41 protein-coding genes and 2 tRNA genes (1 of these 43 only partly in view) are annotated in these 42,056 nt (G+C 53.6%); 10 read left to right on the forward strand and 33 right to left on the reverse strand.

Annotation, left to right across the window (positions count from 1 at the left end; translation table 11 throughout):
* A protein-coding gene (locus tag F8561_RS06635) for a TetR/AcrR family transcriptional regulator (RefSeq protein ID WP_151887260.1) crosses the window boundary here: on the forward strand, positions 1-588 show its 3' portion. 42 nt of this gene lie to the left of the window's left edge; the window shows 588 of its 630 coding nt (coding positions 43-630); its start codon lies off the left edge, out of view; its stop codon occupies positions 586-588.
* Between the two features lie 183 nt (positions 589-771).
* On the opposite strand, the gene F8561_RS06640 is transcribed toward F8561_RS06635, so the two are convergent.
* The 6 genes from F8561_RS06640 to proB form a co-directional block, all read right to left on the reverse strand.
* A complete protein-coding gene (locus tag F8561_RS06640; protein ID WP_151887261.1) occupies positions 772-1,296 on the reverse strand; it encodes a hypothetical protein in 525 nt (174 codons plus the stop codon).
* The gene (locus F8561_RS06645) at positions 1,293-2,141 is read right to left on the reverse strand and encodes a ParA family protein (protein ID WP_096217670.1); all 849 of its coding nucleotides are present in this window, start codon (positions 2,139-2,141) and stop codon (positions 1,293-1,295) included. The genes F8561_RS06640 and F8561_RS06645 overlap by 4 nt, the downstream gene beginning before the upstream one ends.
* A 571-nt stretch (positions 2,142-2,712) precedes the next feature.
* Positions 2,713-2,985, reverse strand: a complete 273-nt coding sequence (locus tag F8561_RS06650) for an ogr/Delta-like zinc finger family protein (RefSeq protein WP_151887262.1) — start codon at positions 2,983-2,985, stop codon at positions 2,713-2,715.
* Positions 2,986-3,131: 146 nt separating this feature from the next.
* A tRNA-Thr gene (locus F8561_RS06655) sits at positions 3,132-3,207 on the reverse strand.
* Positions 3,208-3,318: 111 nt separating this feature from the next.
* The gene (gene proA / locus F8561_RS06660) at positions 3,319-4,572 is read right to left on the reverse strand and encodes a glutamate-5-semialdehyde dehydrogenase (protein WP_151887263.1); all 1,254 of its coding nucleotides are present in this window, start codon (positions 4,570-4,572) and stop codon (positions 3,319-3,321) included.
* An 11-nt stretch (positions 4,573-4,583) separates the two neighbouring features.
* Entirely contained in the window at positions 4,584-5,687 is a 1,104-nt protein-coding gene (proB, locus tag F8561_RS06665) for a glutamate 5-kinase (RefSeq protein ID WP_020882782.1), read from the reverse strand.
* 305 nt (positions 5,688-5,992) lie between these two features.
* Here proB and phoE point away from each other — a divergent pair, with 305 nt between their 5' ends.
* The gene (phoE, locus tag F8561_RS06670; protein WP_020882783.1) at positions 5,993-7,045 is read left to right on the forward strand and encodes a phosphoporin PhoE; all 1,053 of its coding nucleotides are present in this window, start codon (positions 5,993-5,995) and stop codon (positions 7,043-7,045) included.
* A gap of 114 nt (positions 7,046-7,159) precedes the next feature.
* On the opposite strand, the gene crl is transcribed toward phoE, so the two are convergent.
* The 3 genes from crl to gpt all read right to left on the reverse strand — a co-directional run bounded on the left by crl (position 7,160) and on the right by gpt (position 9,427).
* The gene (gene crl / locus F8561_RS06675) at positions 7,160-7,561 is read right to left on the reverse strand and encodes a sigma factor-binding protein Crl (RefSeq protein WP_020882784.1); all 402 of its coding nucleotides are present in this window, start codon (positions 7,559-7,561) and stop codon (positions 7,160-7,162) included.
* Between the two features lie 57 nt (positions 7,562-7,618).
* The gene (frsA, locus tag F8561_RS06680) at positions 7,619-8,863 is read right to left on the reverse strand and encodes an esterase FrsA (RefSeq protein ID WP_014168767.1); all 1,245 of its coding nucleotides are present in this window, start codon (positions 8,861-8,863) and stop codon (positions 7,619-7,621) included.
* A gap of 105 nt (positions 8,864-8,968) precedes the next feature.
* Positions 8,969-9,427, reverse strand: coding sequence for a xanthine phosphoribosyltransferase (gene gpt / locus F8561_RS06685; protein ID WP_010427903.1), 459 nt, complete (start codon positions 9,425-9,427; stop codon positions 8,969-8,971).
* A gap of 260 nt (positions 9,428-9,687) precedes the next feature.
* On the opposite strand from gpt, the gene pepD reads away from it, so the two are divergent.
* Positions 9,688-11,145, forward strand: coding sequence for a cytosol nonspecific dipeptidase (gene pepD / locus F8561_RS06690; protein ID WP_032677472.1), 1,458 nt, complete (start codon positions 9,688-9,690; stop codon positions 11,143-11,145).
* Between the two features lie 54 nt (positions 11,146-11,199).
* Here pepD and dinB read toward each other — a convergent pair whose 3' ends face one another.
* The 8 genes from dinB to F8561_RS06730 all read right to left on the reverse strand — a co-directional run bounded on the left by dinB (position 11,200) and on the right by F8561_RS06730 (position 18,400).
* Positions 11,200-12,258: a DNA polymerase IV gene (dinB, locus tag F8561_RS06695; RefSeq protein WP_014168765.1), complete on the reverse strand. Its 1,059-nt coding sequence runs from the start codon at positions 12,256-12,258 to the stop codon at positions 11,200-11,202.
* A gap of 101 nt (positions 12,259-12,359) precedes the next feature.
* Positions 12,360-12,563 (reverse strand): (Na+)-NQR maturation NqrM, encoded by a 204-nt coding sequence (nqrM, locus tag F8561_RS06700; protein ID WP_020882787.1) that lies wholly within the window; start codon positions 12,561-12,563, stop codon positions 12,360-12,362.
* A complete protein-coding gene (gene nqrF, locus F8561_RS06705; RefSeq protein ID WP_086532901.1) occupies positions 12,563-13,786 on the reverse strand; it encodes an NADH:ubiquinone reductase (Na(+)-transporting) subunit F in 1,224 nt (407 codons plus the stop codon). The genes nqrM and nqrF overlap by 1 nt, the downstream gene beginning before the upstream one ends.
* A 10-nt stretch (positions 13,787-13,796) precedes the next feature.
* Positions 13,797-14,393: an NADH:ubiquinone reductase (Na(+)-transporting) subunit E gene (nqrE, locus tag F8561_RS06710; RefSeq protein ID WP_014168762.1), complete on the reverse strand. Its 597-nt coding sequence runs from the start codon at positions 14,391-14,393 to the stop codon at positions 13,797-13,799.
* Positions 14,394-14,399: 6 nt separating this feature from the next.
* Positions 14,400-15,038 (reverse strand): NADH:ubiquinone reductase (Na(+)-transporting) subunit D, encoded by a 639-nt coding sequence (locus F8561_RS06715; protein ID WP_014168761.1) that lies wholly within the window; start codon positions 15,036-15,038, stop codon positions 14,400-14,402.
* Positions 15,031-15,825: a Na(+)-translocating NADH-quinone reductase subunit C gene (locus tag F8561_RS06720; protein WP_151887264.1), complete on the reverse strand. Its 795-nt coding sequence runs from the start codon at positions 15,823-15,825 to the stop codon at positions 15,031-15,033. Before F8561_RS06720 ends, F8561_RS06715 begins: the two co-directional genes overlap by 8 nt.
* The gene (locus tag F8561_RS06725) at positions 15,818-17,053 is read right to left on the reverse strand and encodes an NADH:ubiquinone reductase (Na(+)-transporting) subunit B (protein WP_020882790.1); all 1,236 of its coding nucleotides are present in this window, start codon (positions 17,051-17,053) and stop codon (positions 15,818-15,820) included. Before F8561_RS06725 ends, F8561_RS06720 begins: the two co-directional genes overlap by 8 nt.
* Positions 17,054-17,056: 3 nt before the next feature.
* Complete coding sequence (locus F8561_RS06730; protein WP_020882791.1) at positions 17,057-18,400, reverse strand: Na(+)-translocating NADH-quinone reductase subunit A; 1,344 nt, start codon at positions 18,398-18,400, stop codon at positions 17,057-17,059.
* A 298-nt stretch (positions 18,401-18,698) separates the two neighbouring features.
* Here F8561_RS06730 and dpaA point away from each other — a divergent pair, with 298 nt between their 5' ends.
* The gene (gene dpaA, locus F8561_RS06735; RefSeq protein ID WP_014168757.1) at positions 18,699-19,439 is read left to right on the forward strand and encodes a peptidoglycan meso-diaminopimelic acid protein amidase; all 741 of its coding nucleotides are present in this window, start codon (positions 18,699-18,701) and stop codon (positions 19,437-19,439) included.
* Here the strand turns inward: dpaA and F8561_RS06740 are convergent.
* Together F8561_RS06740 and lpcA are read right to left on the reverse strand one after the other, a co-directional pair.
* Positions 19,410-20,177: a class II glutamine amidotransferase gene (locus F8561_RS06740; RefSeq protein WP_014168756.1), complete on the reverse strand. Its 768-nt coding sequence runs from the start codon at positions 20,175-20,177 to the stop codon at positions 19,410-19,412. The genes dpaA and F8561_RS06740 overlap by 30 nt on opposite strands.
* 46 nt (positions 20,178-20,223) lie before the next feature.
* On the reverse strand, positions 20,224-20,802 hold the full coding sequence (gene lpcA, locus F8561_RS06745) for a D-sedoheptulose 7-phosphate isomerase (RefSeq protein WP_014168755.1): 579 nt from the start codon (positions 20,800-20,802) through the stop codon (positions 20,224-20,226).
* 239 nt (positions 20,803-21,041) lie between these two features.
* Between lpcA and fadE the strand changes: the two genes are divergently transcribed.
* Together fadE and F8561_RS06755 are read left to right on the forward strand one after the other, a co-directional pair.
* The gene (gene fadE, locus F8561_RS06750; RefSeq protein ID WP_025205109.1) at positions 21,042-23,486 is read left to right on the forward strand and encodes an acyl-CoA dehydrogenase FadE; all 2,445 of its coding nucleotides are present in this window, start codon (positions 21,042-21,044) and stop codon (positions 23,484-23,486) included.
* Between the two features lie 108 nt (positions 23,487-23,594).
* Positions 23,595-24,365, forward strand: coding sequence for an amidohydrolase (locus F8561_RS06755; RefSeq protein WP_151887265.1), 771 nt, complete (start codon positions 23,595-23,597; stop codon positions 24,363-24,365).
* A 41-nt stretch (positions 24,366-24,406) separates the two neighbouring features.
* Here the strand turns inward: F8561_RS06755 and F8561_RS06760 are convergent, their stop codons facing one another.
* The 9 genes from F8561_RS06760 to dnaQ form a co-directional block, all read right to left on the reverse strand.
* Positions 24,407-26,008 (reverse strand): gamma-glutamyltransferase family protein, encoded by a 1,602-nt coding sequence (locus F8561_RS06760; protein WP_020882793.1) that lies wholly within the window; start codon positions 26,006-26,008, stop codon positions 24,407-24,409.
* 9 nt (positions 26,009-26,017) lie between these two features.
* Entirely contained in the window at positions 26,018-26,893 is an 876-nt protein-coding gene (locus F8561_RS06765; protein WP_020882794.1) for an ABC transporter permease, read from the reverse strand.
* Positions 26,894-26,895: 2 nt separating this feature from the next.
* On the reverse strand, positions 26,896-27,837 hold the full coding sequence (locus F8561_RS06770; protein WP_032677468.1) for an ABC transporter permease: 942 nt from the start codon (positions 27,835-27,837) through the stop codon (positions 26,896-26,898).
* A gap of 18 nt (positions 27,838-27,855) precedes the next feature.
* Complete coding sequence (locus F8561_RS06775; protein WP_192938250.1) at positions 27,856-29,370, reverse strand: ABC transporter substrate-binding protein; 1,515 nt, start codon at positions 29,368-29,370, stop codon at positions 27,856-27,858.
* Between the two features lie 2 nt (positions 29,371-29,372).
* Positions 29,373-30,455 (reverse strand): ABC transporter ATP-binding protein, encoded by a 1,083-nt coding sequence (locus F8561_RS06780; protein WP_151887266.1) that lies wholly within the window; start codon positions 30,453-30,455, stop codon positions 29,373-29,375.
* Entirely contained in the window at positions 30,452-31,465 is a 1,014-nt protein-coding gene (locus F8561_RS06785; RefSeq protein ID WP_014168747.1) for an ABC transporter ATP-binding protein, read from the reverse strand. The genes F8561_RS06780 and F8561_RS06785 overlap by 4 nt, the downstream gene beginning before the upstream one ends.
* Positions 31,462-32,181 (reverse strand): FadR/GntR family transcriptional regulator, encoded by a 720-nt coding sequence (locus F8561_RS06790; protein ID WP_014168746.1) that lies wholly within the window; start codon positions 32,179-32,181, stop codon positions 31,462-31,464. The genes F8561_RS06785 and F8561_RS06790 overlap by 4 nt, the downstream gene beginning before the upstream one ends.
* Before the next feature lie 386 nt (positions 32,182-32,567).
* Positions 32,568-32,644 (reverse strand) — tRNA-Asp (locus F8561_RS06795).
* Between the two features lie 132 nt (positions 32,645-32,776).
* Positions 32,777-33,508, reverse strand: coding sequence for a DNA polymerase III subunit epsilon (gene dnaQ / locus F8561_RS06800; protein WP_032669568.1), 732 nt, complete (start codon positions 33,506-33,508; stop codon positions 32,777-32,779).
* Between the two features lie 64 nt (positions 33,509-33,572).
* Between dnaQ and rnhA the strand changes: the two genes are divergently transcribed.
* Positions 33,573-34,040, forward strand: a complete 468-nt coding sequence (gene rnhA, locus F8561_RS06805) for a ribonuclease HI (protein ID WP_014168741.1) — start codon at positions 33,573-33,575, stop codon at positions 34,038-34,040.
* On the opposite strand, the gene F8561_RS06810 is transcribed toward rnhA, so the two are convergent.
* Positions 34,041-34,757 (reverse strand): class I SAM-dependent methyltransferase, encoded by a 717-nt coding sequence (locus tag F8561_RS06810; protein ID WP_020882800.1) that lies wholly within the window; start codon positions 34,755-34,757, stop codon positions 34,041-34,043.
* Between the two features lie 32 nt (positions 34,758-34,789).
* Here F8561_RS06810 and gloB point away from each other — a divergent pair, with 32 nt between their 5' ends.
* On the forward strand, positions 34,790-35,548 hold the full coding sequence (gene gloB, locus F8561_RS06815; protein WP_047744233.1) for a hydroxyacylglutathione hydrolase: 759 nt from the start codon (positions 34,790-34,792) through the stop codon (positions 35,546-35,548).
* Between the two features lie 68 nt (positions 35,549-35,616).
* Positions 35,617-36,981: a murein transglycosylase D gene (mltD, locus tag F8561_RS06820; protein ID WP_014168738.1), complete on the forward strand. Its 1,365-nt coding sequence runs from the start codon at positions 35,617-35,619 to the stop codon at positions 36,979-36,981.
* Positions 36,982-37,033: 52 nt separating this feature from the next.
* Here mltD and F8561_RS06825 read toward each other — a convergent pair whose 3' ends face one another.
* The 3 genes from F8561_RS06825 to F8561_RS06835 form a co-directional block, all read right to left on the reverse strand.
* Positions 37,034-37,807, reverse strand: a complete 774-nt coding sequence (locus tag F8561_RS06825; protein WP_151887267.1) for a class I SAM-dependent methyltransferase — start codon at positions 37,805-37,807, stop codon at positions 37,034-37,036.
* A 74-nt stretch (positions 37,808-37,881) separates the two neighbouring features.
* Positions 37,882-38,682, reverse strand: a complete 801-nt coding sequence (locus F8561_RS06830) for an endonuclease/exonuclease/phosphatase family protein (protein ID WP_025205128.1) — start codon at positions 38,680-38,682, stop codon at positions 37,882-37,884.
* Between the two features lie 136 nt (positions 38,683-38,818).
* Positions 38,819-39,994 carry an MFS transporter gene (locus F8561_RS06835; protein ID WP_020882804.1) on the reverse strand — a complete coding sequence of 392 codons (1,176 nt, stop codon included), beginning with the start codon at positions 39,992-39,994 and terminating at the stop codon, positions 38,819-38,821.
* A 104-nt stretch (positions 39,995-40,098) separates the two neighbouring features.
* Here F8561_RS06835 and yafC point away from each other — a divergent pair, with 104 nt between their 5' ends.
* Positions 40,099-41,004, forward strand: a complete 906-nt coding sequence (gene yafC / locus F8561_RS06840; RefSeq protein ID WP_014168734.1) for a DNA-binding transcriptional regulator YafC — start codon at positions 40,099-40,101, stop codon at positions 41,002-41,004.
* Positions 41,005-41,035: 31 nt separating this feature from the next.
* Here the strand turns inward: yafC and dkgB are convergent, their stop codons facing one another.
* Positions 41,036-41,839, reverse strand: coding sequence for a 2,5-didehydrogluconate reductase DkgB (gene dkgB / locus F8561_RS06845; protein ID WP_059306445.1), 804 nt, complete (start codon positions 41,837-41,839; stop codon positions 41,036-41,038).
* Between the last annotated feature and the right edge of the window lie 217 nt (positions 41,840-42,056).

Genomic DNA, 42,056 nt, shown 5'->3' on the forward strand with positions numbered 1-42,056 from the left:
GAGGAAGAGGTGAAGAAACAAATCATTGGTAGCGCGATGGCCTTGCTCTTTGACAAAGGCTATGACGCCACAACAATTGAGGCGGTTGCATCGCATGCAGGCGTTGCCAAAAAGACCGTCTATCGCTTTGCGAAAAACAGGGAGGAATTGCTTGGCCTTTCGGTTCGAAACTGGACGGATAACTATGCCCCACTCCTGCAGAGCGATCCGACAGATAAGAATGACGTTTTACCGGCGCTAAGAAAATTACTGGCTGCGATTTGTGGTCAGGCGCTATCAGTAACCGCCGTGAAAATGTTTCGTCTTCTCAATACTGAATTTCCTGGTAAAGATGATCTCCTCAAGAAATACAATGAAAATGGCATAGCGCGTGGCCAACAATTACTCACTGAGTGGATTACACGACAGCAAAAACAGGGCTGGTTGCCGATGTTACCTGCAGATATCAGTGCCAAAGTCATACTCGCCATGTGTGTCGCCGAACCTCTTCGGCAGGCGGCGATTGGTTTAATTGATCCCGTTGAGAAAACCGATATTGAGGCACATTTGGATTCTTGTATGCCTTTTATTTTACTTATATTCAGGTAAGGTGCTGAATGACATAGTACGTGGCGATTCGATAATAGGAATCAACAAATAACATAAGCTATTGAATGCAATAAAAACATTCATTAACCATTACAAGCATGCCCCCAAAAATGCCCCCAAACTATCACATATTAAATACACTGCCATTGAATGAAAAAAACACAATGGCAGTAAGCACCTTAACTACTTCTTAGTAGGATCAATAATGTAATTTGCCAACTCATTGAAACCTTTATCATCATGTGTCACATTTGGACGGATATGATTTTTTATAATATCCCTGATCTCATTAGATTTTTTCTTAGAGAGAAACATTAATAAATTATTTATTGTTGAAGCTTTACTGCTAGTTATCAAGCTCGCTTGATCTAATTTTGCCAAAAGGTCTTTGATGTCGCTGAAGTTTTTAAGTACTGCACCAGACCGTAAATTTAATCTTAGCTGCTGTAATAATTCATACTTTTCAGCGTCTTGGACTCTAAGGCTTTTCAAAATAAAATCTAAACTTTTTGGTTTTGATGATGAAACACTATTAGTTTTGGTTGCTAATGATGAGTTATTTTTAACCTCATTAGATTTCATCGAAAAAAACAAGTCCAATGAAAGATTTTGGACTTCCCTAAGTACATTATTAAATTCCGTACTTGTTAAACTTTCTTTGATAGCCAGCATATGAAGCAAAGCAATTTTTTCTTTCTTACTTATCATAGCCCAACTCCATCTAGAAACTCCTCTGCAACCAGATGAAACTCATCTTTCACGTAGTCTCTTGCATGTTTAGTCCTAAAAATTGGGCTACCATCTCGAGATCCTGTTGGATAGGAATCGGAATGGTAGGCTTGATTAGTCAAGACTGGCCAATTGAACTCATCAGCAAGCTTTTTGACGTTTCTTATCGACTCTAAATGTTCAGGAGTAGTTCCCGTTCTTTTAGAATCATTAAAAACAATCCCAGCCATGTCTAAGCTTTGCTGAGAATTCCTTTGTTTAAACTCACTCATAGAACGAGCTAACAATGGAAGACCGATTGTTGCAAGAAATTCAGGTTTCACAGGAACAAATATATAACGACTGGAGAGATAAGCTGCTGTAGTAAGTATAGATTCAGTAGGTGCACAATCAATAAGTATTAAATCATATCTATCCGCCACCTTTGCTATAAACTGAGGCAAAAGGCTGGCTTTTTCTGTTGGGTTTTTTAAAGTCCACGCTAACTCTAATCGAGAAGCAACTAAATGAATGCAACTTTCATCATGCCAATCTTTAAACTCATGAATCATATCATCCGGGTTTGTTATAACAGGAGACCCAGTTAGTCTATCAGGTGCTGAGTATTGCTCAAATATATCTACTACCGTTTTATTTTGTTTATTCAAAAAATCCAGATATTTTTCCGCCCCCATCAAATATTGACTCAAGTTTGCTTGTGGATCTAAGTCAATTACTAAAACTCTGAGATTACGGATCCATGCAGAATACCAAGCCAAATTAAATGTTAGCGTTGTCTTTCCAACACCGCCTTTCATATTAATCATAGAAACAACTGTAGCCATTTAAAAAAACCTCCTAAAAATTATTTATCTTTTAGATGTATTAACTGAATTAGTTAATTATTTTAGTACGATTAATAATTACTTCTCATTTTTCCTTTGTCAATGATATCTACACATTTTATTGACATAGAGTCAAAGTTTAACTTAAAGGCTCTTTCCGGTGCTAACTTTCATTTATGACAGAACTTCTAAAGCGCATAAACCTGATGTGGACCAAAATCGCACTACACCGCACCCGCCTGCGGTTTTCAGATCGCAAAAATTTTTCAGTTGGGATTTTTTACAAATGATTGCGCCAGACCGCGCCACAACTTGGGATTTACAGCGAGTAGTGAACTGAAAAGAGTGAAAAGAATTTCAGCTTTTTTCAGTTTAGCTATACTCCAACATCGTAACCACTTGAATTAAGCTATTGATAGTAAAGAGATATAAAATTTTAGGTGAGATTTTTCATGATAACTGACGGCACACCTAAAAGTTAACAAACTGATTCTTATAGACATTTTTTCTTAAGCAGCTGAAATTTAATGAACCGAAGCCGGGAAAATTTTGGTTACTTCCGGCGAACCGTTCAGTAGCTTTCTTTGGCTGCCAACAGGAGTTCTAATGCTTTTTGTCGCTCGTCCGGTGGCAAGGCATTCATTAGCTCTTTAATCCGTCCCTGTCCGCTCAAAGCGCTGGGACTAATCGTGTGTGAGAAGGAAACGTTCATCACAAATGTATGCCCACATTCTACATTTGAGCAATAACAGTACACATCTGATAATTTGGGGTGCTTTCGGTTTGTTTTCCTCACCGTTGCCGCAGACATACACTCCGAGCAGTAAATTTTCATCACTCGCATAGCTAAACCTCTGTTGCCTGCCAGAAGAAGGGATTTTGTATTTATTTCAAGTGATAGGAGTTGACCTCAAACGACCTAAAAAAGCATAACCACTATGGTTTTAAAAGGATTTTATTAATGTGAGTTGACTTGAGAAAACTAGAGGATGGTGCCGATAATAGGAGTCGAACCTACGACCTTCGCATTACGAATGCGCTGCTCTACCAACTGAGCTATATCGGCCCTGAAAGGCCGGTTACGAGCGTAACCACGGGGCAAAAGGTTAGATCTAACCGGGTGATGCGTCAATGCCCTTTTGAATCAAACGGCTATTTTTGCATCACCCGTGATTATTTACGCACGAATCGTATCATCACCGAAGCCGATCCACTTGTAAGTGGTCAGTGCTTCCAGGCCCATCGGGCCTCTTGCATGCAGTTTTTGCGTGCTGACAGCAACTTCTGCGCCCAGGCCGAACTGGCCACCGTCGGTGAAGCGGGTTGAGGCATTCACGTACACGGCGGAGGAGTCCACCTCATTCACAAAGCGATCGGCATTGCGCAGGGTACGCGTCAGAATCGCATCCGAGTGCTGGGTACCATGTTCACGGATGTGAGCAATGGCATCGTCAAGGCTCGCAACCACCTTCACGTTCAAATCCAGCGACAGAAATTCGTCGTCGTACTGTTCCACTTTCACCGGTACCACCGTCGCCGGGCCGTCTTTCAGCAGTGCCAGCGCGTTGGCATCCGCGTGCAGCGTCACGCCGCTTTCGGCCATCTGTTTGCTCAGCGCAGGCAGGAAGGTATTGGCGATGCCCTGATGCACCAGCAGCGTTTCAACCGTATTACAGGTGCTTGGACGCTGGGTTTTGGCATTGACGATAATCTTCAGCGCCGGTTCAATCTCGGCACTGTCATCAACCACGATATGGCACACGCCGATACCGCCCGTGATCACAGGGATGGTCGACTGCTCACGGCACAGCTTGTGCAGGCCCGCGCCACCGCGTGGGATCAGCATGTCGATGTATTTATCCATGCGCAGCATCTCGTTCACTAGCGCACGGTCCGGGCTCTCGATTGCCTGTACGGCACCTGCCGGCAGGCCGCACTCTTCCAGCGCCTGCTGGATAACGTTTACGGTCGCGGCGTTGGTACGCCAGGTCTCTTTCCCGCCACGCAGAATGGCGGCGTTGCCGGTCTTCAGGCACAGGGAAGCGACATCAACCGTAACGTTGGGACGGGCTTCATAGATCACGCCAATCACGCCCAGCGGCACGCGACGACGCTCAAGGCGCAGCCCGCTGTCGAGCAGCCCACCATCAATGACCTGACCTACCGGATCGGCAAGATTGCAGACCTGGCGGACATCGTCAGCGATGCCTTTCAGACGTGCCGGGGTCAGCGCCAGGCGGTCGAGCATTGCTTCGCTCAGGCCATTGCGACGCGCTTCCAGCAGATCCTGCTCGTTGGCGAGCAGAATCTCCTGCGACTGCGATTCCAGATAATCAGCGATTTTTTCCAGCACGCGGTTTTTCTCGCGGCTGGAAAGGAGCGCCAGTTTGTAAGAGGCGGCCTTCGCGGCTGCGCCCATTTGTTCCAGCATTTTCTGGCTCCTTAACGAATAATCATGTCATCACGATGCACGGCAACCGGGCCATATTCATAACCCAGAATGGCGTCGATCTGCTGTGAATGGTGACCCGCAATACGGCGCAGGGCATCGCTGTTGTAGCGGCTTACGCCGTGGGCGATGTCACGACCTTCGAGATTACGGATACGGATCACTTCACCACGTGAGAAGTTGCCTGTCACGCTTTTAATTCCTTTAGGAAGTAATGAGCTCCCTCTTTCCAGAATTGCGGCGGTCGCCCCTTCATCAACGGTGAGTTCGCCTGCCGGCGGTGCGCCAAAGATCCAGCGTTTGCGGTTTTCCAGCGGGGAGGCCTGCGCGTGGAAGCGGGTTCCCACGGAGATGCCTTCCATCACGTCGCCAATCACGCCAGGACGGCTGCCCGCGGCAATGATGGTGTCGATACCGGCACGGCATGCCACGTCGGCAGCCTGCAGCTTGGTCCCCATCCCGCCGGTCCCGAGGCCTGAAACGCTGTCACCTGCGATGGCGCGTAGCGCATCGTCGATACCGTGTACATCGGTAATCAGTTCAGCATCCGGATTTGAACGCGGGTCGGCGGTGAAGAGCCCCTGCTGGTCGGTCAGGAGCAGTAATTTATCAGCGCCTGCCAGAATTGCGGCCAGCGCCGAGAGGTTATCGTTATCACCCACTTTGATTTCAGCGGTGGCAACGGCATCGTTTTCGTTAATGACGGGAACGATGTTGTTATCCAGCAGCGCGCGCAGCGTATCGCGCGCGTTCAGGAAACGCTCCCGGTCTTCCATATCCGCACGCGTCAGCAGCATCTGCCCGACGTGGATGCCATAGATAGAAAACAGCTGTTCCCAGAGTTGAATGAGTCGGCTTTGTCCCACGGCGGCCAGCAGCTGTTTCGAGGCGATCGTCGCGGGGAGTTCGGGGTAACCCAGGTGTTCACGCCCGGCGGCAATCGCCCCGGAGGTCACAATTACAATACGATGCCCTGCGGCATGCAACTGAGCGCACTGACGTACAAGCTCAACAATGTGGGCGCGATTAAGGCGGCGCGATCCGCCTGTTAAAACACTGGTACCGAGTTTTACCACCAGCGTCTGGCTGTCACTCATGATTCTCTGCCGTTCAACGATAAGGGAAAATGATGTCAAACGAACGTTTTAACAGGTGTCAGCCCCGTTGCCAACTGCCTTAGCACATCGCGAAACACTTTGTTGCGCGGGATCAGGAAGCGTAGCGGCAAAATTTGACAGTTTTATTACCGAAATAATAAATCACAGTTTTTTAAAATTATTCTTAATTTGTCATAAAAGTTTCATTGCGTAACGTTAAAACCCTTTCTGTTTTTTCACGGGACTTAAGCATGAGCTTATCGTCCAGCGAATTTTTTTAGCGCGTTTATAAGACAGGATCGAAAATGAAAAAGAGCACACTGGCATTAGTGGTAATGGGCGTTGTGGCTTCCGCATCTGTACACGCAGCCGAAGTTTATAATAAAAACGGTAATAAACTGGACGTATACGGCAAAGTTAAAGCAATGCACTACATCAGCGATGATGACGCTAAAGATGGTGACCAGACTTACGTCCGTTTCGGTTTTAAAGGCGAAACACAGATTAACGATCAGCTGACGGGCTATGGCCGTTGGGAAGCTGAATTTGCCGGTAACAAAGCCGAAAGCGACTCTACACAGAAAACGCGTCTGGCGTTTGCTGGTCTGAAACTGAAAGACATTGGCTCTCTGGATTACGGTCGTAACCTGGGCGCACTGTACGACGTTGAAGCCTGGACCGATATGTTCCCTGAGTTCGGCGGTGACTCTTCAGCCCAGACTGATAACTTCATGACCAAACGTGCGAGCGGTCTTGCCACCTACCGTAACACCGACTTCTTCGGTGCGGTTGATGGCCTGGATATGACCCTGCAGTATCAGGGCAAAAACGAAAACCGCGACGTCAAAAAACAGAACGGTGACGGTTTCGGTACCTCTCTGACCTATGACTTCGGTGGCAGCGACTTCGCCGTCAGCGGTGCCTACACCAACTCTGACCGTACTAACGCACAAAACCTGCTGACGCGCGGCGAAGGTAAAAAAGCAGAAGCATGGGCAACCGGTCTGAAATATGACGCTAACGATATTTATCTGGCAGCGATGTACTCTGAAACCCGTAATATGACCCCAATTTCGGGTGGTTTTGCGAATAAGGCTCAGAACTTTGAAGTTGTTGCACAATACCAGTTCGATTTCGGTCTGCGTCCGTCCCTGGGTTATGTCCAGTCTAAAGGCAAGGATATCGAAGGTGTGGGTGACGAAGATCTGGTGAAATACATCGACGTGGGCGCGACCTATTATTTCAACAAGAATATGTCAGCGTTTGTTGATTATAAAATCAACCAGATTGATGACGACAATAAACTGGGCGTGAGCAGCGATGACATCGTTGCTCTGGGTATGACCTATCAGTTCTGATATTGTTGAAATAAAAAATCCCGGCGCAGATGCCGGGATTTTTTTTGCCTGGAGGGGGTCGGGTTTACTGCCCTCACCCCATCCCTCGCGAAGAGAGAGGGAGAAATATCGCGATTACGCCGTCAGCTTAACCGCTTCGCTGGAAAAGTTATCCGCGGGTTCAAGCTTCAGATCCAGGGTGGCCAGCAGTGCTCTTGCCTTTTCGAGGTACTCTTTCAAAGTATGCTCCAGGCGGTCGATCACTTCCTGGTCTTTGATTGGGGCTGTTTGCCAGTAGCCGTCTTTATTAAACAGGCCGAACTGGTAGCTATACGTAAAACGTTTTTCTTCCGCTTCCATTTCCATCCACCAGCCCCAGAATTCACGTTTTTCGGGTGCAGGCTTCACGTTGACGCATACAGCCAGGCAGTCGAAAAAAAAGCGATTTTCTTCACACTGCTCTTCTCGAATATACGGGCCGAGAGCCATAAACTTCTTGATCAGTCTACTTTTCGGGTGTCCACTCGGTAACGTCATTGCGATCTCCTTTTGTGAAGCCACTGTTTTACCAAACCAGCAAAATTTAGCAATCTATTAACACAATCTCTGCGCGATCCAGCGTGTGATCTCTCTCAATGCTTTGTCAAAATTCTGGTACACCGGGCTGAACGGTACCTCAAGCAATTTGCCATCCGCAGATGACGAAGTGATTAAGCGTGACTCCTCTTCGGGACTGAAGGGATCGTTTTTCCAGTACCCTGACATCATCGGCGTAGGGCAACGCCGTCCCAGCAACCCCTGCGTTTTTAGCGAGTAACGATTGAGTTCAACGCGCAGCGCTTCGTCTGATGCATCATGCATGCCAAGGCGGCTGGCCAGCACATCAAGGTACATTTCCGGCACGCGGCCCTGCCGGGTCGGATCGCTGAGCAGAGCGTGCACCACCGGACCGAGACAGGCGACGGCCTTCAGGCGTGAAGCTTCAAGGTAAGCCAGACGCACGGCGACGTTGGCGCCAAAGCGGAAGCCAAATGCAGCAACACGCGTGTGGTCAACCCATGGAATGTTTTCCAGCGCTTTTAGCGCATGCTGGTGCAGAAGACTCGAGTCCTGAGTCAGTTTCCATTTGGATGAAAAGCCAATTGAGGGCATATCCAGCGTCAGCATCGCGATCCCTTTTGGTGCGAAGTAACGCTCATACAGGCTGTAATAGTCGATTTGCAGTGAATCTAGCCCGCCGCACATCAGAACGGTCGGGAACGGGCCTTCGCCTTCTGGCATATGCAGGAACCCGGTGACGGGCGCGCCACCCGGGATGGTAAATTCCAGCTCGCGCATCCGGCCCGGCAAGCGTTGAGCGGCCTCTTCGTAGGCGCGATTCGCCAGCGCCTGAGCCTGCTCGGCCAGCTCATCACCTTTCAAATGCGGGTATGCGGCAATAGCATAGAGGTTGGCCGCATGCAGCCAGTGTTTGCCGCTGAGCGTGGCGTCCTCTTCCTGGCTGGCTTTTTGCTGCCAGAGCATCGCCTGTTTAGACCATTCGTAGATCCAGTTTCCCCCGCGATAACCCACGACCGTATCGTAGAGTTCACTGTCGGTGCGCTCGGCTTCGCTCATCACGATACGCGCCTGCACATCAAGGATTTCACGGGGATCAATACCGCGCCAGATCCACATCAGACGGTTAATCATGCGGTACCAGTGGGGCACGTTTTTACCGTCTAATGCAGACTGGACGGCAGGCATGGTCCCCGGATTAAACCGGCGCACCAGCGTCGACGTTTCAGGATGTTTGAAACGGGGTTTGAAGAGAGTCTCGGTGAGATTCGCCTGCGTCATTACGTTGCCTCCATGAATACGTCATATAGAGACCATTGTAACGCGCGTCAGACTAAAAAAAACAACGCCCGGTATCACCGGGCGTTAAATAAGTGCGTAAGAGAATTAACGGCCAGAGATTGGCGGTACGAATACCACGCCCATATCCCATGGCTGTTCAATCCAGGTATCCTGAGGGATATCAATCACGTAATCGTCAACCAGCGGACGGCCTGCTGGCTTCGCGAAGATGGTGACGAAGTGGGCTTTTGGATACATTTCGCGGATAGCCACCGCGGTACCGCCGGTATCAACCAGGTCGTCGATAACGATGAAGCCTTCACCGTCGCCTTCCGCACGTTTCAGCACGGTCAGCTCACGCTGGTTATCATGATCATAGCTGGAGATGCATACGGTATCGACATGACGAATACCCAGCTCACGTGCCAGCAGCGCCCCCGGTACCAGACCGCCACGGCTGACGGCAATAATGCCTTTCCACTGTTCGGAAGGCATCAGACGCGCAGCCAGTTTGCGTGCGTGAATCTGCAACATGTCCCAGGTGACGACGTATTTTTCGCTCATGTGAAGTGTCCCAGCCTGTTTGTATACGGCTTAAAAAGTGTTCGAGGGGGAAATAGGTTGCGCGAGATTATAGAGATCTGACGCACTAAAAACCAGTGTTTAGCGCCCGGAGCCTGAGTTTTTACATGCTTTATGCTACCAGCCACCGGAGAAAGTGGTATTCTCAGTTGCATCTCGCAAGCCTGTCTTGTGGTAACTATTAACCTGCTAACCCTGTGACCTGCAACTCGCTTTGCAGGGCATCGACAAGGAGACTTATCGTGTCTGAACTGTCTCAATTATCTCCACAGCCACTGTGGGATATTTTTGCCAAAATCTGTTCCATTCCCCACCCTTCCTACCATGAAGAACAGCTTGCCGAACATATTATGGGCTGGGCGAAGGAAAAAGGTCTGCATGCTGAACGCGACCAGGTTGGCAACATTCTGATCCGCAAACCGGCGACCGCAGGCATGGAAAACCGTAAACCGGTTGTGCTGCAGGCGCACCTGGACATGGTTCCACAGAAAAACAACGACACCGTTCACGACTTCACCAAAGACCCTATCCAGCCTTACATCGATGGCGACTGGGTGAAAGCGCGCGGCACGACCCTTGGTGCAGATAACGGCATTGGTATGGCGTCTGCTCTGGCCGTCCTGGCGGACGACAGCGTTGAACACGGTCCGCTGGAAGTGCTGCTGACCATGACGGAAGAAGCAGGCATGGACGGCGCGTTCGGTCTGCAGGCGAACTGGCTGCAGGCGGATATTCTGATCAACACCGACTCTGAAGAAGAGGGTGAGATCTACATGGGCTGCGCCGGCGGGATTGATTTCATCACGACCCTGCCACTGTCCCGCGAAGCGATCCCTGCTGGTTTCCAGACCTTCAAGCTGACGCTGAAAGGGCTGAAAGGCGGTCACTCCGGTGGTGATATTCACCTGGGTCTGGGCAACGCCAACAAACTGCTGGCACGCTTCCTGGCTGGCCACGCGGCTGAGCTGGATCTGCGTCTGGTGGATTTCAACGGCGGCACACTGCGCAATGCCATTCCGCGTGAAGCCTTCACGACCGTGGCAGTACCCGCTGCAAAAGCTGACGAGCTGAAAAAGCTTTCCAGCGTGTATCTGGATATCCTGAAAAACGAACTGTCAGCGAAAGAGAAGAACCTGACCGTGGTGCTGGAGTCCGTGACTACCGACAAAGCGGCGCTGACCTCCCCGTCTCGTGACGCCTTCGTTCAGCTGCTGAACGCGACGCCAAACGGCGTGATTCGTAATTCAGACGTCGCGAAAGGCGTGGTCGAAACCTCCCTGAACGTGGGCGTGGTCACCATGAGCGATGACAGCGCGGAGATCATCTGCCTGATCCGTTCGCTTATCGACAGCGGTAAAGAGTATGTGGTGAGCATGCTGGAGTCTCTGGGTAAACTGGCGGGTGCGCACACCTCCGCAAAAGGTAGCTACCCAGGCTGGCAGCCGGATGCCAGTTCGCCGGTGATGGCGCTGGTGCGTGAAACTTACCAGCGTCTGTTCAACAGTACCCCGAACATTCAGGTGATCCACGCTGGTCTGGAGTGTGGTCTGTTCAAGAAACCGTATCCGAACATGGACATGGTGTCTATCGGGCCAACCATTACCGGTCCGCACTCGCCGGATGAGCAGGTTCATATTGAAAGCGTGGGTCATTACTGGACTCTGCTGACTGAACTGCTGAAAGCGATCCCTGCTAAGTAATTCGCCGTATGATGCCCGGTAGCACGTTGCCTGCCGGGCTGACAAATCCGCCTGTTATAACCCCAATACCAGTTGCCGCTCCAGTTGCGGGTCCAGCAGCGTCACGTGTAACCCCACCAGCCTGACTCCCCGCCCTGCCCGCCGCTCTTCCCAGGCTTTTCTCGCAGTGGCGATAAGATCGTCTTTATTCAGTCGCGGCCAGACATGCTCCTGCGTCGTCTGCTGGAAATCGTTAAACTTCAGCTTAACGCCCTGACGGGCAATCAGCAGGTCGGGTTTTACTTTCGCTAACCGCCGCTCCAGTTCGGGATAAAGTTGGTCAGTGATAATGACTTCACACTCGGACCAGTCATGGATGTCTTCCATCAGCGTGCGTTCAACCCCGACCGATTTACGCAGCCGCTCGCTGCTCACGCTGCGCTCATCAATTCCCTGACTGCGCTCCCACAGCACGCGACCAAACTTACCGAAACGCTTAAGCAGCATGGCCAGATCGCTTCGCTGTACATCTTCACAGGTCCGTAATCCCATACTTTCCAGCTTTGCAGCAGACACTTTCCCCACGCCGGGGATTTTGCCGAGCGGCAGCGTTTTTAAAAACGCCGGAACCTCTTCCGGAGTGATGACGTACTGACCATCGGGTTTATTCAAATCAGACGCTATTTTGGCGAGAAATTTCACCGGTGCGACGCCCGCGGAAGCGGTCAGATTGAGCTCGTTGAAGATAGTCCGGCGGATCTCCTGCGCCATTAACGTTGCGGAGCCGTGGCAGTGCAGGCTGTCAGTGACATCCAGGTAGGCTTCGTCCAGCGACAGAGGTTCAATCAGCGAGGTATAGCGAGAGAAGATCTCGCGGATATGCAGGGAGGCTTCTTTGTAGGCTTCAAATCGGCCGGGCAACAGCGTGAGATGAGGGCACAGCTTTAGCGCCATGGCAGTTGGCATAGCGCTGCGCACGCCAAATTTGCGCGCAGGGTAGTTGGCGGTGCTGATCACACCGCGCTGGACACGGCTACCGCCAATCGCAATAGGTATATCCCGCAGCGCCGGATTGTCACGCATCTCCACTGCGGCAAAAAAGCAGTCCATATCGACATGGATTATTTTGCGCATAGTAAGCCCTCACTCATCACTGGATAAGTATACAGTAAAGAAATGAGAGTTGAGAAGTGTGTTTCCCCTCTCCTCCAGGAAGAGGGTAAACACCGGACTCACTACAGGATCCGCCGGGCCTCGCGCGCCATGCGTTTTTTACGGGCGTCGCAGGGTTCGGGGCAGTCGCACACTTTTTCCATCCCGAGCGCGGAGATACCACCACAGCTGCCCTGAATGCTTTTACGCTTTATGATCCAGCCCAGAGACATGCCGAGTACAACAAGCAAAAAAACCGCAAAAGTAGCCAGAAACGTCAGCATCATCACCCCCCGAAGTCATCCAGCAGGATGTTCTCATCTTCCACACCCAGATCTTTTAGCATCTTAATGACTGCAGCGTTCATCACTGGCGGCCCACACATGTAAAATTCGCAATCCTCTGGCGCAGGATGCTGCTTGAGGTAGTTTTCATAAAGCACGTTGTGGATGAACCCCGTGTGGCCGGTCCAGTTATCTTCCGGTTGCGGATCGGAGAGGGCCACATGGAAGGTAAAGTTTGGGTTTTCACGCGCCAGTTGCTCAAACTCATCATCATAAAACATCTCTCGCAGCGAGCGTGCCCCGTACCAGAAGCTGATTTTGCGCTTGCTCCCGAGGCGCTTGAGCTGGTCAAAAATGTGCGAACGCATCGGTGCCATGCCTGCGCCACCACCGATAAAGACCATTTCAGCCTCGGTCTCTTTAGCAAAGAACTCGCCAAACGGACCGGAGATGGTCACCTTATCACCCGGCTTCAGGGACCAGATATACGACGACATGACGCCTGGGGGTGCATCAGGCACACTCGGCGGCGGCGTGGCGATACGTACGTTGAGCATAATGATGCCCTTCTCGTCCGGGTAGTTGGCCATTGAGTAGGCGCGAAGCGTCGGTTCTTTAACGTCAGACACAAAACGGAAAAGATTGAATTTGTCCCAGTCGGCACGGTACTCATCCGGAACGTCGAAGTCCGTATACGCCACGGTGTGCTCCGGGCACTCAATCTGGATGTATCCCCCGGCCCGGAACGGAACATCTTCCCCTTCCGGCACGCGCAGCTTCAGCTCTTTAATGAAAGTCGCTTTGTTATCGTTAGAGATAACTTCGCACTCCCATTTTTTGACCCCGAAGATCTCTTCCGGCAGCTCAATTTTCATGTCCTGGCGCACCGCGACCTGGCAGGCCAGACGGCAGCCCTCTTTCGCCTCACGCTTCGTGATATGCGCCAGCTCAGTGGGCAGAATATCCCCGCCCCCCTCTTTCACCGTGACGCGGCACTGACCGCAGGAGCCACCGCCACCGCAGGCCGAGGAGACAAAGATCCCGTTGCCGGAGAGCGTATTGAGCAGTTTATCCCCCGCCGGCGTGCGGATCTGGTTTTGCGGCTCACCGTTGATATCAATCACCACGTCGCCGGAATTCACCAGCTTCGCGCGTGCCGCCAGAATCAGCCCTGACAACACCAGTACAATCAGCGTGAACATCACCACGCCAAGAATAATTTCCATCTGTTAGCCCTTATAGCTGCACACCGGAGAAGGACATAAAGCCCAGCGCCATCAGCCCGGTGGTGATAAAGGTGATCCCTAAGCCACGTAAACCCGCAGGCACATTGGCATATTTCATTTTTTCGCGGATCCCCGCCATGGTGACGATAGCCAGCATCCAGCCGATGCCGGAGCCGAAACCATACACAACGGATTCACTGAAGTTGTAATCACGCTGAACCATAAACGAGACGCCACCAAAGATGGCGCAGTTCACCGCGATCAACGGCAGAAAAATCCCCAGCGCGTTGTATAGCGACGGGAAATACCTGTCGAGGATCATCTCCAGGATTTGTACCAGCGCTGCAATCACACCGATAAAGGTGATGAAGTTCAGGAAGCTGAGATCGACACCGTCTACCAGCGCACCGTCGCGCAGCACAAAGTTGTACACCAGGTTGTTAATCGGTACAGATAAGCCGAGCACCACCGTGACCGCAACACCCAGACCAAACGCCGTCGATACCTTTTTGGAAACGGCAAGAAACGTACACATGCCCAGGAAAAACGCGAGTGCCATGTTTTCAACAAACACCGCGCGCACAAATAAACTCAGGTAATGAGCCATCGTCGGTTACTCCTTTTCCTGCTGTTCTGGCTTCAGGGTACGAATCAGCCAGATCAGCAAACCGATAATGAAAAATGCGCTTGGGGCCAGCAGGAAGAGTCCGTTTGGCAGATACCAGCCGCCGTTTTGTACCGTGTCCAGCACCGTGATGCCAAACAGCTTACCGCTGCCGATCAGCTCGCGCAGGAACCCAACGGTCAGCAGGATAACGCCGTAACCGAGACCGTTACCGATCCCGTCCATAAAGCTCGCCAGCGGAGGCATTTTCATTGCATAAGCTTCGGCACGCCCCATTACGATGCAGTTGGTGATAATCAGGCCGACAAACACCGAGAGCTGTTTTGACGTTTCATACGCGAAAGCGCGCAATAGCTGATCGACCACGATCACCAGCGACGCGATGATCGCCATCTGCACAATGATCCTCACGCTATTCGGGATGTGGTGGCGGATCATGGAGATAAACATGCTGGAAAATGCCGTCACCAGCGTGACCGCGACGGTCATGACCAGCGCGGTTTCCAGTTTTGTCGTGACCGCCAGCGCCGAACAGACTCCCAGGACCTGTAAGGTAATAGGGTTATTCGCCAGCAGCGGGCCAATGAGCACCTTTTTGACTTCTTTCAGTTCACCCGTATCAGCCATTGTTCAGCGCTCCTTCACGTACGTTTTTCAGGAAAGGACCAAAGCCCAGCTCGCCCATCCAGAAATCAAAACTGTGCTGCACCCCTTTTGACGTGAGCGTTGCCCCGGAAAGCCCGTCTACGGCATATTCGTCACCCGGACGCGCAGCCCCTTTCATCACCTTCAGGGCAGGCAGGCCGTTATCGTCTAGCACTTTCTTGCCGACAAACTGCGCGCGCCAGTTAGGGTTTTCAACCTCACCGCCGAGCCCCGGCGTTTCGCCCTGGTCATAATAGGTAATCCCTTTCACCGTGCGGCCATCCGTATCGAGTGCCACAAAGGCGTACATCATCGACCACAGCCCGTTACCGTATATCGGCAGCACGACCTCCTGCACCCGCTTCTGCTCATCGCGCACAAGGTAAATTTCGGCGAGGTTACTGCGACGCTTGATGCCAGCGGGATCTTGCGATGCCTCCAGCGTCAGGCTCATCTCAGGGTCTTTCAGTGCCAGCGCCTGGTTAAATTTCGTCGGGTCTTTATCCAGCAACTGGCCGGTTTTTAAATCCACCAGACGCGCCGAAATGCGCTCCGCGAAGAGTTCAGCCACGTCGTCTGTACTCATCCCTTCCTGAATTAACCCAGCCACAGCCAGGATGTTGCGTTGTTTATCCAGCGCACGCTGCTCCTGTTGCCGTGGTTTTAATCCCACGGCAGAGCCAGCCACGACAATGGAACAGACCAGGCAAAGGACCAGCACCACCAGCAGCGTTTTGCCGATGCTGTCGTTATTCTTGCTTTCAGCCACGCGCTTTCCTCCGCTTAATGTTGGCGCGCACGACCAGATAGTCGAAGAGCGGCGCAAACAGATTGGCAAACAGAATGGCCAACATCATCCCTTCCGGATAAGCCGGGTTGACCACGCGAATCAGGACACACATCGCACCAATGAGCACGCCATAGCTCCATTTACCTTTGTCGGTAAAGGACGCAGAGACAGGATCGGTAGCCATGAACATCATGCCGAAAGCGAACCCACCCAGCACCAGATGCCAGTACCAGGGCATGGAGAACATCGGGTTGGTGGCGGAACCGATGAAATTAAACATCGTGGCTGTTAACACCATGCCAATCATTACCCCTGCGACAATGCGCCACGACGCGACGCGTCCGAAGAGAATGATGGCGCCACCGAGTAAAATCATCAGCGTGGAAACTTCCCCAACAGAGCCAGGAATGTTGCCAATAAAGGCATCCAGCCAGGTCACGGGTTGACCCGTGGCGTTGTTAACCAGCGTTTCGCCCCCGTGCGCGGCCCACTGCGAAAGCGGCGTCGCACCCGAGAACCCATCCGCGGCCGTCCACACCAGGTCGCCCGAGATTTGCGCCGGATACGCAAAGAACAGGAAAGCTCGCCCGGCCAGTGCCGGGTTGAGGAAGTTGCGCCCGGTGCCACCGAAGATCTCCTTGGCAATCACCACGCCAAAACTGATCCCCAGTGCCGCCTGCCAAAGCGGCAGCGTTGGTGGAACAATCAGGGCAAACAGAATCGACGTCACGAAGAAGCCTTCGTTGATCTCATGTTTGCGAATGATGGCGAACAGCACTTCCCAGAAGCCCCCCACGATAAACACCGTGATGTAGATTGGCAGGAAGAATACGGCTCCCAGCGTCATCATGCTTATCCAGCCGGCATCGGCTGCAAAGCTGACCCCCAATGTCTGAGCCAGTCGGTAGTGCCAGTCCGACTGGATAACCTGAGCCAGCTGTGGGGCATCATATAAATGATGCAGCGCCGGAATGGTCTGCAGGCCAACGTTGTACATACCCCAGAACATGGCCGGGAAGACCGCAAACCAGACCAGAATCATCATTCGTTTGAGGTCGATAGCATCGCGGACGTGTGCCGCCCCTTTTGTGACCAGCCCCGGCGTGTAGAAAATGGTCGCCGTTGCTTCATACAGCGGGTAGTACTTCCTGAGCTTCCCGTGCGTAAAGTGCGGCTCTATTTTTTCAAAGAGGTGTTTTAAGCCCATCAGTTATCCTTCCTGCTCAATGCGGGTTAACACCTCGCGCAATACCGGTCCATATTCGTATTTTCCCGGACAGACATAGGTACAGAGCGCCAGATCTTCTTCGTCAAGCTCGAGGCACCCCAGCGCCTGGGCACTGTCGGTGTCGCCGGCCAGTAGATCGCGCAGTAGCAGAGTTGGCAGAATATCCAGCGGCATAACGCGCTCGTAGTTGCCAATCGGAACCATGGCGCGCTCTCCGCCGTGGGTGCTGGTCGAGAAATTAAAGAGTTTGCGACGCAGGAAGTGCCCAAGGGTAGTGCGGGTCACGGAATACTTCTCAGCGCCCGGCAGAACCCAGCCGAACAGCTCTTTCTCGCGACCTTCCAGAACCACACTGACCTGCAAGTGGAAGCGCCCAAGATACGCCTGCGCGCCATCCGCATGACGGCCACTGAGCACCGAGCCGGAAATCAGGCGGTTTTCACCCTCTTTCGTTTCACCGGCAAGCAGTTCATTAATGTCCGCACCCAGCAGCGTTTTCACCAGGCGTGGATTTGCTGCCTGTGGCCCGCCGAGGGCGATCACCCGTTCAGCGCACAGTTCACCGGTGGTAAAGAGCTTACCAATGGCAATCACGTCCTGATAATTCAGATGCCAGACCTGTTTCGTCAGGCTCACCGGCTCCAGGAAGTGGATATGCGTTCCGACTAACCCCGCCGGGTGCGGGCCTGCAAACGCATTAAACGTAACTTGCCCCTGCGGATGACCCCCGAGTTTGCCGCCGCCCGCCTGACAGACGTGGACCTTCCCCGAGGTCAGACGGGTTAACACGGTTAGCCCGGCATCAAACGCGTTACGCTGCGCCAGAATAATGGGCTCCGGGTCCGCGCTGAGCGGGTTGGTATCAATGGCAGTGACGAAAATAGCGGCCGGAAGCGTATCCGGAACAGGCGATTTGCTGAAAGGTCGCGTGCGAAACGCCGTCCACAAGCCGGACGCCAGCAGTTGTGCCTGAACGGCTTCCCGGCTCAGGGCGGCGAGGTCTGCTGCGTCGAAACGGGAAAACTCACGTTGTTCGTCGCCTTCAATACGGATAACCACCGACTGCAGGACGCGACGTTCACCGCGATTGATTGCCACCACGGTACCGCTCGCGGGGGCCGTAAACATTACGCCAGGATTTTTTTTGTCCTCGAAGAGCGCCTGTCCTTTAATGACGCGATCGCCTTCCTGCACCAGCATTGAGGGACGCATTCCCAGGTAGTCGTCGCCCAAAATGGCGACATGGCGGACACTTGCGCCAGGCGAAACGTGCGGCTCGGGCACGCCTGCAATCGGCAGATCAAGTCCTTTTCTGATTTTAAACATGTGGTTAGCAAGCTTCCATGAACTTCAATCCAGAGGGGGCGAAGTGTACCATTTTCGCTGTTTTTCGGGCACCAAAACCTCGGTTGCAGGCGCTAAAGTGCGAGGTATTACGCAAAGTTCCTGGAGCCAACGCGATTTTGATGGTTTATAAAGTAAAACTAATTTGTAAACTCACCGTCCGGCTCTTGCGAAAATCTATGGCGGTGCTAATGTGAGCGCACCTAACAGAATAATCTGATTTCGGGTCTCTTTTGCCGTCCTGGCAATTTGGTCTTAGTTTTATCAAGGAACTAGTAGTATGCGTAAAATCGCATTGTTCATTGCGATGCTCCTGATTCCGTGCGTATCGTTTGCCGGGCTGCTCAGCAGCAATAGCTCAACCACGCCGGTCAGCAAAGAATATAAACAGCAGTTAATGGGATCACCGGTTTATATTCAAATCTTCAAGGAAGAACGCACACTCGATCTGTTTGTAAAAATGGGCGAGACATATCAGCTGCTTGATAGTTACAAGATTTGTAACTACTCCGGTGGTCTGGGGCCAAAACAGCGTCAGGGCGATTTCAAAAGTCCGGAAGGGTTTTACAACGTTCAGCGTAGCCAGCTAAAACCTGACAGCCGCTTCTATAAAGCCATTAACATTGGCTTCCCGAACGCCTATGACCGTGCCCACGGTTATGAAGGCAAATACCTGATGATCCACGGTGCATGCGTGTCTATCGGCTGTTATGCGATGACCGATACCGGCATTGATGAGATTTTCCAGTTTGTCACCGGCGCACTGGTCTTTGGTCAGCCGAACGTTCAGGTCAGCATCTACCCGTTCCGCATGACCGATGCCAACATGGCGCGTCACAAGTACTCCTACTACGCGGATTTCTGGAAACAGCTGAAACCGGGTTACGACTACTTTGAGCAGACGCACAAGCCGCCGGTTGTCTCGGTTGTCGATGGCCGCTATGTGGTCAGCAAGCCGCTGAGCCACGAAGTCGTCCAGCCACAGCTGGCATCAAACTACTCGGTCCCCGAGACAAAATAAGACCCACTCGCCTGGCATAATCTTTTGCCAGGTTTCGTTGCCCGTCAGTGGCTGGGTCGCGATCACTGTGACCACATCATTCGGTGTGGTCTCTCGTTGAAAATCAATTTCCACATCCTGATCGAGCAGCTTGGCGACGCCAAACGGCGCGCGGCGCGTAATCCAGAACAGATTGGTCGAACAGAACGCCATCACATAACGCCCGTCAGACAGCAGCATGTTGAACACGCCCTTCTCACGCAGTTCTGATGCCAGCGACGCAATGTATTTGAAGACGGCGGTCATGTTGCCGGGCGTGCGCGGATAACGCTGCGTCAGCTTGTGCAGCAGCCAGCAAAACGCTTTTTCGCTGTCGGTCTCACCGACCGGACGGAAATTGCCCGTCTCCAGCGACTTATAGCCGGAGAGCTGGCCATTGTGCGCGTAGGTCCAGTGACGGCCCCACAGCTCGCGGGTGAACGGGTGGGTATTTTCCAGCGCCACTTCCCCACGGTTTGCCTGACGGATGTGGGCAATCACCGAGCGGGACTTAATGGGATAGTCCTGCACCAGTCTGGCAATCGGGGAATTAAAGCTGGGCTGGGGATCTTTGAATGTGCGACATCCTTTGCCTTCGTAGAAGGTAATGCCCCAGCCGTCTTTATGCGGCCCGGTGCCCCCGCCGCGCTGAACGAGCCCGGTGAAGCTAAAGCAGATATCGGTTGGCACATTGGCGCTCATCCCGAGCAATTCGCACATACATCACCTCCACAACAGCGGGGGCAATCATGCCCCCAGCGAAGTCTTACTTAACCATCTCTTTTTCGATCAGCTGGATCAGGATGTGGATCACTTTGATGTGAATTTCCTGAATGCGGTCAGCATAACCGAAGTGTGGAACACGGATTTCGATATCCGCCGTACCGTCCATCTTACCGCCATCTTTACCGGTCAGGGTGATGACTTTCATCCCTTTTTCACGCGCTGCGGCAATCGCTTTGATCACGTTAGCCGAGTTTCCGGACGTCGAAATACCCAGCAGCACGTCACCTTCACGGCCCACGGCTTCAACGTAGCGAGAGAAGATATAGTCATAACCAAAATCGTTACTGACGCAGGAAATGTGGCTCACATCGGAAATCGCAATCGCCGGGTAGCCCGGACGGTTTTCACGATAACGCCCGGTCAGCTCTTCTGCAAAGTGCATCGCATCACAGTGGGAACCACCGTTACCACAGGAGAGCACTTTACCGCCGGCTTTGAAACTGTCGGCCAGCAGGACCGCTGCGCGCTGAATAGCGTGAATATTGGCATCATCTTTCAGAAAGTTAGCCAGCGTTTCCGCCGCTTCGTTCAGTTCGTTACGAATAAGATCCTGGTACATGAGGATAATCCTTCAGTATTGATGAAATAACACAGTGGAGTGTACCGGATAGCGGGAAAAGCGAGAAGCTAAAGCCATGCGAATCGTCTGGCGTTTTGCGTTTTCGTGCCGGCTTAAACCTGAACAATGTGAACCAGGTTGTAATTATTTTGTAAACACATTGCTAAAGGAAATAACATCAACTACAACCATATCATCACAAGTGGTCAGACCTCCTACAAGCAAGGGAGCTTTTCTTTATGATGATTTTGAGCATTCTCGCAACCGTTGTTCTGCTCGGTGTGCTGTTCTATCACCGGGTGAGTTTATTCCTGAGCAGTCTGATTCTGCTGGCCTGGACGGCTGCGCTTGGCGTCGCTGGCCTGTGGAATATCTGGCTTTTAGTCCCGCTGGCTATCATTCTTCTGCCGTTTAACTTTACGCCGATGCGTAAATCGATGATCTCCGCGCCGGTGTTCAAAGGCTTCCGCAAAGTGATGCCGCCCATGTCGCGTACGGAGAAAGAAGCGATTGATGCCGGTACCACCTGGTGGGAAGGCGACCTGTTCCAGGGCAACCCGGACTGGAAAAAGCTGCACAACTATCCGCAACCGCGTCTGACCGCTGAAGAACAGGCCTTTATTGATGGTCCGGTGGAAGAAGCGTGCCGCATGGCAAATGACTTCGCGATTACCCATGAAATGGCGGACCTGCCGCCAGAACTGTGGGCGTATCTGAAAGAACACCGCTTCTTCGCGATGATCATTAAGAAAGAGTACGGCGGTCTGGAGTTCTCCGCTTACGCTCAGGCACGCGTCCTGCAAAAACTGGCAGGCGTTTCTGGGATCCTGGCGATCACCGTTGGCGTGCCGAACTCGTTAGGCCCGGGTGAACTGCTGCAACACTACGGTACTGAAGAGCAGAAAGATCACTACCTGCCGCGTCTGGCACGCGGCCAGGAAATTCCATGCTTCGCGCTGACCAGCCCGGAAGCGGGTTCCGATGCGGGTGCGATCCCGGATACCGGCGTCGTCTGCATGGGTGAATGGCAGGGCCAACAGGTGCTGGGTATGCGCCTGACCTGGAACAAACGTTATATTACGCTCGCCCCTATCGCGACCGTGCTGGGACTGGCCTTTAAGCTCTCCGATCCGGAAAAACTGCTGGGCGGTGAAGAAGATCTGGGCATTACCTGTGCGCTGATCCCAACCTCCACCCCAGGCGTTGAAATTGGTCGTCGCCACTTCCCGCTGAACGTACCGTTCCAGAACGGCCCAACCCGCGGCAAGGATATCTTTGTACCGATTGACTACATCATCGGTGGTCCAAAAATGGCCGGTCAGGGCTGGCGCATGCTGGTGGAATGTCTGTCGGTTGGCCGCGGTATTACCCTGCCGTCGAACTCGACCGGTGGTTTGAAATCTGTCGCGATGGGGATTGGTGCATACGCCCATATCCGCCGTCAGTTCAAAATCTCTATCGGCAAGATGGAAGGGATCGAAGAGCCGCTGGCACGTATCGCAGGCAACGCCTACGTGATGGATGCTGCCGCCTCCCTGATTACCTACGGCATTATGCTGGGCGAAAAACCGGCCGTGCTGTCAGCTATCGTGAAGTATCACTGTACCCACCGCGCACAGCAGTCAATCATTGATGCAATGGATATCGCGGGCGGTAAAGGCATCATGCTCGGCGAGGGTAACTTCCTGGCGCGCGGCTACCAGGGCGCACCGATTGCCATCACCGTTGAAGGGGCAAACATCCTGACCCGCAGCATGATGATCTTCGGCCAGGGGGCAATCCGTTGCCATCCTTATGTGCTGGAAGAGATGGCCGCCGCGCAGAATAACGACGTGGATGCCTTCGACAAGCTGCTGTTCAAACATATCGGTCACGTGGGCAGTAATAAAGTACGCAGCTTCTGGCTGGGTCTGACGCGCGGTCTTACCAGCACCACGCCAACCGGTGATGCGACCAAGCGTTATTACCAGCATCTTAACCGCCTGAGCGCCAACCTCGCTCTGCTGTCAGATGTTTCTATGGCGGTGCTGGGCGGTAGCCTGAAGCGTCGCGAGCGTATCTCTGCCCGTCTGGGTGATGTGCTGAGCCAAATCTTCCTGGCCTCTGCGGTCCTGAAACGCTACGACGATGAAGGCCGTCAGGAAGCCGATCTGCCGCTGGTTCACTGGGGTGTTCAGGATGCGATGTATCAGGCGGAACAGGCCATTGACGATCTGCTGGCGAACTTCCCGAACCGCTTTGTTGCAGGCGCCCTTCGCGTGGTGATCTTCCCGACCGGTCGTCATCATCTGGCCCCGTCTGACAAACTGGATCACAAAGTGGCGAAGATCCTGCAGGTACCGAGCGCAACCCGTTCCCGTATCGGCCGCGGTCAGTATCTGGCTCCCACGCCGCATAACCCGGTTGGTCTGCTGGAAGAAGCGCTGCTGGACGTGATGGCTGCCGATCCCATCCACCAGAAGATCTGCAAACAGCTGGGCAAAAACCTGCCGTTCACCCGCCTGGATGAACTGGCGAAACAGGCCCTGACGGGCGGGATCATCAACAATGATGAAGCCGCTCTGCTGGTGAAAGCCGAAGAGAGCCGTCTGCGCAGCATTAACGTGGATGATTTCGACCCGGATGAGCTGGCGACACAGCCGGTAAAGCTGCCGGAGAAGGTCCGCAAACCTGAAGCTGCATAACGCGTTTCGCTTCTACAAACCCCGCCACGCGCGGGGTTTTTTATTGCCACATTTTCTCTTTATGTCGTGCTACAGTGTCAAAAAGTGGTCGTTTGAGGAGTCTGAATTGTGCCTGGTCTGAAGATTTCGATTTTGCAGCAACCTTTAGTGTGGATGGACGGCCCTGCCAACCTGCGCCACTTTGATCGTCAACTGGAAGGCATTACCGGGCGTGATGTGATTGTCCTGCCGGAGATGTTCACTACCGGCTTCGCCATGGAAGCGGCGCAACAGTCAATGCCACAGCAAGAGGTGGTCGCCTGGATGCACGCCAAAGCACAGCAAACCAATGCGCTGATTGCCGGCAGCGCTGCGCTGCAAACCGAACGCGGGCCGGTCAACCGCTTCCTGCTGGTCGAGCCGGAAGGGAAAGTGCATTTCTATGATAAACGCCATCTGTTCCGCATGGCAGATGAACATCATCACTATGAAGCGGGTGATACACGCGTGGTGTTCGAATGGCGCGGCTGGCGTATTCTGCCGCTGGTTTGCTACGACCTGCGCTTCCCGGTGTGGTCACGCAACCGCAACGATTACGACCTGGCGCTGTATGTCGCCAACTGGCCTGCCCCGCGCTCCCTGCACTGGCAGTCGCTGCTGGTCGCACGCGCCATTGAAAACCAGGCGTATGTGGTCGGCTGTAACCGCGTGGGGACCGATGGCAATGGACATCATTATCGGGGGGATAGCCGGGTGGTGAACCCGCAGGGTGAAATTATTGCCACCGCCGAGCCGCATCAGGCAACGCGCATTGATGCTGAGTTGTCACTGACGGCCCTGAAGGAATATCGCGAGAAGTTTCCGGCCTGGCAGGATGCGGATCCGTTTAGCATTGGATAACGGTTTCCCCTCCCTCTCACAGGAAGAGGGAGGGGACATCATTAACTCACCAGCGCCTGCCCGTCTTTGCGGCTCTCTGTCGCCGCCACATAGTGCCCTTCCGGCATACGATAAATCACCTGCGCGCCGCCGAAGTTGTAATCCTGGAGCGGATCTTCCACCACGATCTGGTGCCCACGCTCACGCAGTGCGGCGATAGTATTGCGATCGAACGTCGATTCGACGATCACTTCCCTGCCCTGCACCACGCGCCAGCGAGGCGCATCAATTGCCGCCTGCGGGTTTTGCCCGTGCAGCATGATGCGCAGCGCCATCTGCATATGCCCCTGCGCCTGCATTGGGCCGCCCATGACGCCAAAGGACATCAGCGGTTTGCCGTTGCCGTCCATCGCAAAGCCCGGAATGATGGTGTGGAACGGACGCTTACTGCCCGCCAGCGCATTCGGATGGTTTGGATCCAGCACAAAGCCACAGCCGCGGTTTTGCAGACTGATCCCGGTCTCCGGCACCACAATCCCGGATCCAAAGCCCATATAGTTGGACTGAATAAACGAGATCATCATACCGCTGGAATCTGCAGCGCTCAGGTAGACCGTGCCGCTCTGCGTCGGCGAACCGTAGACGAAATCGGAGGCGTTATCGGGGTCGATAAGCGCCGCGCGGGACGCCAGATAACGATCGCTCAGCAACGCCTGGGCCGCGAACTCCATGTGTTCTTCATCAGCGACGTAGCGATCGAGATCCGCCAGCGCCAGTTTCATCGCTTCAATAGACAGATGAAGCGACTGCACGGAATCCGGATGATGTTTTTCAATTCCACACTGCTCCAGAATACCGAGCGCAATCAGCGTGGCGATGCCCTGCCCGTTTGGCGGCAGCTCCTGAACTGAACCACCGGCAAAATCACGCGACAGCAGTTCTACCCAGTCCACACGATGATTGGCCAAATCCTCTGCCGTCAGGTGCGCGCCATGTTCTTTCGCGAAAGCGGCAATTTTCTGCGCCAGCTCGCCGCGGTAAAACGCTTCACCGTTGGTTCTGGCAATCAGCTCCAGCGAATGAGCCTGCGCCGGGTTACGGAAGATCTCGCCAACCCGGGGAGCACGCCCTTCCGGAGCAAAGCAGGCGCTAAAGCCTGGCTGATCTTTGAGCTTGTTATAACCCCGCTGCCAGAGATGGCCAATCAACGGGGAGACCGGAAAACCGTTACGCGCATACTCGATGGCCGGTTGCGCCAGCGTAGTAAGCGGCAGCGTGCCAAAACGTTCTGCCAGCGCCACCCAGCCCGATACCGCACCCGGCACGGTGACGGCGTCCCAGCCAATTTCTGGCACCGCGGTTTTCCCGGCAAACAGATCCGCGTGCCAGCTGGCAGGCGAGCGGCCAGAGGCGTTCAGGCCGTGGAGTTTTTCACCATCCCAGACGATGGCAAAGGCATCGCTGCCAATACCGTTGCCGGTGGGTTCAACCACCGTCAACGCCATGGCGGTTGCAACCGCCGCATCAACCGCGTTCCCGCCGAGCTGCAGCATTTTCATTCCCGCCTGGGCCGCCAGCGGCTGAGATGTCGCCACGGCGTTGTGGCCCATCATCGGCGGGCGTCGTGAATCGTAACCGGAAGTGAAATCAAGCGCTTTGGTCATCATGACTCCTTAGTCATGGCGCGGATCGAGCGCATCGCGCAGCCCGTCGCCGAGTAAATTAAAGCCCTGCACGGCAAGAAAAATCGCCACACCGGGGAATACAGACATCCATGGAGCCTGCTCAAGGAAACTTTTCGCGGTATTAAGCATTGAGCCCCATGACGGGTTCGGCGGCTGCTGGCCTAACCCCAGAAATGACAGACTGGCTTCAGCAATGATTGCCGAGGCAATGGCCAGCGTGGCCTGCACCAGAATCGGAGACATCACATTGGGCAGCACATACTTAATGATGATCCAGCGATCCGGCAGGCCAATCGCCCTCGCGCCGTCGATATACTCTTCGTTGCGAATGGCAATCACCTGGCCGCGCGTCAGGCGGGCGAAGATCGGCATTGCGGAGAGGCCAATGGCGATCATGGCGTTGGTCAGGCTTGGGCCCAGGAACGCCCCGAGCGCGATCGCCATGATCAGGAACGGACAAGCCAGCAGCGCTTCAATAAAACGCGAGATCACGCCGTCCCACATCTTCTGGAAGTAACCCGCCACCAGCCCCAGCGGAACGCCAATGACCACGGCGATCACCACCGACATACAGCCAGCCATCAACGACGTTCTCGCCCCCCAGATAATGCGGGACAAAATATCGCGGCCCAGTTCATCGGTCCCAAACCAGTACATCACCGAAGGCGCTTTACGCACCGCCAGGAAATTGGCTTTCACCGGATCAAAAGGCGCGATCCACGGTGCCAGCAGTGCCACCAGCACAAAAAAGCCCACCACTACGGCACCCATCACCGCGCTTTTATTGGCGAGAAATTTCTTCAGTACCCGGTTCTGCGCTCGGGGCTGAACCGCGGCAATGGTTTGAGTTGTCAGTTCCGCCATGCTTAACCTCGCATTTTCGGGTTGATAAGAACGTAAAGCACGTCGGCCAGCAGGTTCAGCAGCAGGAAACCGATCGCCACGATAAGCACCACCCCCTGCACCACCGCATAGTCACGGTTAAAGACCGAATCGACGATCATCTTGCCGAACCCTGGAATGGTGAAGACCTGTTCGGTCAGTACCGCGCCCCCCAGCAGTTCGCCGAACAGCAGCGTGGTCAGGGTGATCACCGGAACCAGCGCATTGCGAAACGCATGCTTTAAAATCACCGCGTTTGGCAACAGCCCTTTAGCCCGTGCGGTGCGGATGTAATCGGCCTTCATTACCGCGATCATGGAGGCGCGGGTATGGCGCATCAGCGTGGCCGCCAGCCCCGTTCCCAGTACCGAGGCAGGCAACAACAGCGTACGCAGGTTCTGGATCGGATCTTCACTAAACGGCACGAAACCCGACGCTGGCAGCCATTGCAGATTGACCGAGAAGACCAGAATCAACAGGATCCCGAGCCAGAAATGCGGTATCGAGATCCCCGAGATCGCCACAAAGTTGGCACCGTGATCGACCCAGCTGTTTTTGTTGACCGCCGCGAGGATCCCCATGCTGATGCCAAACACCAGCGCGATGATCATCGCCAGCAGCGACAGCTCCAGCGTCACCGGCAGTTTGCTGGCAATGAGCTGGGTGACCGGCTCGTGAGTGCGTAAGGAGACACCAAGATCGCCCTGCAGCGCGCGCGTCAGCCAGTTGAAGTACTGCACAGGGATGGGCGCATCGAGATTGAGCTCAGCACGCAGCTGGGCGATCACCGCCGGATCGCGCTCCTCCCCGGCCATGGCGATCAGCGGATCGCCGGGCAGCAGTTTTTGCAGGCCAAACACCATCATGCTCACCAGCAGTAAGGTCGGGATGGCCAGCAGCAGACGTTTGCAAATCAGTTCCAGCATGGGTTCTCCTCAGGCCAGTTATTTCGCCAGCGTCAGGCCAGCCAGACGCACAATGCCGTCCGGATACGGTTTAAAGCCCTGCACGCTCTTGTTCAGACCAAAAATACGCGGTTCAAAATAGAGGTAGGCGATGGGCATATCCGTCTGCAGCTGTTTCACCACCTTGTCGTACAGCGGCTGACGGACGGCTTTGTCGTTGCTCAGGCGCGCCTGCGTCAGCCATTCATCCACCTGCGCGTTACTGTAACGACCGTCGTTAAGGGTGCCTTTGCTGTTAATGAAGCCGTAGATGCTGCCATCCGGATCCGGACGACCCGACCAGCCAGAGAAGCTCAGCTGATAATCACCACTTTGCTGGCGGTCGAGCAGCGTGGCGAACTCGGTCATTTGCAGGTTCAGGTTAAAGCCAGCCTCTGCGACCATCGCCTGCAGAACCTGACCGACCTGCTGTGAAGTTGGGTTGTTGGGCACCAGCAGATTGACGTTCAGCGGCGTAGTGACGCCTGCCGCTTTCAACAGCGCTTTGGCTTTGTCGACATCGCGTGGTGGCACCGGCAGGTTAACGTGATACGGACTTACGGTAGAAAACGCCTGGTTTGCCGGGGTGTACAGCCCCTCGAAGACCACCTGATTTAACGCATCGCGATCGATTGCCTGTGAAAATGCCTCACGCACGCGGGCATCCTTAAACGGATCGTTCGCCGGGACCTTGCCGTTATTGATATTGAAGGTAATGCCCTGATAACCCAGACCGGTCACCTTCGCCAGCGCCAGTTTGCTGTCGGCTTCTACGGTTTTAACGTCGCTTGCGGCAATGCCTTCGGTCAGATCGAGATCCCCTGCACGCAGGTTAGCCAGACGTACGGAGGCATCCGGGATCGGCAGATAAATAATTTTATCGAAGTGGTAAGCGCCTTTGTTCCAGTAGTTGTCAAAACGCGTCAGAACGATACGGTCCTGCGAGACGCGGCTGTCGAACTTATAGGGGCCAGAGCAGACAGGATGTGCGGCAAAGTCAGGCTTTTTCGCGGCGTCGGGTGCCATCATCGCCCCGGCGCGATCGGTAAGCTGCATCAGCAGTGCGGCATCAGGTGTTTTCAGATGCAGGACAATCTGCATCGGGCCTGTCACCTCAACGGACTCAACGGACGAGATTTCACTTTTACGCAGCGAACCTTTTAACGTCAGCGCGCGGTCGAGGTTGTATTTTGCCGCGGCGGCGTCAAATTTTTCACCGTCATGGAAGGTCACACCTTCACGCAGATCCATGGTCAGCGTTTTGCCGTCGTCACTCCAGGCCCACGATTTCGCCAGCCCGGGAACCACTTTCAGATGCTCATCCACGTCCACCAGCCGGTCGCACAGAGACGCAAAGACGAAACGGCCATAATAGGTGCGCGCAAGATGCGGATCGAGCATGTCCGGATCCGCCCCCAGACCAATTCGCAGTACGCTTTCAGAATGGGCGGGCAGCGCCGCGCCAAGCAACATAACACTTCCCAGTACGGTCAAAAGAGAATTACGCATTGTCATTATCATGAGTTCCTTGAAGGAAGGGAGGAGTGAGTGGCCGCGTGTTCAAACAGCGCGCGGCGGCGCAGAAAGGCTGCGGATGGCGGTGCTATCTGGATAACACTGCGATCGCGGTTAATCTCCTGCCAGCGATGGCAGGCAATCTGGCGTCCCCCGGCCAGCACCTGATTGATCGGCTCGACCTGGCGACATTCATCCGTGGCATACGGACAACGGGTATGGAAACGGCAGCCTGACGGTGGGCTGGCCGGGTTCGGTAAATCCCCCTGCAGCAGAGGTGCCACACGCGGCGCGCCTGGCTGCATCTGGGGGGCGGAGGCGATTAACGCCTGCGTATAAGGGTGTAGCGGGGCATCAAAGATTTCGTCGACTGTCGCAAGCTCAACAATTTGACCGAGATACATCACCGCCACGCGGTCACTCATATGGCGGATAACCGCCAGGCCATGGGCAACAATCACCATTGTCAGACCCAGCTGGTGCTTCAGGCTTTCCAGCAGGTTGACCACCTGCGCCTGAACCGAGACATCCAGCGCGGAGACCGGCTCGTCCCCGAGCAACAGCTTTGGACCGGAGGCCAGCGCACGCGCAATACCAATTCGCTGACGCTGCCCTCCGGAAAATTCGTGCGGATAACGTTGTGCCCAGGCCGCTGGCAGCCCTACGGTTTTAAGCAGCTCCGCCACCCGATATTGCCTGTCGGCTTTCTTCATCGACTGGTGTAGCCACAGCGGCTCACCGACGATCTGCTCGACCGTCATGCGCGGGTTTAACGATGCGAAAGGATCCTGAAAGATGATCTGCAGCTCCCGCCGCAGCTGGTTCAGACGTGCTCCCGAGGCGTGAGTGATCTCTTCACCCTGATAAAATACGCGTCCTTCGCTGGCCGCCAGCAGCCGCAGAAGAAGACGGCCCAGCGTCGATTTTCCGGATCCGGACTCACCCACAATCGCCAGCGTTTCACCAGGCATGACGGAGAGGGAGACGCGATCGACCGCGGTGACAAAACGTGCTGGGGTAAACAGTTTTTTAGGGCCGGGAAAAAGCTTGCTCAGGTCCCGGGCTTCAAGAATGGGCGTCGTCATGCAATTTCTCCCAGCGCAATATGTTGTTCCAGCGGCACGCGGAAGCAGGCCACCTGATGGTCGGTCCCCATCGCCGTCAGCGACGGCTTTTCGTCATGACACCGCGTTTGCGCGAAGGGGCAGCGGGTAGCGAACCGGCACCCTTTGGGCATGGATTCCGGCAGCGGAACGGCTCCGGGAATAGTGGAAAGCGCACCTTTACGCGCGCCGAGGGACGGAATCGAGCCCATCAGTCCTATGGTGTACGGGTGTTGCGGGTCGGCAAAAATGGCCTCCACGCTCCCCTGCTCTACCACCTGTCCGGCATACATTACCGCCACCTGCTGCGCGACTTCCGCCACCACGCCCAGATCGTGGGTGATCATTAACACCGCCGTACCGGTCTCTTCTTTGAGGGTATTAAGCAGCGCGAGGATCTGCGCCTGAATGGTCACATCCAGCGCGGTTGTCGGCTCGTCGGCAATCAGCAAACGTGGATGGTTAATCAGCGCCATCGCAATCATCACGCGCTGACGCATCCCCCCGGAAAGCTGGTGCGGATACGCTTTCAGGCGCATTTCTGCTGCCGGAATCTGCACCTTCTCCAGAATCTGCAACGCAACCTTCATCGCCTCTGCACGAGAAAGTTTCTGATGGCGCATCACCGCTTCACTGAGCTGGTCTCCCAGCGTGAAGGCAGGGTTGAGCGAGGTCATTGGCTCCTGGAAAATCATTGCCAGTTCGCTGCCGCGAAGATCGGCATATTCCCGCGGTGAAAGCTTTCGTAAGTCGTGACGACGGAACTGCATCTCGCCGCTGACGATCTGTGCGCTGGCGGGCAGTAAGCCCATCAGCGCTAATGAGGTGATACTTTTCCCGCAGCCGGATTCCCCCACCAGCGCCAGCGTTTCTCCCGCGTTGACCGTCAGTGAAATACCATCAAGCACGCTCACCGGAGAGCCGGCGAACGTTACGTTAAGATTTTGCAGCCGCAGTACAGGCGTGGGGTCCTTAAACGGGATCGTCGTCATAGCGTGAAGTCGTCCTCAAGGTGAATAGCCTGAATCAGGGCTGACTGCAGGCTAAGCAGGTGTTCGCGCATGGCGGCCGCTGCTTCATTAGGCTGGCGATGGATAATCGCAGACATGATTTTTTGATGGTGGTCGTTATAGTGATCAACCCGCTCGGGTGTACGGGCTAATTCGCGCAAATGCTGCCAGCCCGGTTCACGTCTGACGGCATCAATGGCATCAAACAGGCCAAGCATCAGGCGATTACCGGCAGCCTCGGCAATGGCGCGGTGAAATGCGCTATCCCAGAGTTCGTTGAGATCGCGGTCGTCCGGGCTGACCTTATCAATGCGTTCCAGCATGCGCTGCATAAGCGCGAGGTTTTCCCTGGTGGCACGCAGTGCCGCAAGCCGGGCTAAGCCGGGTTCGAGCTGAAGACGAGCTTCCATGACTTCCAGAAGGTTGGTTTGCTGAACCAATCCCTGAAGGGCCAGAGGTTCAACAGGTGCTGACGGGCCTATAAAGGTCCCTTTGCCCTGTTTACGCCAGATCCGCCCCTCCTCTTCCAGCACATCCAGCGCACGACGTACTTCACGTCGTCCTACGCCGAGAGTCTCCGACAGCTCACGTTCCGTGGGCAGCGGAGTGCCTGGTGTTGACTCATGCTGGTTGATCAGTCCGCGCAGCTGCTCAAGCGCGGTGCTGGAATTGGCCAGAAACCGTGACGGTTTTTCCATATTGGTTCGCTCGCTATCATCATTACTTTATTTTTATTAACGATAAGTTATTGATATGACGTGCTACTTACCGTGCTAATGATTAAGCAATAAACGAACCAATAAAGCATTGGTTCATGAACTTTCTGAAGGGATTGAGATAAGCGAATGATTTTCTGTGAATTATTTTTTACAAAATTACACATCTGCTCCGCTGCCAAAAAGACAATCGGTGGCAAAATGCACAAATACGGTGCAAATTGTGCACTATCATTGATCAAATGTTAATTAATTGCACCACAGATATTAACTTTTTGTTAATAAAGACAGGGGGGCGGATAAAGAAGATTTGCAGACGCAGAAACGACGAAGGCCTGAATCATTTCTGATTCAGGCCTTCTGAATAGTGGCGGAACGGACGGGACTCGAACCCGCGACCCCCTGCGTGACAGGCAGGTATTCTAACCGACTGAACTACCGCTCCACTGTTCCCGCTGGGGGAACGAGGCGCATATTACGGTTTGCCTCCGGACTCGTCAACGCTTTTTCTCACGTTTTGAATCGTTTGCTGCAAAATTCACCCAAACGATGATTTTACAGGCATTCCGGCCCTTTTTCAGGCCCGCCACATGCAGCTTCCGCCTTTCTTCTGCACTAAATCAAGACGGGATTCATGGTTAAGTAACTCGTCATCATTGGCTAAAACCACCCGCAAACGACTGGCCTGGCGAACAACACGTTGAATCCCCGCTTCACCCTGCGTCTGCTGCGATTCATTTTCCATGCTGAATTTCATGGACGTCTGACCACCGGTCATCGCCAGGTAGACATCCGCCAGGATCTGGGCATCGAGCAATGCGCCGTGCAGCGTTCGCTTGGTGTTATCTATTTCATAGCGAGAACAGAGCGCATCCAGGCTGTTACGCTTGCCAGGAAACATTTTCCTTGCCAGCGCCAGGCTATCGGTCACCTTACAGAACGTGTTCGTTTTCGGAATATCACGATGGAGCTTACTGAACTCATAGTCCATAAAGCCGATATCGAACGACGCGTTGTGAATGATAAGCTCGGCGCCTTTGATATATTCCAGAAATTCGTCTGCCACTTCCGCAAAGGTCGGTTTATCCAGCAAGAACTCATCGGCGATACCGTGCACGCCGAACGCTTCTGGGTCCACCAGCCGGTCGGGTTTGAGGTAGACATGGAAGTTGTTCCCCGTAAGACGACGGTTTACCACTTCAACGGCACCGATCTCGATGATCTTGTGCCCTTCGTAGTGCGCGCCGATCTGGTTCATACCGGTGGTTTCGGTATCGAGGACAATCTGGCGAGTAATTGCAGTGCTCATAGCGGTCATTTATGTCAGACTTATCGTTTAACTGAACGTTTCAAATACAGGAAGTCTACCAGAGATGCGTAAACAGGTAGAAATTTTCACCGATGGATCTTGCCTCGGCAACCCAGGGCCTGGCGGTTATGGCGCGATTATGCGCTATCGCGAGCATGAAAAAACTTTTAGCGAAGGCTATTTTCTGACCACCAACAACCGCATGGAGTTGATGGCCGCCATTGTGGCGCTGGAAGCGCTAAAAGAACACTGCGATGTGGTGTTGAGCACTGACAGTCAGTACGTACGCCAGGGGATCACCCAGTGGATCCACAACTGGAAAAAACGCGGCTGGAAAACGGCAGATAAAAAGCCGGTCAAAAACGTCGATCTCTGGAAACGTCTTGATGCTGCGCTGGGCCAGCACGAGATTAAATGGGAATGGGTTAAAGGTCACGCAGGCCACCCCGAAAACGAACGTTGTGACGAACTGGCACGGGCAGCGGCATCAAACCCCGCCCATGAAGACACAGGCTATCAGCCCGAATCCTGATCAGGGTTTTCTGTACTGCCGCGTGGCGCCCACGGTCTGGCGAATGGGCGATTTTGATTTACTCTGCTTCATCGGATTAAGCGTAAGGGGGATGGTTCGCTTACGCGCGACAATAAACTGCATGCAGCCTAATGCCGGCAGATGGGTGCTCAGAACAACGCCCCCCTGCCGCGCCCAGGGAAGTACCTGAAAACCGCCCGAGCAGAGCACCTCAAAGTTCAGCAGTGAAAGCCAGTCAAGCTGGCGCATCATCGTGAACATCCTGCTGTTATACGGCGGTGTCCGGCGAAGCACCGGAACCAGCTTGCGCAGCCCCATCAGACTCAGCGGATTGAACCCGCTGAGTATCAGCCAGCCATCATCAATCAGGACGCGGTCGGCCTCGCGCAGCAGGCGATGAGGATCGCTGCACCAGGGCAATGTGTGTGCCAGCAGGCAGGCATCAACGGACTTTTCCGCAAACGGCAGATGCAAAGGATCCGCTTTCACCTGAACCGGTGATGCGCCAAGAGAGACATTAACCTGATGTGAGATAGCGCAGCTTTCGGTATTGATTTCCGCGCTGAGATTGCCAATCTTAAGCAAGTGAAAACCATACATTTTCGCGAGCCAGGGTTTAAGCTGCTGTTCCAGGTTCTCGCGATAGTATTCACCCCAGGGCAATTCGGCCCAACGTTCAGGTGCCGGGACAATCTGAGGTATCCTTGCCGGTTTCATCAACACACCCACCACGCTATAAGAGGTAATTTATGAATCTTATCAGTATTCCCGCCTTTCAGGACAATTACATCTGGGTTTTAGTCGATGACGAGCGTCGGTGCGTCATTGTCGATCCTGGAGAATCGGCTCCTGTATCAGACGCGATAAAAGAGAACGGCTGGCAACCAGAGGCCATCCTTCTGACCCATCATCATAACGATCACACCGGCGGCGTTGCTGACCTTCGTGCCCAATTCCCGCATCTGGTGGTTTACGGACCGGCAGAGACACAAGATAAGGGAACAACGCAGGTAGTCGAAGAAGGTGAAAATATCCTCATACGCGAGTGGGAGTTTTCTGTATTTGCTACACCAGGTCACACTTTGGGACATCTTTGTTTCTACAGCAAACCTTATCTTTTTTGCGGCGACACGCTGTTCTCCGGCGGCTGTGGAAGACTTTTTGAGGGCACCCCAGCCCAGATGTACCAGTCATTACAGAAGATTAGCGCATTACCTGACGATACCCTTATTTGTTGCGCACATGAGTATACATTAGGAAATATGAAGTTTGCGGCGAGCATCTTGCCAGAGGATCGGGCGATTCAAGATTATTATCACAAAGTGAAGGAGTTACGTGCAAAAAACCAAAAAACACTCCCCGTAATTCTGAAAAATGAGCGTAAAACTAATTTATTTTTACGAACAGATGATATTGATTTAATTGATGAAATTAACAAAGAAACAAATTTGTCACAACCAGAACAACGATTTGCATGGTTAAGGTCAAAGAAAGATAACTTCAGATAATTGCGGGTTGCCTTTTCAAAATTTCGCCGTTATCATCGCTCGTCTTTTAAGCAACTATTGACACACACATGAAGGCAAAAGCGATATTACTCGCCTCTGTCCTGCTTGTAGGTTGCCAGTCGCAGAACGGCAGCAACGTACAACAGCACGCACAGAGCCTTTCTGCAGCTGGTCAAGGGGAAGCAGGGAAGTTTACAAGTTCAGCGCGATGGATGGACGATGGGACGTCTTTCGCACAGGATGAAGACTTGTGGACCTCTATTGGCGACGAGCTAAAGATGGGAATTCCGGAAAACAACCGGATTCGCGAACAGAAGCAAAAGTATTTAAGAAATAAGAGCTATCTCCACGATGTAACTTTACGGGCAGAGCCGTATATGTACTGGATAGCCGGGCAAGTTAAGAAACGTAACATGCCGATGGAGCTGGTACTCCTACCCATAGTGGAGAGCGCTTTTGACCCACACGCGACGTCTGGCGCCAATGCCGCAGGCATTTGGCAGATCATTCCGAGCACCGGGCGAAACTATGGTTTGAAACAGACCCGCAACTATGATGCGCGTCGTGATGTTGTCGCTTCAACGACAGCCGCTCTCGACATGATGGAACGTCTTAATAAGATGTTCGACGGCGACTGGCTGTTAACGGTCGCAGCGTATAACAGTGGCGAAGGTCGTGTACTGAAGGCAATGAAAGCGAATAAAGCACGGGGTAAATCCACCGATTTTTGGTCGCTCTCACTGCCACAGGAAACGAAGATTTACGTACCGAAAATGCTGGCATTGAGCGATATTCTCAAGAACAGCAAGCGTTACGGTGTACAACTGCCAACACCAGACGAAAGTCGTGCACTGGCGCGCGTTCGCCTCAGCAATCCGGTTGATATTCAACAGGTTGCTGATATGACGGGTATGTCGGTAAGTAAACTGAAAACCTTTAATGCAGGCGTTAAAGGCTCAACGCTGGGGGCCAGTGGTCCGCAGTATGTAATGGTTCCGCAGAAACATGCTGAGCAGTTACGTGAGTCTTTAGCATCGGGTGAAATTGCCGCTGTTCAGTCAACACTGATCGCGGATGCATCATCCGTGAACAGCCGCAGCTATAAGGTTCGGTCAGGTGATACGCTTTCGGGCATTGCCTCACGTCTTGGCGTGACGGCAAACGATCTGCAGCAGTGGAATAATCTGCGCAGCTCAGGCCTGAAAGTGGGTCAGACTCTGACGGTGGGTGCAGGTAACAGTGCACAGCGTCTCGCCAGCAACAGCGATAGCATTACCTATCGTGTGCGTAAAGGTGATTCACTGTCCAGTATCGCAAAACGACACGGCGTAAATATCAAGGATGTGATGCGCTGGAACAATGATACTGACAATCTGAAACCAGGCGACCAGCTAACGTTGTTTGTGAAAAACAGCGCCACGCCAGACTCCTGATGACACGACCTAACGATAAAAAGGCACCGATTCCCCTCGGTGCCTTTTTTCTTTACGCTGCTTTTTGCGCTTCAGCCATGATGGTATCGCTGGTAAATGATCCATCATCCTGCAATTCAAAGTACGCCTTCACTTCCGCTGACGCACTATCCTGATACAACCGAATGGCCTGGCTTAACGCTTCCGGCGTGCGCATACGGGCAATCCACGAGCTGAACTCCAGCGGCAAGCGGTCCGTTATCAATGCACGTGTGATCAGCCCCGCTTCAGTAATCAGCGCTAACCACTCCCCGCTGGAGTAGTTTTGCACATGCGAGGTGTCGCGCAGCGCTTCAACCGTTTGCAGCCAGATATTACGCACCGGATGTCCCGGCGACATCACATCCATAATGATAAAGACCCCGCCCGGCTTCAGGACGCGTTTAACTTCACGTAATGCCTGGCCGACGTCATGCCAGTGATGGGCAGAATAACGGCTGATAACAACTTCAAACGAGGCATCTTCAAAGGGTAAGGATTCGGCATAGCCCTGGCGCGTTGCGATGTTGTTCAGCCCTTTGGCTTGTGCGGCCTCTGCAACCACCTCCAGCATCTGACTGGATAAATCATAGGCCGTGACCCGCGCCACCTGCTGTGCTGCCGTGAAGCTGGCATGCCCGGCACCACAGCCTAAGTCCAGGACGTGCGCGTGCGGCACTGCCGTCAGGCGTTCACCGAGACGGACCAGATCACGGCCAGACGCGTGCACGGCACTGCTCAGATAAGCATTTGCCTGGGAGCCAAACTGTTTTTCTACGTTGTCATGATGGGAGTGTGTTGTTGTCATCGTACTGTCCTTTTGTTGTTAAAAATAAAGGGCAGCACCCGAATGGCCTGCCCCACGGCAGACCTGACATACCATTATTTATCAGGTTTGCCGGGACTGAATTCAACGAGTAGAGGATTGTGATCGGAGGCACGCGTCACCAGAACAGAGGCGTCGTGAACGTTCAGACCACGATAGAAGACAAAATCGAGAGGACGGCCAAACGCTTTCTTGCGCTGGTCATCGCTAAAACGAACTTCACGCAGCGACATTTCGCGTGCAAAGCGATACAGCGCATTCATGCGCGGACGGCTCCAGGCATTAAAATCCCCGGCCATAATGATGGGCCCGCTGTGATGGGCGATCTGGTCACCGATCGGAAGTAACTGCTTACTATACACATCCACGCCCAGGCTGAAGTTGACCGCGTGGATATTCACAACCATCAGCATGCGCGTGTCCGGCAGCGGGTAGACCGTTACCAGCGCCGATTTCGCCAGACGCAGAATCGGCTCGCGCTCGCGCAGCGGGCAGCAATAGACCGGATGAGCCGAAGAGAGAGTCATCACGCCAGAAGGATGTTGCGGCAAGACAAACGCGGGAACCTGGTCAGCAGCAAGGTAGTGAGTCGTAGCAAACCTTACCAGCTCGGGGGTGGTTTGCGCCTCCTGCAACAGCACCAGATGGGCGTCTTTCCCAAAATTCTTGAGTACCGATAACCACTCAGCGCGTTGTTGTTTAAAGATGTTCCACACCAGCACCCGGATTTTTTCATCGCTGCTTAAGGGTGTCCCGGCAGGTAATGCCTGACTTATGCTCGCAAACGACCCCGGAGGCAAGATCCTCTCCGCGGGCATTCCGGCAACATAACGCATGGCATAGGTATTTTTTCGCACTTTTGGAAACGGCCTCTGTAACATGAACCAGCCCGGAAAACGGACTGGTTCTAATGTTATAGGGACTTTAGGTTACACTTTCAACGCAATTTCAGATAAACCGCTTTCCAGTTTTGTAAGCAAGCACTTACTGATGTTATCCCAGCACTACACGAGCGGGTTTATCAAGGCGCCCACTCAGGCTAATCAGCAGGAAAGCGACCAGAACAATCACCGCACCAATCCATGGCGTTTGGGTTAATCCGAAATGTTCAACGGTTTGCCCACCAATGATAGAACCCAGCGCAATCCCAATATTGAACGCGGCAATATTCAGGCCCGATGCGACATCTACCGCGTTGGGTGTATAAAGTTCGGCTTTTTGTACCACGTAAACCTGCAGGCCTGGCACGTTACCAAAGGCGAAGATCCCCATCACCAGTACCGTTATCAGTGCGGCGTATTGCATCGATGCCGTGAACTGGAAAATCATCAGCAGAACAACCAGTGCTGCGAAGATAAACTTCAGGGCCGGCACTGCACCATGTTTGTCCGCAAGCTTCCCTCCCCAGATATTACCGATGGCGACGGAGATACCATACCCCAGCAAAATCCAGCTCACTGCACTGGGTGAGAAGCCTGCCAGGTCCTGCATCATCGGAGCCAGGAAGGTGAAAGCCGTGAATACCCCTCCATAGCCGAGCGCTGTGACGGCGTAGATGATCAGCAAACGCGGATGCGTGAGTACCTTGAGCTGATCGCTCAGGCTGGCACTCGCACGTCCTGCAATCGTCGACGGTACCAATAGCAGGCTGGCAACCAGGGCAATCACCCCCAGTAAAGAGACGGCAAGGAAGGTTTCGCGCCAGCCAAAGTGCTGTCCGATAAACGTTCCTAACGGTACACCAGTGACAAGGGCGACGGTCAGACCACCGAACATAATCGCGATGGCGGATGCTGCTTTCTCTTTTGGAACCAGGCTGGTTGCAATAGTTGAACCAATGGAGAAGAACACACCGTGAGCGAGACCGGTCAGCAGCCGGGCAATCACCAGCGTGGTGTAGTCCGGCGCCTGCCAGGCCAGAATATTGCCAGCGGTGAATAGCACCATCAGCGCAACCAACAGCGGCTTACGCGGGAAACGTCCCGTCAACGCGGTCAGGACAGGGGCGCCGATGGCAACCCCGAGCGCATAGATAGAAACCAACAGGCCGGCAGAAGGCAGCGAGATTGAAAGCTGGTTAGCTATCGTAGGCACCAGTCCTACGATAACAAATTCGGTCGTGCCAATTGCAAAGGCACTGATCGTCAGGGCAAGTAGCGCCAGTGGCATAAATAACTCCATATCATCAGGATTAAGATGACAGGCAGTATGCGCCAGTGCTTAAATAACAAAAATGGTCAAAATATCAATAGAATTTTGCAGGTGGTGCAACAATGAAAGCAACGTCGGAAGAGCTGACAATTTTTGTCGCCGTCGTCGAAAGCGGCAGTTTTAGCCGTGCGGCCGAGCAGCTGGGGCAGGCTAATTCAGCCATCAGCCGCTCGGTGAAAAAACTGGAGATGAAGCTCGGCGTCAGTCTTCTCAACCGAACGACGCGTCAGCTGAGCCTGACGGAGGAAGGCGAGCGTTACTTCCGCCGTGTGCAGTCCGTCCTGCAGGAGATGGCGGCGGCAGAAACAGAGATTATGGAAACCCGTAGTACGCCACGCGGATTGCTGCGCATTGATGCGGCAACACCGGTTGTTCTTCATTTTCTGATGCCGCTAATCAAGCCTTTCCGCGAACGCTATCCGGAGATGACGCTCTCGTTAGTTTCCTCAGAGACGTTTATCAATCTCATCGAGCGGAAAGTGGATGTGGCGATCCGGGCCGGCACCCTGACCGACTCGAGCTTGCGGGCCCGCCCTCTTTTTGCCAGCTACCGCAAGATAGTCGCATCACCGCAATACATCGCAGAGCATGGCAAACCAGAGACGGTTGAAGAACTGAAGCAGCACCTGTGCCTGGGCTTCACGGAGCCCGTATCGCTGAACACCTGGCCTGTGGCCTGTCATGATGGTCAACTGCATGAAATCACCAGTGGGTTATCGTCCAACAGTGGAGAAACGCTGAAGCAGCTTTGCCTCGAAGGGAATGGAATCGCCTGTTTGTCGGACTATATGATTGATAAAGAAATTGCACGCGGTGAGCTTGTAGAGCTGATGGCAGATAAACGTCTGCCTGTGGAGATGCCTTTTAGTGCAGTTTATTACAGTGACAGAGCGGTAAGTACGCGCATACGCGCCTTTATCGATTTCCTGAGCGAACATATAAAAACAGCTCCCGGGGGAGCTGTGTGAGGGTTTCAGGTTACAGAGGAAAGGGTCAATATTAATCCCAGTCAGGTGCCAGACCTTCAGGGCTGACCAGACGATCGTTGCATTCCAGGGCAGCGATCGCTTTTTTGTCTTCGGCGTCCAGCTGGAGATCCCTCGCTAACAGGTTACTGGCCAGGTTTTCACGTCGGGTTGAAGAGGGGATCACGGCGTAACCTTCACCCATCGCCCATGCCAGAATCACCTGTGCAGCCGTTGCGCTATGTTTCTCTGCGATACGATTAATCACGTCATCTTTCAGTGCTTTACCGTAGGCCAGGGTCATATATGAGGTGATGTGGATGCCGTGCTGTTTTGCCCAGTCCACGACTTTGCGGTTTTGCAGGTAGGGAGAGAGTTCAATCTGATTGGTTGCAATGTTTTCAGCCCCCACGGCGGCAATGGCTTTTTCCATCAGCGGGATGGTGAAATTAGAAATACCTATTTCACGCGTTAAGCCCTGCTCTTTCGCTTCACGCAATGCCTGCATGAACTCCTCGACTGACACGGCATCGTTCGGTGATGGCCAGTGGATCAACGTCAGATCCACATAGTCGGTACGCAGTTTTTCCAGGCTCTCTTTCAGGCTGGGGATCAATTTGTCTTTGCTGAGGTTTTCAATCCAGATTTTGGTCGTGATGAAAAGCTCGCTGCGCGCTACGCCGCTCTCTTCGATAGCCTGACCAACGGCAGCTTCGTTATCATAAATCTGCGCCGTATCAATTGCGCGATAGCCAAGCTCAAGTGCAGTTTTAACAGATGCGATAACAACGTCGTCTTTCAGGCGGAAAGTGCCCAGACCCAGTGCAGGGATAGTCATGTAATCCTCGTTATTCATAATGATTGTTAACTGAGGAGGATTATCGCTGCTGCCGTTATGCAGAAAAAGAGCGTTTAACGCAGAGGATTTTTGCTGATTTGGCAATAATGATAAGACAGATATGAAAAAAGCCCTGAGCGTTAACTCAGGGCTTTTAATAAGTGGCGGAACGGACGGGACTCGAACCCGCGACCCCCTGCGTGACAGGCAGGTATTC

Origin of the sequence: Enterobacter sp. 198 (assembly GCF_009025585.1) — a bacterium.
In the GTDB taxonomy this organism is placed as follows: Bacteria; Pseudomonadota; Gammaproteobacteria; order Enterobacterales; family Enterobacteriaceae; genus Enterobacter; species Enterobacter ludwigii.

Coding starts and splice junctions, on each gene's coding strand:
- nqrF (WP_086532901.1), bottom strand. CDS start 13,786: ATGGAAATTATTCTTGGCGTGGTGATGTTCACGCTGATTGTACTGGTG.
- F8561_RS06775 (WP_192938250.1), bottom strand. CDS start 29,370: ATGACAATGCGTAATTCTCTTTTGACCGTACTGGGAAGTGTTATGTTG.
- lpcA (WP_014168755.1), bottom strand. CDS start 20,802: ATGTACCAGGATCTTATTCGTAACGAACTGAACGAAGCGGCGGAAACG.
- F8561_RS06835 (WP_020882804.1), bottom strand. CDS start 39,994: ATGCCACTGGCGCTACTTGCCCTGACGATCAGTGCCTTTGCAATTGGC.
- F8561_RS06650 (WP_151887262.1), bottom strand. CDS start 2,985: ATGCGAGTGATGAAAATTTACTGCTCGGAGTGTATGTCTGCGGCAACG.
- phoE (WP_020882783.1), top strand. CDS start 5,993: ATGAAAAAGAGCACACTGGCATTAGTGGTAATGGGCGTTGTGGCTTCC.
- F8561_RS06725 (WP_020882790.1), bottom strand. CDS start 17,053: ATGGGCTTAAAACACCTCTTTGAAAAAATAGAGCCGCACTTTACGCAC.
- F8561_RS06770 (WP_032677468.1), bottom strand. CDS start 27,837: ATGCTGGAACTGATTTGCAAACGTCTGCTGCTGGCCATCCCGACCTTA.
- yafC (WP_014168734.1), top strand. CDS start 40,099: ATGAAAGCAACGTCGGAAGAGCTGACAATTTTTGTCGCCGTCGTCGAA.
- crl (WP_020882784.1), bottom strand. CDS start 7,561: ATGACGTTACCGAGTGGACACCCGAAAAGTAGACTGATCAAGAAGTTT.
- frsA (WP_014168767.1), bottom strand. CDS start 8,863: ATGACGCAGGCGAATCTCACCGAGACTCTCTTCAAACCCCGTTTCAAA.
- dnaQ (WP_032669568.1), bottom strand. CDS start 33,508: ATGAGCACTGCAATTACTCGCCAGATTGTCCTCGATACCGAAACCACC.
- mltD (WP_014168738.1), top strand. CDS start 35,617: ATGAAGGCAAAAGCGATATTACTCGCCTCTGTCCTGCTTGTAGGTTGC.
- F8561_RS06825 (WP_151887267.1), bottom strand. CDS start 37,807: ATGACAACAACACACTCCCATCATGACAACGTAGAAAAACAGTTTGGC.
- F8561_RS06810 (WP_020882800.1), bottom strand. CDS start 34,757: ATGAAACCGGCAAGGATACCTCAGATTGTCCCGGCACCTGAACGTTGG.
- F8561_RS06640 (WP_151887261.1), bottom strand. CDS start 1,296: ATGATAAGTAAGAAAGAAAAAATTGCTTTGCTTCATATGCTGGCTATC.
- dinB (WP_014168765.1), bottom strand. CDS start 12,258: ATGCGCAAAATAATCCATGTCGATATGGACTGCTTTTTTGCCGCAGTG.
- F8561_RS06645 (WP_096217670.1), bottom strand. CDS start 2,141: ATGGCTACAGTTGTTTCTATGATTAATATGAAAGGCGGTGTTGGAAAG.
- F8561_RS06780 (WP_151887266.1), bottom strand. CDS start 30,455: ATGACGACGCCCATTCTTGAAGCCCGGGACCTGAGCAAGCTTTTTCCC.
- F8561_RS06740 (WP_014168756.1), bottom strand. CDS start 20,177: ATGTGCGAATTGCTCGGGATGAGCGCCAATGTGCCAACCGATATCTGC.
- F8561_RS06790 (WP_014168746.1), bottom strand. CDS start 32,181: ATGGAAAAACCGTCACGGTTTCTGGCCAATTCCAGCACCGCGCTTGAG.
- nqrE (WP_014168762.1), bottom strand. CDS start 14,393: ATGGCTCATTACCTGAGTTTATTTGTGCGCGCGGTGTTTGTTGAAAAC.
- dpaA (WP_014168757.1), top strand. CDS start 18,699: ATGCGTAAAATCGCATTGTTCATTGCGATGCTCCTGATTCCGTGCGTA.
- rnhA (WP_014168741.1), top strand. CDS start 33,573: ATGCGTAAACAGGTAGAAATTTTCACCGATGGATCTTGCCTCGGCAAC.
- proB (WP_020882782.1), bottom strand. CDS start 5,687: ATGAGTGACAGCCAGACGCTGGTGGTAAAACTCGGTACCAGTGTTTTA.
- proA (WP_151887263.1), bottom strand. CDS start 4,572: ATGCTGGAACAAATGGGCGCAGCCGCGAAGGCCGCCTCTTACAAACTG.
- nqrM (WP_020882787.1), bottom strand. CDS start 12,563: ATGATGCTGACGTTTCTGGCTACTTTTGCGGTTTTTTTGCTTGTTGTA.
- F8561_RS06730 (WP_020882791.1), bottom strand. CDS start 18,400: ATGTTTAAAATCAGAAAAGGACTTGATCTGCCGATTGCAGGCGTGCCC.
- F8561_RS06760 (WP_020882793.1), bottom strand. CDS start 26,008: ATGACCAAAGCGCTTGATTTCACTTCCGGTTACGATTCACGACGCCCG.
- gloB (WP_047744233.1), top strand. CDS start 34,790: ATGAATCTTATCAGTATTCCCGCCTTTCAGGACAATTACATCTGGGTT.
- F8561_RS06765 (WP_020882794.1), bottom strand. CDS start 26,893: ATGGCGGAACTGACAACTCAAACCATTGCCGCGGTTCAGCCCCGAGCG.
- F8561_RS06715 (WP_014168761.1), bottom strand. CDS start 15,038: ATGGCTGATACGGGTGAACTGAAAGAAGTCAAAAAGGTGCTCATTGGC.
- dkgB (WP_059306445.1), bottom strand. CDS start 41,839: ATGACTATCCCTGCACTGGGTCTGGGCACTTTCCGCCTGAAAGACGAC.
- fadE (WP_025205109.1), top strand. CDS start 21,042: ATGATGATTTTGAGCATTCTCGCAACCGTTGTTCTGCTCGGTGTGCTG.
- F8561_RS06785 (WP_014168747.1), bottom strand. CDS start 31,465: ATGACGACGATCCCGTTTAAGGACCCCACGCCTGTACTGCGGCTGCAA.
- gpt (WP_010427903.1), bottom strand. CDS start 9,427: ATGAGCGAAAAATACGTCGTCACCTGGGACATGTTGCAGATTCACGCA.